This window comes from Tabrizicola sp., from assembly GCF_041919135.1.
Lineage (GTDB): Bacteria > Pseudomonadota > Alphaproteobacteria > Rhodobacterales > Rhodobacteraceae > Tabrizicola.
Genome location: NZ_JAYRUJ010000007.1, coordinates 1 through 55363 on the forward strand (window position 1 = coordinate 1; position 55363 = coordinate 55363).

The window sequence follows — 55363 nt, forward strand, 5'->3', positions numbered from 1 at the left end:
TGGGAAAGAAGGGCTGCAGCCGTGCCATCTGCACGTCCGTCAGCCAAAAAAGGTTGGTCATAGGTCAGTCTCCTTGCGGAGCCTGAATCACGCCGAAAGTGGAAGATCAATGGGTCCTGACCCTAAGTTCTCGTGGTATCGCGGCTCCGGCAATTCAGATTACTCGCTGGTACCTAGTTTGGTTCGAAGAAGCCCAGCTCCTTCGGCTGCTGATTTGAATAAGATAGAAAGATCGATAGCGAACACTTTTGCGCAGAGATCGCCGCCATTTGTCGACACAAACTTCAATAGCGAGTGGCGAAGCCTTTTCTACATGCAGCACTATGGCATTCCGACGCGCCTTCTTGACTGGAGTGAAAGTCCGTTTGTTGGACTGTATTTTGCCCTAACGTCAGTACAACGGGACAAAAAGGGAAAGCCAGCAAATGATGTTGCCTTGTGGATGTGCGACCCTGCCGCTTGGAACAGAACGGCGCTTAGTCACATTACGTTCACAGGAGACATCCTTGATGAGTACTGCGAAGAAGTGAAAGCCTACAGTCCCAGTTCCGATCTGGATCAGCGGGCGACGATACCAATAATGATATACGGGACTCACAATAGTCCTAGAATAGTGGCGCAGAGGGGAGTATTCGCCCTGTTTGGAAAGGGGGTCGAAGGCATGGAAGGAGTGTTTACCGATGGGGCGTTTCCGGTCGACACCCTTAAGAAGGTCGTCATTCCGAAAGGCAACGTAGACGGGTATCTCGTTTCATTACACCGAAAAGGCTTCGCTGAATCGACCATCTTTCCTGACATCTTCGGCCTCGCACTCGAAATCAAGCGCAGTTTTGGATACCACTGATGGGAAAGCTTCGCATAACGCCACACCAGACCCGCACCTTAATCTGGTGGTACGGGAGACGCGAGAGCATCGATTTCTCTCCGCCATATCAGCGCCGGGGTCGACTTTGGTCAACCCATGACAAAGCATTCCTAATCGACTCCATAATTAACGGATTTGATGTGCCAAAGCTGTACTTGGCAGATTTCCAATATGGCGATTCTTCATTGAATGAGAAGAAGCTACCTTACGCAATTATCGATGGAAAGCAAAGACTCGAGACCGTCTTTGATTTTTTCGACAACACTTTGGTCCTTGCGTCCGACTTTGTTTTGCGTAGCGACCCGACCCTCAACCTCGGTGGATTGAGCCTGCGTGACCTACGGCGCAACTATCGACATGTTGCAGATGAGTTTGAGAATTACTCATTTGATGTTATGAGTGTGGTTGCTGAGGATGAAAGAGATGTAAACGAGCTATTCGTTCGCCTGAATCGCAGTAAGGCCCTCACGGGTGCCGAGGTGCGTAACGCTATTGCTGGTCCCGTCACTGAAGTCATACGTCGGCTGACGGAGCATTCGATTTTCCAGGAATCCATTCGCTTTAGCGCAAAGCGCGCTGGGGACCAGAACGCTGCCGCAAAAGTCCTCATATTCGAGTATGAAGGAAAGCCGGTGGAAACAAAGAAATTCACTCTCGATGAGTTTGCAAGAGGTTTCCAAGTAGACCGAAAAGAGATTGATCGTACAAGGCTCGAGTTGGCTGCCCGGCGGACAGTAGACACCTTTGATATGATGGACCAAGTTTTCTTACCGCATGATGAATTGCTTGCGTCGGCTGGGATTTTTCCCGTCTACTACTGGCTTGTCCGTGAAGTGAGTGAAAGGTTCACAGACGATATCCGCCCATTCTTGATCGCTTTCGAAGGAGAGCGAAGAAAGCATCGAGAGGCACAAAAGGCGCTTGGCGCTTCTGTTTCGGTTAACCAACAATACGCTCGTTACGATACATTGAACAGGAGCACCAATGACGCTGCGAGCCATCGAGGGCGTGTTGAAATTCTTAAGGAAGCGTTCTCATCATATCTTGACGAAATGTACGACATGACCGGCGAGAAAGTATTCAGGAGCGGGAAGTAAGCAAGTGAAGTAAGGTGATTTCTCATGACCATCTTTCGCCAATCGAGCCCAAGCCCGTTGGGTCAGTTGTCGCGTTCTCTGGGCGAAAGTCCTGTCCCGAAAGTATTCACCCTCCCTTAACCACCCCCTTAACAAACCCCTAACGCCCACGCACAACCCATTGCTTCCAAAGCATAATCCGAAAACGTCCACCGTGGACAGCCGGAGTCCCTTGCGGCCCTCACCTCACCCCAGCGGCAGCACGACCGAGAACCGGCTTCCCTCGCCCACCACGCTCTCCACCCGCAGCCAGCCCCGGTGGCGGCTCACGATGTGCTTCACGATGGCCAGCCCCAGCCCCGTCCCCCCCATCTCGCGCGAGCGGTGCGAATCCACCCGGTAGAACCGCTCGGTCAGCCGCGGCAGGTGGACCGGGTCGATCCCCTCGCCCTCGTCCGCCACCTCGACCCGCACCCCCGGCCCCCGCACCGTCTCCTCCGCCGAGAGCGTGACCCGCACCACCTGCCCCGCCCTGCCGTATTTCAGCGCGTTCTCGACCAGGTTCGTGAAGACCTGGATCAGCTGGTCCGCATCCCCCGGCAGCACCGCCCCCTCGCCGGCCAGCGCGACGGTCGAGCCCGTCTTCTCCGCCACCCCTTTCAGCGCGCCGATCACCGCCTCCAGCAGCCCGCGCAGTTCGACCGGCTCGCGCGGGCGCACCCGTTCCTCGGCCTCGACCCGGGACAGCTGCAAAAGGTCGCCGACCAGCCGGTTCATCCGCCCCGCCTCGGCCTCCATGATCCCCAGAAACATCTCCCGCGCCTTCGGGTCGTCCTTCGCGGCGTGTTTCAACGTCTCGATGAACCCCATCAGCGCGGTCAGCGGCGTGCGCAGCTCGTGGCTGACGTTGGCGACGAAGTCCCGCCGCATCACGCCCGCCAGTTCCTCCTCGCTCACGTCGCGGAAGACGCAGAGCACCAGCCCCGCCCCCTGATCGGAAACCGAGGCGAGGTAGACCGCCTCCTGCCCCTCGTGTCGCAGCGTGACGCGCGCCTCCTGCGCGCCGCCGCCTCCGGCCACGACGGCCAGCGCCTCGAGCAGCGCGGGGGCGCGGACGGCGATGGCGGGGTGGCGGCCCCGGATCCCGGACCCGAACAGCCCCAGCGCCCGCGCATTGCAGGCGGCGATCCGGTCATGCCCGACCAGCATGGCCGGAAGGGGTATCCCGGCCAGCAGTCTGTCCCACTCCATACCTTCCTCCGGGCCGGTCATATTTTCGTCACCGGCCATCTTGCCTTGTGGCGAAATAACGATAACTTGCGGATCGTGTAAGTAAATGTTGCTACCGGACTTTCCCCGGACAAAGCCCGGCACTGACGGAAGTCTCTTTGAGCGACGGGAACCGCGGCGCCTCCTCAGGATGCAGGTGGAGTCTTGCCATGTTACCGAAGCTGAGATGCCTGGTCGTCGGCATTCCCGACGCGGTCTTTCCCGAAGGCAGCATCCGCCCGGATGAGGCCGAAGTGATCGCCTTCGACCAGTTGCGGGACCGCCTCGCGCTGGCCTTGACGCTGGAACTGGTGGTCGCCCCGCTGTTCTGCGAGGATTTCGACGCGCTGGAAATCATCGAGGTCCTGGGCGGCGCCAGTTTTCGCGGCGTGCTGCGGATCGCGGCCCCGAAGCTGCCCAACCGGCAGATCGTCCTGCGCGAACTGCGCGGCCATGCCGTCCGCCAGGGGATCACCCTGGAGCTGGTCGAGCAGGACTAGACCGCGACCAGCCCGGCCCGGAAGCGGCGGGCATTGGCGCGGTAGCTAGAGGCCGAGAGCAGGAGCCGCCCCCGCGCGGCCTCGTCCAGCATCCGCACGACCTTGCCGGGGGCGCCCATCACCAGGCTGCCGTCCGGGATTTCCTTGCCCTCGGTCACCAGCGCGCCCGCGCCGATCAGGCAGCCCTTGCCGATCCTGGCCCCGTTCAGGATCGTCGCCCCCATGCCGATCAGGCTGCCTTCGCCGATGGTGCAGCCGTGCAGCATCGCCTTGTGGCCGATGGTGCAATCGGCGCCGATCACCAGCGGATAGCCCAGGTCGGTGTGCAGCACGCAATTCTCCTGCACGTTCGAGCCGCGACCGACCCGGATCTCCTCGTTGTCGCCACGGATCGTCACGCCGAACCAGACCGAGACCTCGGCCTCCAGCACGACCTTGCCGATCAGGTTGGCATCGGCGGCGACCCAGGCAGAGGAGTCGATCTCGGGGGCAATGCCGTCAAGCGCATAGATCATCGGGCTTCGAACTCCTCGTTCAGGGCGCGGACAAAGGCGGAAAGCTGCGGCTGGCGCTCGCGCTTCAGCCGCTCGGCGGTGAGGATGGTCCTGAGGCTGTCGAAGGTCGCCTCGACATCCTCGTTCACCAGCACGTAATCGTATTCCGCCCAATGGCTGATCTCGTCGCGGCTTTTCGCCATCCGACCGGCGATCACCTCGTCGCTGTCCTGCCCGCGCGTCCGCAGGCGGCGGTCGAGTTCCGCGATCGAGGGCGGCAGGATGAAGATCGAGACCACATCGCCGCGCATCGCCTGCTTGACCTGCTGGCCGCCCTGCCAGTCGATGTCGAAGACGGTATCCGTCCCGGCCAGCATCGCGGCCTCGACCGGGCCGCGGGGCGAGCCGTAGAAATTGCCGAAGACCTCGGCATGTTCCAGCATCTCGCCCTGATCGACCATCGCCTGGAACGCCTCGCGCGAGCGGAACCAGTATTCCCGCCCGTCCACCTCGCCCGGCCGGGGCTTGCGCGTGGTGGCCGAGACCGAGAAGCGCATCGTCGGATCCCAGGCCATCAGCATCCGGGAGAGCGTCGATTTGCCCGCACCCGAGGGCGAGGAGAGGATGAGAAGAAGCCCGCGCCGGGTCATGGTCTATTCCACGTTCTGAACCTGTTCGCGCATCTGATCGATCACCGTTTTGAGGTCAAGGCCGATGCGGGTCAGCGCCAGCGACTGCGCCTTCGAGCAGAGCGTGTTCGCCTCGCGCATGAATTCCTGCATCAGGAAATCCAGCTTGCGGCCGACCGGCGCGCTGTCGGCCAGATGGGCGCGGGCGGCGGCGACATGGGCGGCCAGGCGGTCCAGCTCCTCGGTCACGTCGGTACGGACGGCGAGAAGCGCCAGTTCCTGCGCCAGCCGGGTGGCGTCCACCGCGTCGGTGGCGGCAAGGATCCGCGCCAGACCCTCGCGCAAGGAGTCGGCCTGGGTCGTGGCGCGGGCCTCGGCCTCGCGCTGCGCTTCGGCCGTCAGCGCGGCGATCTGGTCAAGCTGCGCCCGCAGCAGCCCGGCCAGCACCGCGCCTTCGGAGGCGCGCATCGCGGCGAAATCGGCCAAGAGGCCCGGCAGGTCGGCCAGGATCGCCTGGCGCAGGGGTGTCGTGTCCTGGTCCTGCTGGCCCTGGTCCAGCACCCCGCGCAGGGTCAGCACATCGGCCGCCGTCGGCTGGCGCAGCGTCAGGCCGGCGGCCATCCCGGCCTCCTCGACCCGGGCGAGTGCGGCCAGCGCGGCGGCAAGCTGGGCCGGGTTCAGCCGGAAACCCGTCTCCTCGCCGCCGCCGTCCTGCGCGACGCGCAGCGAGAGGCTGACATTGCCGCGCGTGACCGCCTTCTGCAACTCGGCCCGGACCGCAAGCTCCAGCCCGTCGATCCAGTCCGGCAGGCGCAGCCGCAGGTCCAGCCCCTTGCCGTTGACCGCGCGCAGGTCCCAGGCCCAGGCATGGCCCGCCCCCGCCCCGCGCCTTGCGGCGAAACCTGTCATCGAGATCACGTCCACCTCCCCGCGCCGGGCGCGGTGTTTACCATTTGAATAGATTTTCATCCGAATCTTCGCGATCCGGCCTATCCTGGCTACATGGCGCGATGGCCCGCCGGGCTGCAAGCGCGAAGCGGTGGATGCGGGGCTGCGATGGATCTGAAATTCCTGGAACTGGTCCGGTTCCGCGCCTCGCCCGCGCCGGCGCCGGTCGTGTTCGACGGGCCGCCGCAGGTCCGCGCCTATTGGGAGGGGCTGCGCCGCGCTGGCGCGATCCCGATGCGGGCGGCGCTTGATCCGCGCGGCATGAGCGGGGTCCTGGACCGGGTGTTCCTGGCCGAGCGGATCGGGCGCGGGGTGGCGCAGGTGCGCATCGCCGGTTCCGCTCTGGGCGAGATCGGCGGCATGGACCTGCGCGGCCTGCCGCTGACCGTCCTCTTCTGCGCCGAGGCGCGCGACCTCGTGGGCCAGGTGATCGAGCAGGTGCTGCACGCCCCCGCCGTGGCCGAGCTGGACCTGGTCCCGGATCGCGGCAACGGCCGGGTGATCGCGCAGTTGGTGCTGATGCCGCTGGCCGACGGGCAGGATCGCCGGCTGGTGCTGGGCGCCTTCGGCTTTGCCCCCGATGCGCTGCGCCGCTGCAGGTTCAAGGTGGCCCGGCGGCGTGAGGAGCGGCTGTTCGACAGGTCCGAGGCGGCGGAACCCGCGCCCGCCCCGGCCCTCTCGGCGCGGCGCGCCGGGCATCTGACGCTGGTCCATGCAAAAGACCAGGGCGGCAGGTCGCCCCGCCGCCCGCTGCCGGAATTCTCCGGCCCTTAATCTCTGGCCCTTAAAGCGCCACGCGCCGCGAGGCTTCGCGCTGCGACGACAGTTCCTCGGCCACCAGGAAGGCCAGTTCCAGCGACTGCGAGGCGTTGAGGCGCGGGTCGCAGGCGGTGTGGTAGCGGTCGGCGAGGTTCTCGTCCGAGACGGCGCGCAGGCCGCCGGTGCATTCGGTCACGTCCTGGCCCGTCATCTCGAAATGCACGCCGCCGGGGGTGGTGCCCTCGGCCTTGTGAATCGCGAAGAACTCGCGCACCTCGCGCAGCACGGAATCGAAGGGCCGGGTCTTGTAGCCCGAGGCCGCCTTGATCGTGTTGCCGTGCATCGGGTCGCAGGACCAGACGACATTCGCACCCTCGGCCTGCACCGTCTTGATCAGGCGCGGCAGATGCTCGCCGACCTTGCCGGCGCCGAAGCGGGCGATCAGGGTCAGGCGGCCCGGCTCGTTCTCCGGGTTCAGCTTGGCCATCAGCACCTTCAGGTCCTCGGCCGTGGTCGAGGGGCCGCATTTCAGCCCGATCGGGTTCAGCACGCCGCGGCAGAATTCGACATGCGCGCCGTCGGGCTGCCGGGTGCGGTCGCCGATCCAGATCATGTGGCCCGAGCCCGCGACGTTCTGGCCGGTGATCGAATCCACCCGTGCCAGCGCCTCTTCGTATTCCAGCAACAGCGCCTCGTGGCTGGTGTAGAATTCCACGCTCGCCAGTTCGGGCGCGGTGAGGCTGGTCACCCCGGCCGCGTTCATGAAGTCGAGCGCGTCGGAAATCCGGTTCGCCATCTCGCGGTAGCGTTCGGCCTTGTCATGCTCGGCAAAGCCCAGGGTCCAGCTGTGAACGCGGTGGATGTCGGCAAAACCGCCGGTGGAGAAGGCGCGCAAGAGGTTCAGGCTGGCCGCCGCCTGGGTATAGGCCTGCAGCATCCGGTTCGGGTCCGGGATCCGCGCCTCGGGCGTGGGGTCGAAGCCGTTGATGATGTCGCCCTTGTAGCTGGGCAATTCCATCCCGTTGATCATCTCGGTCGGGGCCGAGCGCGGCTTGGCGAACTGGCCGGCCATGCGGCCGACCTTGATCACCGGCACCTTGGCGGCATAGGTCAGCACCACCGCCATCTGCAGCATCACCCGGAAGGTGTCGCGGATGTTGTCGGCGCTGAACTCGGCGAAGCTTTCAGCGCAGTCGCCGCCCTGCAGCAGGAAGGCCTTGCCCTCGGCCGCCAGCGCAAGCTGCTTCTTCAGCCGCCGCGCCTCGCCGGCGAAGACCAGGGGGGGGAATTTGGCCAGCTGCGCCTCGACCGCGTTCAGCGCGCCCTGGTCGGGATAATCCGGCATCTGGACCCGCGGTTTCGCGCGCCATGCCGATTTCGTCCATCCCTTGGTCATTGTACCACTCCGGTCCCGTGCAATCGGCCTGCGGTATACGCCCCCGTTTCCGCCTTGGCAAATCGAGTTTGGGCGCAAACATGCCGTTTCGGCCCTTGCGGCGCGGCGCAAATTGGGGTTCGGTAGCCCGCAAACGACACGATCAGGTCGCGGACATGACGCTCACCCCCCGCAAAGCCACCCAGACCGCCAAGGCCCAGGGCCCTCGGCGCTTTGTGTTCCTGCTGCTGGACAAGTTCACCATGATCAACTTCGCCGGCGCGATCGAGCCCCTGCGCCTGGCGAACCATGTCGCGGGCGAGACGATCTATACCTGGGCCCTGGCCGGCGAGGGCAGCGAGAAGACCTGTTCCAACGGCGCGACCTTCCGGCTCGACCTCGGGCTCGAGGAGATGGAGCGCGAGGATACCGTGCTTGTCTGCGGCGGGATCGACATCCAGCGCACCACCACCAGGGCTGTGGTCAGCTGGCTGCGGCGCGAGGCGCGGCGCGGCATCACCATCGGCGGCCTTTGCACCGGGGCGCATGCCCTGGCCAAGGCGGGGCTTCTGGATGGCAAGAAGGCCACGATCCACTGGGAGAACCAGGACGGCTTCGCCGAGGAGTTCGAGGATGTGCGGCTGACCAAGTCGGTCTTCGTCATGGACGGCAACCGCTGGACCACGGCGGGCGGCATCTCCTCGATCGACCTGATGCTGAAGATCATCGCCGCCGACCATGGCGAGGATCTGGCCAATACCGTCGCCGACCAGCTGATCTATTCCACGATCCGCACCGACCAGGACACGCAGCGCCTGTCGATCCCGACGCGGATCGGCGTGCGGCACCCGAAGCTTTCCCAGGTCATCCAGATGATGGAGGGCAACATCGAGGATCCGATGTCGCCCGCCGATCTGGCCGAGGAGGTGGGAATGTCCACCCGCCAGCTGGAGCGCCTGTTCCGCCGCTATCTGAACCGCTCGCCGAAACGCTATTACATGGAGCTGCGCTTGCAGAAGGCGCGCAACCTGTTGATGCAGACCGACATGAGCGTGATCAACGTGGCCCTGGCCTGCGGCTTTGCCAGCCCGTCGCATTTCTCGAAATGCTATCGCAGCCACTACAATACCACGCCCTACCGCGAGCGCGGAACGCAAGGCATGCCGGGGGCGATGCCGGTGCGGCTGTCGATCTGACCGCCGGATTGCCGGGCGGACCGCCTGGTCCGGGCCAAAGTTCTTCGACGAGAATTGACCCCCGCCCCCGTCTGCAGCCCTATTCGGCCGGGGCCATGCGATAGGCCGCGCCGTTGTGGACCGACAGGAACCAGATCGATCCGTCCGGCGCCTCGACCACATCGCGTACCCGTCCCGTTTCCGGCGCCGCGATGCGTTCCTCGGCATAGCCGGTTGCCGCGGGCGTATCCGGGTCCAGCCGGCCAAGGAAATCGCTGTTGAGCGAGCCGAAGAAGATGTCCCCCCGCCATTCCGGCACCAGCGCACCGGAATAGACCATCAGGCCCGAGGGCGCGATGGAGGGGTCCCAATAGTGCAAAGGCTGCTCGGTGCCGGGCAGGCTGGTGCCGAGACCAAGCTTGTCGCCGTTGTAGTTGCGGCCATAGGCCACCACGGGCCAGCCGTAGTTCCCGCCCCGCCGGGGGGCGTTCAACTCGTCGCCGCCCTGCGCGCCGTGCTCGACGGTCAGAAGCCGCCCGGAGAGATCGAGCGCCGCGCCCTGCGGATTGCGGTGGCCCACGGAATAAAGACCGGGCAGCGCGTTCTCCCACAGGGTCGCCGGGCTTCCGTCGCGGTTCAGATGGATGATCTTGCCCTCGCCCCGCATCGGATCCTGCGCCTGCATGCCCAGGGGTCCGGTGCCCCGGTCGCCCACCGTCAGGAACACGGTCCCGTCCGCCGCCTCGACGATGCGCGAGCCGAAATGGCGGCCGCCGGAGGACCCCTCGGGTATCGCGAAAAGCCGGGTGAATCCTTCCAGCCGGCTGCCGTCCCGGGACAGGCGGCCCTTGCCGACCGCCGTGCCCGCGCCGCCGCCCTGCGCGACCGCGTAGCTGAGCCAGACCTCGCGCGTTTCGGCGAAGTCGTGCGGGATCATCACGTCCAGAAGCCCGCCCTGCCCCTCGGCCACCACCTCGGGCAGGCCCTCGACCAGGCGGGGCGCGTCCCCGGCGGCGGGGAAAAGGTCCAGCCTGCCCCCGCGCTCGGTCACGAGGAAGGCGCCGCCGGGCAGGAAGCCGATGGCCCAGGGTTCCTCCAGCCCTTCGGCGACGGGGGTGAGGGTCATGGGCCCGGCGCTGGTCTCGACCTGCGGGGCGGCCCAGGCGGGGGCCGCTCCGGCAAGGGCCATGAGGATGGCGAGTGTCTTCGACACGGGGCCTCCAATCGCAGGTTGTGGGACGATGATAGTGCCGGGCCGGGCAAAGGCCAGATCCCGCAATATCGTCGCGTCCCCGGACCCTTGCACGGGAAATCCCGCCGTCAAACTGCTTTTCTTTTGGATTTCCCCCCTCTAGGGTCATGCGCAGGATTGCGATCCAATTAGGGAGACAAGAATGAAGAAACTGCTTCTGGCGACGGTTGCGACCGCCGCCCTTACGGGTGCGGGCCTTGCCGAGGAGGTCAAGATCGGCGTCCTGACCGGCTTCACCGGCGGCATCGAATCGCTGGCCCCGACCATCGCGGCCGGATCGGAGCTGGCGCTGAAGGAGATTTCGGATTCCGGCAAGTTCATGGGCGGCTCGACGCTGGTTCCCGTGCGCGGCGACGACACCTGCGGCGACTCGGCCGCCGGCACCGCGGCCGCGGAACGCCTGGTGACCTCGGACCAGGTCAAGGGCATCGTCGGCGGCAGCTGCTCGGGCGTGACCGGGGCCGTGCTGCAGAACGTCGCGCGCCCGAACGGCGTCGTGATGATCTCGCCCTCGGCGACCTCGCCCGCGCTGACCACGGCCGAGGATGACGGCCTGTTCTTCCGCACCGCGCCCTCGGACGCCCGGGAAGGCGAAGTCATGGCCGACCTCCTGCTGGAGAAGGGCATGAAGTCGATCGCCCTGACCTATACCAACAACGACTACGGCAAGGGCCTGGCCGAATCCATCGCCAACGCCTTCACCGCCAAGGGCGGCACCGTCACGATCAACGCCGCGCATGAGGACGGCAAGGCCGACTATTCGGCCGAAGTCGCGGCGCTGGCCTCGGCCGGGGGCGACATGCTGGTCGTCGCGGGCTATCTGGACCAGGGCGGCAAGGGCATCATCCAGGCCGCGCTCGACACCGGCGCCTTCTCGACCTTCGGCCTGCCCGGCGGCATGATCGGCGACAGCCTGCCGCAGGCGATCGGCGCAGGCCTCGACGGCTCGTGGGGGCAGATCGCGGGTTCGGATTCGCAGGGCGCCGCGATGTTCGAGGAACTGATGAAGGCCAATGGCTTCGACGGCACCTCGGCCTATTCGCCGGAAGCCTATGACGCGGCGGCGCTGATCGCGCTGGCGATGGCGGCGGCGAACTCGACCGATCCGAAGGTCTACAAGGACAAGGTGATGGAGATCGCCAACGGTCCGGCCGACGGCTCGGGCGAGAAGATCTATCCCGGCGAGCTTGGCAAGGCGCTGGACCTGATCGCCGCCGGCACGCCGATCGACTTCGAGGGCGCCACCGCCGTCACCCTGATCGGACCGGGCGAGAGCGCGGGCCGCTACCGCGTGATCGAGGTCAAGGGCGGCAAGAACGAGACCGTGGGCTTCCGTTGATCCGGAATCCCGGTTGACAGACGTGCGCGGCCCGGGCATTTCCCCGGGCCGCTGCACATGAACCCGTCCACGAGAGGCGGGGCTTGGGGGAAATGGATGATCGTTGTCGAAGACCTTCACCGGCACTTCGGTGGATTTCGGGCTGTTGACGGCGCGTCGCTGACGATCCGCACCGGCACGATCACCGGGCTGATCGGTCCGAACGGCGCGGGCAAGAGCACGCTTTTCAACGTGATCGCGGGCCGCCTGCCGCCGACCTCGGGCCGGGTGCTGATGGATGGCGAGGACATCAGCGGCCTTGCGCCGCATGTGCTGTTCCACAAGGGCCTGTTGCGCACCTTCCAGATCGCGCATGAATTCGGCAGCATGACCGTGCGCGAGAACCTGATGATGGTTCCCGCCAACCAGGCCGGCGAGACGATCTGGAACAGCTGGTTCGCCCGCAGCCGCGTCGCCGCCGAGGAACGCCGCATCCGCGAGAAGGCCGACGAGGTGCTGGAGTTCCTGACGATCAGCCACCTGGCCGACCAGAAGGCCGCGAACATCTCGGGCGGGCAGAAGAAACTGCTGGAACTGGGCCGGACCATGATGGTCGACGCCAAGATCGTCTTTCTGGACGAGGTAGGCGCGGGCGTGAACCGCACGCTTCTGAACACGATCGGCGACGCCATCGTGCGGCTGAACCGCGAGCGCGGCTATACCTTCTGCGTGATCGAGCACGACATGGATTTCATCGCCCGCCTCTGCGATCCGGTCATCGTGATGGCCGAGGGCAAGGTGCTGGCGCAGGGCACCGTGGACGAGGTCAAGAACGACGAGCGGGTGATCGAGGCCTATCTCGGCACCGGGCTGAAGAACAAGGTGAAGGAGGAGGCATCCCATGGCTGAGCCCTTCCTGATCGGCGATGCGATGACCGGCGGCTATGGCGCGGTCGACATCCTGCACGGCTGCACCATCGCCGTCGAACGGGGCGAGATCGCGGTGATCGTCGGCCCGAACGGCGCCGGCAAGTCCACCGCGATGAAGGCGGTCTTCGGGATGCTGACCCTGCGCGGCGGCCAGGTCCGGCTGGACGGCGAGGACATCACCGCGCTTACGCCGCAGGCCCGCGTGGCCAAGGGCATGGCCTTCGTGCCGCAGACCCACAACATTTTCACCTCGATGACGGTGGAGGAGAACCTGGAGATGGGCGCCTTCCTGCGCCGCGACGACATCGGGGGCACGCTGGAACAGGTCTACCACCTGTTCCCGATCCTGAAGACCAAGCGGTATCAGCCGGCCGGAGAGCTTTCGGGCGGCCAGCGCCAGCAGGTCGCCGTCGGCCGGGCGCTGATGACCCAGCCCAAGGTCCTGATGCTGGACGAACCCACCGCCGGCGTCAGCCCCATCGTCATGGACGAGCTTTTCGACCGCATCATCGAGATCGCCCGCACCGGCATCTCGATCCTGATGGTCGAACAGAACGCCCGCCAGGCGCTGGAGATCGCCGACAAGGGCTATGTCCTGGTGCAGGGCCGCAACCGTTTCACCGATACCGGCAAGGCGCTGATGGCCGACCCGGATGTGCGCCGTTCCTTCCTTGGAGGTTGAGTTGAAACATCTGATCCTTGCCCTTGTCGCCCTGGCCCCGCTTCCCGCCCTGGCCGATTACCAATGCACCGCCGAACGCCAGTGCGGCGGCGGCGCCTGCGAGCCCTATACCGGCGGCCCCTTCCTGATCGCGCAAAGCGGCGAGACCTTCCGCGTCACCGCCGACGATCTGGTCATGGACGGCCATTTCTCGAACGCCGGCGACAGCGAGGAAATCTCGATCGTGCTGCCGCCGCAGAACGGCATGTCGGGCCTGATCAGCATCTTCCCGGACGGCGCCTTCCTGTTCACCGTCCATGCCAAGGGCGACATGGCGGTGGCGATCTCCGGCGAGGGCAGCTGCACCACGACCGGCGGCTGACACCCATTCCTGCTTGCGAAGTGACCCGATGGACATCCTGAACGCCCTCGTCGCCTTTCTGAACTTCGTCTTCATCCCGGGGCTTGCCTATGGGGCGCAACTGGCGCTGGGGGCGCTGGGGGTGACGCTGATCTACGGGATCCTGCGCTTTTCCAACTTCGCGCATGGCGACACCATGGCCTTCGGGACCATGGTGACGATCCTTCTGACCTGGGCCTTCCAGTCGGCCGGCATCGGGCTTGGCCCCTTGCCGACCGCGCTCCTCGCCCTGCCCTTCGGCATCGCCGCCACCGCGGCCTTCGTGCTGGCGACCGACCGCATGGTCTATCGCTTCTACCGGCGGCAGAAGGCCACGCCGACCCTGGTCGTCATCGTCTCGCTGGGGGTGATGTTCGTGATGAACGGCATCGTCCGCCTGGTCATCGGGGTCGAGGACCAGAATTTCGCCGATGGCGCGCGCTTCCTGATCAATCCGCAGGAGTTCAAGGTCGCCACCGGCCTGGCCGAGCCCCTGGCGATCAAGACCACGCAGGCGGTCACGGTGGTCACGGCGGTGGTGGTGGTGGCGCTCCTGTTCTGGTTCCTGCAGAAGACCCGCACCGGCAAGTCGATGCGCGCCTTCTCGGACAACGAGGATCTGGCGCTTTTGTCGGGGATCAACCCCGACCGGGTGGTCGCCGTGACCTGGATCATCGCCGCCGGCATCGCCACCATCGCGGGCGTGCTGTACGGCCTGGACAAGACCTTCAAGCCCTTCACCTATTTCCAGCTTCTGCTGCCGATCTTCGCCGCGGCCATCGTCGGCGGCCTTGGCAGCCCGCTGGGCGCGATCGCCGGCGGCTTCGTCATCGCCTTCTCCGAGGTGATGCTGACCAATGCCTGGAAGAAGATCGTCACCTATCTCGTCCCCGAAAGCATGGCGCCGGACGGGCTCGTGCAGCTGCTCTCGACCGACTACAAGTTCGCGGTCAGCTTCACGATCCTGATCATCGTGCTGCTGTTCATGCCGACCGGGCTTTTCAAGGGCAAATCGCTATGACCACGCGCAACCTGATGCTCTTCGGCGCGGTCGCGGCGCTGTATCTGCTGACCGGCCTTGGCGAGAGCTGGAACCTGTCGCTGTCGATCCTGAACTCGGCCCTTCTGGCCACGATCGCGGCGCTTGGCGTGAACATGCAATGGGGCTATGCGGGCCTGTTTTCGACCGGCGTCATGGGCTTTACCGCGCTTGGCGGGCTGGCGGTGGTGCTGGTCTCGGCCCGGCCGAACGTCGAGAACTGGCAGGCCGGGGGGGCGGGCATCCTCCTGGCGCTGGTCCTGGGCGCGGTTTCGGTCGTGGCGGCGGTCCTGGCCTGGAAGGGCCTGCCCAGGGGGCGGCTGCGCGCGCTGGTCGTGGCGGCGATCCTGATCGGCGGCTTCTTCCTGTTCCGCGCCGTCTTCGACCCCGCGGTGACGGCGACCGAGGCGGTGAACCCGCAATATGCCGGCAACCTGGGCGGTCTCGGCCTGCCCTCGCTGGTGGCCTGGCCGGTGGGGGGGCTTCTGGCCGCCTCCGCCGCCTGGGCGATCGGCAAGACCGCGCTTGGCCTGCGCTCGGACTACCTGGCCATCGCCACGCTTGGCATCGCCGAGATCATCGTCGCCTTCCTCAAGAACGAGGACTGGCTGGCGCGCGGCGTCAAGAACGTGACGCAACTGCCGCGCCCCTGGCCGGTGCCGCTGGAGGTGGACCTGCAGAAGGATCCGGGCTTCCTCGACTTCGTCGCCAGCTGGGGCTGGAACCCGGTCGCGACCTCGACCATCCTGATCAAGCTGCTTTACGCCGGGCTGTTCGTCGCGGTGCTGGCGGCGATCATCTGGGCCTTCGAACGCGCCCTCAATAGCCCCTGGGGCCGGATGATGCGGGCGATCCGCGACAACGAGGTCGCCGCCGCCGCCATGGGCAAGGACGTGACCCGCCGCCACCTGCAGGTCTTCATCCTGGGCTCGGCCGTGATCGGCTTTGCCGGGGCGATGGCCACCTCGATGGACGGCCAGCTGACGCCGGGCAGCTTCCAGCCGCTGCGCTTCACCTTCCTGATCTGGGTCATGGTGATCATCGGCGGCTCGGGCAACAACTGGGGCACGGTGCTGGGCGGCCTCCTGATCGGCTGGCTATACTTCGCGGTCGAATTCCTTGGCCCCGGCATGATGGCCGCGATCACCTCGGCCATGCCCGAGGGCTGGCTCAAGGCGCATCTCGTCGGCAGCGCCGAGCATATGCGGCTTCTGACCCTGGGGGTGATCCTGCTTCTGGTCCTGCGCTTCAGCCCGCGCGGATTGATCCCCGAGAAGTAACCGGATCCGGTTCCGACCGTCCTCGCTGCACCGCCCCTCCCGGGGTGGTGCAGTTTTCATTTGCCGCACACGGATTCATGCTCTGCCTGCGACATTCCCTGTCGTAAAATTGCATGCCACCGGCCCCTCTCCCCGCCAGATTGGCGCCAACCCCGAATACGGGGCAATCAGGGAGGCACCCATGAAAACCCATTCCCGCGTGGTGGTGATCGGCGGCGGCGTCGTCGGCTGTTCCGTCCTTTATCACCTGACCAAGCTGGGCTGGTCCGACGTGATGCTGATCGAACGCTCCGATCTCACCTCGGGCTCCACCTGGCACGCGGCGGGGGGCTTTCACACCCTGAACGGCGACACCAACATGGCCGCCCTCCAGGGCTATACCATCCGGCTCTACAAGGAACTGGAGGCGATCACCGGCATGTCCTGCGGGCTGCACCATGTCGGCGGCATCACACTGGCCGACAACCAGGCCCGTTTCGAGATGCTGAAGGCCGAACGCGCCAAGCACCGCTACATGGGCCTCGATACCGAGATTCTGGGGCCGGAGGAAATCCACAAGCTCACCGACGGGATGGTCAACCTCGAAGGCATCATCGGCGCGCTTTACGATCCGCTGGACGGTCACCTCGACCCCTCGGGAACCACCCACGCCTATGCCAAGGCCGCGCGGATGGGCGGGGCCGAGATCGTGCTGCACAACCGCGTGCTGGAGACCCGCCCCACCCGCGAGGGCTGGGAGGTCGTCACCGAACAGGGCACCGTCACCTGCGAGCATCTGGTCAACGCCGGCGGCCTCTGGGCGCGGGAGATCGGGGCAATGGCGGGGGTCTACCTGCCATTGTTGCCGATGGCGCACCAATACCTGGTGACCGACGACATTCCCGAGATCATGGAGATCCTGAAATCCGGGCGCGAATTCCCGCATGTGATGGACCCCGGCGGCGAATCCTACCTGCGCCAGGAAGGCCGGGGCCTCTGCATCGGCTTTTACGAGAAACCCTGCGAACCCTGGGCGGTCGACGGCACCCCCTGGAATTTCGGGCATGAGCTGCTGAACGAGCAGTTCGACAAGATCGAGGAGTCCGTCGCCTTCGCCTACCGCCGCTTCCCGGTGCTGGAACGCTCGGGCGTCAAGCGGGTGATCCACGGGCCCTTCACCTTCGCCCCCGACGGCAACCCGCTGATCGGCCCGGTGCAGGGCCTGCGCAACTACTGGTCGGCCTGCGCGGTGATGGCGGGCTTCAGCCAGGGCGGCGGCATGGGGCTGGCGCTGGCGCAATGGATGATCCACGGCGAGGTCGAGCGTGACCCGCGCGGCTTCGACGTCAGCCGCTTCGGCACCTGGACCTCGCCCGGCTATACCGTGCCGAAGGTGATCGAGAACTACCAGATGCGCTTCTCCGTCTCCTACCCGAACGAGGAACGCCCCGCCGCCCGCCCCTTCCGCACCACGCCGATGTATCAGGTCTTCGACCAGATGAACGCGGTCTGGGGCCAGCAATACGGGCTGGAAGTGGTGAACTACCACGCCCTTCCCGGCGAGCCGCGCCATGAGGAGCCCAGCTTCAAACGCTCGAACGCCTGGGAGGCGACGCGCCAGGAAGTCCTGGCGGTGCGCGAGGGCGTCGGCATCAACGAGGTGCAGAACTTCGGCAAGTATCGCGTCACCGGCCGCAATGCCCGCGCCTGGCTGGACCGGATCATGGCCGGGACGATCCCGCAGCCCGGCAGGTTGTCGCTGACCCCGATGCTGGCGCATTCCGGCAAGATCATCGGCGATTTCACCGTCTCCTGCCTGTCCGGGACCGAATTCCAGCTCACCGCCAGCTATGGCGCGCAGGGCTGGCACAGCCGCTGGTTCGAGCAGAACATGAGCGAGGGCGTGCAGGTCGAGAACATCTCCGACGCCCGCTCCGGTTTCCAGATCGCGGGGCCGAAGGCGCGGGAACTGCTGTCGCGCGTCACCCGCAGCGATGTCGGCCCCGAGGCCTTCCGCTTCATGGACGTCCGCCGCATGACCGTCGGCATGGCCAATTGCATCGTCCAGCGCGTCAGCTACACCGCCGACCTCGGCTATGAGATCTACACCGACCACATGTCGGTCCGCCATCTCTGGGACGTGCTGAATGCTGCGGGCAAGGACCTTGGCCTGCGCCCCTTCGGGATGCGGGCGATGATGTCGCTGCGCCTGGACAAGTGGTTCGGAAGCTGGGGCCGCGAGTTCTCGCCCGACTACACCCCGGCCGAAACCGGGCTTGACCGCTTCATCCGCTGGAACAAGGCGGCCGACTGGATCGGCAAGGCCCCCGCCTTGGCCGAGAAGGCCGCCGGTCCCGGGCGTCGCCTCGTCAGTTTCATCGTCGACGCCGCCGACGCCGATGTGGTGGCCTGGGAGCCGATCTGGCTGGACGGCGCCGTGGTCGGCTTCTGCACCTCGGGCGGGTTCAGCCACTGGACGGGCAAGTCGGTCGCCATGGGCTTCCTGCCTGCCGACCGGGTGCAGGACGGTCTCGTCTGCGAGATCGAGATCCTGGGTGAGCGCCGTCCCGCCCGGGTCCATCTCGCACCGCTCTGGGATGCGGATGGCGCTCGGATGCGGGGCTGAGCGGCCCGAAGCCGTGGTCCCGACCGTCCATATCCTGATCCCGGCGGCCGGGTCCTCCTCGCGGATGCGGGGGGCGGACAAGCTGTTGCAGACGGTCGGGCGCAAGCCGCTCTTGCGCCGGGTCGCCGAGACGGCGCTGGCCACCGGCGCGCCGGTCGCCGTCACCCTGCCACCCGAGGCCGATGCGCGCCGGGCGGCGCTGGCGGGCCTGCCGCTGCGTCTGGTCGAGGTGCGGGATGCCGCGCTGGGGATGTCACGCTCGCTGGTGCGCGGGATCGCGGCGCTGGACCCCGAGGCGGGGCCGGCGGATGGGGTGATGATCCTGCCCGCCGACATGCCGGGCTTTACCCCGGCGGCGCTTTCCGACCTCATCGCCCGCTTCCGCGCCGAGCCCGGCCTGATCCTGCGCGGCGGCGGCAGCGAGGGTCAGCCCGGCCACCCGGCGATCTTTCCGCGCGACTTCTGGTCCGCGCTCATGCAGGTCAGCGGCGACGAGGGCGGCCGCTCGGTCCTGCGCGCGCAGCCGGACCGGGTCAGGGTGATCCCCCTGCCCGGCCGGATGGCGCTTCTCGATCTCGACACGCCCGAGGACTGGGCCGACTTCCGCCGCAGCTAGAGTCCTAGCCGGCCAGCAGCACCCGCGCTTCATGCGCCTTCAGCGACAGTCGCGCGCCGGCAAAGCTGTCGCCATTCGCCGCGAGGTCCGGGAACAGCGCCAGAATCTCGTCACGCACCGCCGCGTCCAGCGTCGAAAGGGTGCGTTCCGCGGGCTGGAAGCTCTCGCTCCAGATCCCGTCCGACTGCACGATCTCATGCCGGTCGAACAGCAGGTGGATATAGCTCACCCCCTCGGCCGGAAGGGCGCGGTCGGCGCCGACAAGATGCAGGGCGGGCACCAGGACCTCGGCCTCGCCGAACAGCATTTCGGCCCTCGCCCCCTCGATCAGCAGCCGGTGCTGCGGCGAGACCAGCATGTCCCGCTGCGGTCCCAGTCCCAGCGCGCCCGCAGCGATCCGCACCGGGCGCAGCGCGGGATTGGCCAGCATCTCGACCAGCGAAACCTCGCGCCGGCCGACCCAGCGCAGCTCCTGCAATCCGTGGTCCCGCGTTTGCACCAGATCGCCCGGCTGCAGCGCCTCGACCGGCACCTCGCCCCGTCCGGTCAGGATCATCGTGCCCGGCGTGAAGCAGGTGACGATATTCTCGATCTCGGAGAAATCGATGGTGCCGATCACGGTCACGCCATCGGGGGCGAGGAAGGTGATCGTGCCCGCTTCCGGATTGCCGTCGGCATAGGCGATCTGGACGCTCTTCCAGCCGTTGGCCGCCACGAATTCGTGCAGGTTGATCTCGTCGAACTCGGTCCCGACCGGCGTCTCGCCGCCCTGGATCGTCTCGCCCATGGCAACATCGCCGTTGCGGATAATGAAGACGTCGTTGCCCTCGCCGCCGAATAGCGAATCCGCCCCCGCGCCGCCCTCGATCGTGTCGTTGCCGGTGCCGCCGTAGAGGCTGTCACCGCCGCCCCTGCCCTCCAGCCGGTCGTTGCCGCCGTTGCCGTAGAAGACGTTGGTATAGGCGTCGCCCGGCACCGTCGAGGAACCATCGAAGCCCAGAAGCACGTCGTCCTGCTCCGAGCCGAAGATCCCGTCCACACCGAGGAGCGTATCGCCCTCCGCGTCGCCGCCCAGGCCGGTGCCGGCCTGCAGATCGACGATGACCCCCTGGGCCGAGCCGGAATAGTCGGCATAATCCATGCCGCTCCCGCCCGAGAGCAGATCATTGCCGGCCCCGCCGGCCAGCGTGTCGTCGCCCGTGCCGCCGACCAGGGAGTCGCTGCCCGCTCCGCCGGACAGCCGGTCGTTTCCGCTACCGCCGTCCAGCGTGTCGTTGCCGGTGCCCCCGGCCAGGCTGTCGTTACCCGCATCGCCCAGCAGCCGGTCGTCATCGGCCCCGCCGTCCAGGGTGTCGTTGCCGCCCCCGCCCTCCAGCGTGTCGTTGCCGGTGCCCCCGGCCAGGCTGTCGTCGCCATCGTTGCCCAGGATCGAATCCGCCCCGGCACCGCCGTCGACAACATCGTTCTCCGCACCGGCGTCGATGCGGTCGTTGCCATCGCCGCCGTCGATCGTATCGGTTCCGGCACCGCCCTGGATCAGGTCATGGCCCGAGCCGCCAGAGATCGAATCCGCCCCGGTCCCGCCGTCGATCGTGTCGTTGCCGCCTCCGCCCAGGATCGTGTCGTCGCCCGAACCGCCCAGGATCGAATCGTTGTCGATGTTGGGCATGGCCTGGAACTGCACGTCCGAGACGTAGATCGTCTGCAGCGCGGTCTCGAGGTTGCCGTATTCGACAACCACGCGCGCGACCGGGCCCGCGATGTTGATCAGGACCGAACCGCCCGCCTCGTCCGGGTCCCGAAGGGAACTGCCGGTGGATACGGAAACGACATTGCCGTTGACGGTCAGCGTGTTCGAATTCTCGGTGAAGGTGACCGGAACCTCGTTGCCGTCGGCGTCGTAGGCGCGCACGGTCACGACGTCACGGAAACTATCCTGGTCAAGATCCGAAATGCGGAAGGCGACATTGCGCACCTCGCCGAGGTAACCCGAGCCCGGGACCGCGGCGAAATCCAGTTGCAACCCGGTGGTGGGCGAGGCGGAAGTCTGGCCGCCCGGACGGAACAGCTCGGCCGCGGAGTTGGGATTGAAGGTCTCGCCCGCGCCGGTGTCCACATAGATCGGGCCGTTGTAGAAATCGTTGCCCGAGGTGGAAGATTCCACCGTCACCGCCGCGCCCGGGATTCCGGCCGTATGGCTTACCGTGACCTGGATGCCGCCGGTATCCTGGGCATAGCCCTGCGCAATGGCCTGGTTGTCGCCGCCGGCCAGGTTCCAGTTGAAGTCAAGGTTGACCGGCGCCGAACCGGAGGACTGGCCGCTGTCGCCGCCGCCCACCAGAAGGTCATTGCCGCCGCCGCCGTCGATCGTGTCGTTCCCGACCCCGCCTTCGATCGTGTTGGCATTGCCGTCGCCGGTAAGGTTGTCGGCATGATCCGAGCCGCGGATGCCTTCGAACCCGCTCAGCGTATCGGTGCCGGTCTGGCTGCCGCTGGCCGAGTTGGTGCCCAGGTTCACCGTGACGCCCGCGGCCGCATTGTCGTAAGAGACGGTATCGTTGCCCGCGTCGCCGAACAGGCTGTCATTGCCCTGGCCGCCCTCGATCGTGTCGTTGCCAGCGCCGCCGCGGATCGTATCGTTCCCGGCCATGCCGCGCAGGTCGTTGTCGCCGCCGTCGCCGGTGATGGCATCGTTGGAGTTGCTGCCGATCACGCCTTCGACCTGCGAGATCAGGTCGTTGCCCTCACCACCGGACGCAGCGCCGGTCGCAAGGTTGACGGTCACAGCCGAACCGGCACCCACATAGCTGACGAAATCGAAATCGTCGCCGCCGACCAGCGTGTCATTGCCGGCGCCGCCATACAGCGTGTCGTTGCCCGCGCCCCCGACGATGCTGTCGGCCCCGCTGTCGCCGTAAAGCGCGTCCCGTCCGTCGCCGCCGTCGATCCGGTCGTTTCCGGCACCGCCAAAGACCGTGTCATCGCCGCCGCCCGCATGCACGGTGTCATGGCCGCCCAGCATGTCATACTTGTCGCCCGACGCGACAAGCGAGTCGTTGCGGGTGTCGTTGCCGCTGGTTCCGGTGATCGTCGACATCTGTTCTTTTCCCCTGCCTCAGTCCCGGCCATCCGTCAGCGGCCTTGCCGACACGCCCGCGCAACAGCGCAAGCGCATCGGTGGCAGCAGTGTTGCGCCACCTGCCCCGAATGCAAGCCCTGTTCCGGTTAATTTTTCGCTAAGATCTGCCGCACACACAACTCGATACCCGGACGTTACACACTGATGCTGCGGGCCTCCTGCGGGGTGGCCAGATGGCGTGCGGGCCCGAAGGCCGCGCGTCCCGCCTCGGTCTTGAGGTCGGGAAAGATCTCGTAAAGCTCAAGCCGCTGGGCATTGCCGATGCTCTTCAGCGACTGGTCGTCGGGATGGAAGCTCTCGGTCCAGATCCCGTCCGCCAGCACGACCTCGTGCCGGTCGCACATGAAGTGGATATAGGTCGTCCCGCTGGACTGGACCGTATGCACCCCGGCCGAGGTCAGGTGTTTCGCCGCCACCAGCACCTCGCGCTCGGCAAAGTGGAGCGGGGTGCGCGCATTGGTGACCAGGATCCGGTGGTTCGGCGAGACCATCATGTCCCGTTCCGGCAGGCCCCGGCCCAGCGATCCCTGCCGCAGGAAGACCGGCAAGAGATGCGGCGCGGCCTGGAAATCCTGGACCTGCATCTGCGTCTTGCCGACCCAGCGCACCACCTGCACGCCGTTGTCGCGGGTAATGACGCGGTCTCCCACCGCCAGATGCTGGACCGGGACTTCCCCGCGATGGGTGGCGATCAGTGACCCGGGCGTGAAACAGGGCGAGACACGAAGCGCGCCGGCCTCAGGGGCGGCGGGGGCCGGAACGGCGCTGGAATGCGAAGGGATACCCAGGGTCATGAACGGCTTCCGGACTGGTCAAAAGAGCGGCACATCGTCTCTTCCAGCATTTACCCCGCTTTACAGAGACTTGGAAAGCGGTTTGTCCCCGGCCTCGGCGAACCTCTGCCCGGGGTTTTCCCGCGCAGATTGAACCCGCCGCGCCCGGAGGTCCGCGCCTTTCCGGACCTCGCGCGGCACGACAGGGCGCGGAGGATGCAAATTGCTTCAAATTACTGAAAAGAAGCCATTTTCCCGGTGTGGTCATTCTTCCCCAACCGTTGATCCCGTGGAAACGGTCGGCCGAGACCGTCGCCGGATTGCGGCTGGCCTTTGCTGCCGCCAGGTTTCCCGCCTGGCGATGAAACCCTTGAAGGCGCCGGGATTGGACGCGGAACGGGAAAGGCCGGAAGGACTGCGGGATGGCTGGTGCCCGAGGCGAGACTCGAACTCGCATGCCTTGCGGCGACGGATTTTGAATCCGCTGCGTCTACCATTCCGCCACTCGGGCCACCGGCGACCCGTGTAAGGCCTGCCGCCGGTGCCGTCAATCGTCAGAGATCGTCGGTCTGGAAGGTGTCGCAATCGGCCAGCTGGCCGGACTGCATCCCGGTCATGAACCAGCGCGAGCGTTGTTCCGAGGTGCCGTGGGTGAAGGTATGCGGCATCGGGCGGCGGCCGGCGTTGCGTTGCAGCGTGTCGTCGCCGATCTGGCGGGCGGCGTTGACCGCCTCTTCCATGTCGCCACGCTCGACAACGCCCAGCATCTCCTGCGCGCCGCGCGCCCAGATGCCGGAAAGGCAGTCGGCCTGCAGCTCGATCCGGACCGAGATCGCGTTCGATTCCGCCTCGCCGACCTGCTGGCGGATCTCGTTAGCCTGGCCGAGGATGCCCAGCTCGTTCTGGACGTGGTGGCCGATCTCGTGGGCGACGACATAGGCGGCCGCGAAATCGCCGCCGGCGCCGAGCTGGCGGTGCATGGTGGTGAAGAAGGCGGTGTCGAGATAGACCTTGCGGTCGGCCGGGCAGTAGAACGGGCCGGTCGCCTCGGTGGCCCCGCCGCAGGCCGAGCGGGTGGCCTCCTTGAACAGGACCAGCGTGGCGGGCCGGTAGCTCTTGCCAAGCTGCTCCTGGAAGACGCCGGCCCAGATCTCCTCGGTATCGGCCAGGACGACCGAGACGAACTCGCCCTCGGCGCGGTCCGCCTCGGTCAGCTCGACCGGCGTTCCGGGGGCGGTGCCGATGCCGCCGTCGGGGCCGAGAAGCTGGCTGGGGTCCACCCCGAGGAAGAGGGCGACGAGGAAGACTACGATCGCCCCGGCCCCGCCGATCCCGCCGGCCCGGACCGTCCGGCCCCCGCGGCCGAGGCCGATGCCGCCCCCCCCGCCGGTGCGGCGGCGGTCCTCGATGTTGCTGCTGCCCCTGCGACCGCGCCATTCCATCCCGTCACCCCTTCTTTCCCGGACCGGCCGTCCACCGTGGACAGCTGGCCGACCACCATAGAAAGCAAAGACTTGGCCGTGGCCATTCACGCATTCTTAACCCCGCGGCCCAGCTTGCAGGGCCCCGCGGCACGATGCTACCCGCAGCCGGGCCGCGGCGGAAGCGGAATGAAAACCACGCGGCTGTGATTTCGGTTCCCCTTTCCCTTGTCCGCCCCCCCGCCTATGGTCGCGGCCGAACAGCCCCGACCGAGACCGGACCATGACCCTTTCCAATCGCCTTCCGATCCTTCTGGCCACCCTGGGCTCGGCGGGCCTTCTGGGCGGGGCCTTCGCCTTCCAGCATATCGGCGGGCTCGCGCCCTGCCAGCTGTGCCTGTGGCAACGCTGGCCGCATGCGGCGGCGATCCTGATCGGGGTTGTCGTCCTGGCGACGGGCTGGCGCGGGCTGGCCTGGGCGGGGGCGCTGGCGGCGCTGGCGACGGCGGGGATCGGGGTCTTCCATGTCGGGGTCGAGCAGTTGTGGTGGGAAGGCCTGGCCACCTGCACCGCGGGCTCGATCAGCGGCATTTCGACGGCCGACCTTCTGGACCCGACCAAGGACGTGGCGCAGGTGGTGCGCTGCGGCGACATCGCCTGGTCGATGCTGGGAGTTTCCATGGCCGGATGGAACGCGATCCTGTCGCTGGTGCTGGCGGGACTCTGGGTGACGGCGGCGCGCAAGGGGTAGGCGTTCGGACCGGGGGCGCTTCGCCCCCCGGACCCCCCGAGAGTATTTCTGAAAAGAGCAAGCCTGTCTGCAGGTTATCCGCGGCTGTTCAGCGCAGGATCGCAGGCGTCGGGCTGCCGCAGAGGCGCTGGTGCTCCTGGATCGCGAAACGGTCGGTCATCCCGGCGACGTAGTCGGCGACGGTGCGGGCAAGCTCGGTCTCGCTGGTGGCGGCCTGCACGTCCGCCTGCCATTCGGGCGGCAGGAGCGTGGGATCGCGCAGGAAGAGCGGGAAGAGGTCGTCGACCATCCGCGTCACCTCGGCCCGCACCTCCATGACGCTGGGCGCGCGGTACATGCGGTGGAAGAGGAAGCCGCGCACCGCCTTCAGATCCTGGTAGAGCGGTTTCGAGAAGCGGATGATCGTGGTGCCCATGTGGCGGATCTCCTCGACCGATTTCGGCTGTGCGGCGGCAAGGCGGTTCTGGGCGACGGCGATCACATCCTCGACCATGCGGCCGAAGACCCGGCGCAGCGCCTCGTGCCGGCGGCGCATCCTTTCCAGGCCGGGATAGAGGCGGTCCACCTCCTCGAAGGCGGGGCCGGTGACGGGAAGCTCCATCAGGTCGTCCTCGGTGAAGAGGCCGGAGCGAAGCCCGTCGTGCAGGTCGTGGTGGGAATAGGCCACGTCATCGGCGATGGCGGCGACCTGCGCCTCGGCCGAGGCATGGGTGTCGAGTTCGAGGTCCCATTGCGCGTTGACCTCGGCCAGCGCGTAGGGAAGCGGCCCCTCGTGCGTCGCATCGGCGTCCGGGCCGGTGACCGGGGCCCCGTCCGGCGAGGCCCGGACGACCGGACCATTGTGTTTCGCAATGCCCTCAAGGGTTTCCCAGGACAAGTTCAACCCGTCGAAATCGGCGTAATGGCGTTCCAGTTTCGTGACGATCCGCAGCGCCTGGGCATTGTGGTCGAAGCCGCCATAGGGGGCCATCAGCCGCTCCATCGCGTCCTCGCCGGTATGGCCGAAGGGGGTGTGGCCAAGGTCATGCGCCAGCGCCACCGCCTCGGCGAGGTCGGTGTTGAGGCCCAGCACCCCGGCGATGGTGCGGGCGACCTGGGCCACCTCGATCGTATGGGTCAGGCGGGTGCGGTAATAGTCGCCCTCGTGTTCCACGAAGACCTGGGTCTTGTGCTTCAGCCGGCGGAAGGCGCTGGAATGGATGATCCGGTCGCGGTCGCGCTGGAAGGGCGAGCGGAAGGAGGAGAGGCCCTCGGGCCAGAGCCTGCCGCGGCTGGCATCGGGTTGGCAGGCATAGGGGGCAAGCATGGCAAAACCTTGTTCGGGCCGGTCGCGTCCCATATATTCGCGGCAGGGCCAGAAGGATACGGGAACAGCCATGGAACTGACGCTGCCGCCACGGGTCACCGACCGGGCCTTTGCCCGGCTGGCCGAGATCGCCGAAGCCACGGGCGAGGCGCGCCCCCTGCGCGTCGCGGTGGATGGCGGCGGCTGCTCGGGCTTTCAGTATTCGATCACGCTGGACGATCCGGCGGCTGACGACCTGGTGCTGGAGAAGGACGGCCAGCGCGTGCTGGTCGATCAGGTCAGCCTGCCCTTCCTGGCCAATGCGGTGATCGACTTCACCGACGAGCTGATCGGCGCGCGCTTCGTGGTCGAGAACCCGAACGCGAAATCCGGCTGCGGCTGCGGCACCAGCTTCTCGATGTGACCGGCCGGGAACCGAAGCTTCGATCCGTGGCTTGATCCGGCGGGTCCGGCGGGCCTAGAAGGAACGGGCGGAGGGCCCCAGCCGATGAAACTTGCGACCTTCAACATCAACGGGATCAAGGCGCGGGGCGAGGCCCTGGCGGCCTGGCTGGCCGAGGCCGCGCCGGATGTGGTCTGCCTGCAGGAGATCAAGTCGGTGGACGAGGCCTTTCCCCGCGAGGGGCTGGAGGCGATCGGCTACCGGGTCGAGACGCATGGCCAGAAGGGCTTCAACGGGGTGGCGATCCTGTCGAAACTGCCGCTGCGCGATCTGCGGCGCGGCCTGCCGGGGGATGACGGCGACGAGCAGGCGCGCTGGATCGAGGCGGTGGTCGAGGGGCCGCGGCCCCTGCGGATCTGCGGGCTGTACCTGCCGAACGGCAATCCGGCGCCGGGGCCGAAGTTCGACTACAAGCTGGCCTGGATGGCGCGGATGGAGGCGCGGGTGCGCGAGCTGCTGGCCAGCGAGGAGCCCTTCGTCTGCCTTGGCGACTATAACGTGATTCCCCAGGCCGAGGATGCGAAGAAGCCCGAGGCCTGGGTCACGGATGCGCTGTTCCTGCCGGAAAGCCGGGCGGCCTTTCACCGGCTGGTGAACCTTGGCCTGACCGATGCGGTCCGGGCACGGATGCCGGGGCCGGGGATCTATACCTTCTGGGACTACCAGGCCGTCGCCTGGGAGCGCAACAACGGCATCCGTATCGACCATGTGCTGCTCTCGCCGCAGGCCGCCGACCGGCTGCAGGAGGTGGGGATCGACAAGGCGGTGCGGGGCAAGGAGAAGCCCTCGGACCATGTGCCGGTCTGGGTGCGGCTGGCGGATTAGCCCAGCCAGCGCGCCTCGTTCGCCTCGATCGCGGCGATGCGCTCCTCGACCCCGGGGTGGCTGAGAAGCCAGGCCGGGATGCCCTCGGCCCGGCTGCGGGTCAGCGCGTCGAGCTTGCGGAACAGCGATTTCTGCGGGCCGGTGCCGATCCCGGCCTTGATCAGCAGGGCCGAGGCATAGGCGTCGGCCTCGAACTCGTCCCGGCGCGAGAGCCGGGCCATCAGCGCGGTCGAGATCAGGTTGGCGAGCCAGATGCCGACGACCGGCAGGACGCGGTTCAGCAGCGCCGAGAGCATGACGAAGACCGCGTTCTGGCCGGTGAAGTCGATCATCCGGCGGCGCATGTGGCCCTGGGCGACATGGCCCAGTTCATGCGCGATCACGCTGGCCAGTTCCTCGGCCGAAACCTCGCCGCGCGCCTTGCGGTTCAGGAAGCCGCGGGTCAGGAAGATGCGGCCGTCGGGGGCGGCGAGACCGTTGATCGGCTCGACCTCGAAGACATGGACGCGGATCTCGGGCAGTTCCATCGCCGCGGCCATCCGGTCGGCCAGGCGGGTGATCGCGGGATCGGTTAGGGGCCGCGAGTTCTCGTCCAGGACCCGGCGGGTGCGCCAGACCGAGAAGCGAAGCATCGCCCAGGCGTAAAGCACGGCCAGCAGGAGGGGGAGGAGAAGCTTCGACATGCCCCGGATATATGGGGAGCGGCGGGGCCGGGCAATCCGCGGATCAGCGCAACCCGCGGATGCCGCGGGAGAGGCCGTCCAGCGTCATCGGCACCATGCGATCCTCGAAGATCCGGCGGACCAGCGCGGTGGAGCGGGTGTGGCGCCAGTCGCCCTCGGCCACCGGGTTGACCCAGAGGTGATGCGGCCATTGCGCGCGCAGGCGTTGCAGCCAGACCTCGCCCGCCTCGCGGTTCCAGTGCTCGTTCGCGCCGCCGGGATGGGTGATCTCGTAGGGCGACATGGCGGCATCGCCGACCAGGATCAGCCGCCAGTCCGGCCCGTAGGTGCGGATCACGTCCCAGGTCGGCGTCTGGTGGTCCCAGCGCCGCCGGTTGTCGCGCCAAAGCCCCTCATAGACGCAGTTGTGGAAATAGAAGACCTCAAGGTGCCGGAACTCGGCCTTGGCGGCGGTGAACAGCTCCTCCATCACCCGCACATGCGGGTCCATCGAGCCGCCGATGTCCAGCATGAGCAGCACCTTCACCGCGTTGCGCCGCTCTGGCCGCGTCTGCACGTCCAGCCAGCCCTGCGCCGCCGTCGCCCGGATCGTGCCGTCGAGGTCCAGCTCCTGAACCGCCCCCTCGCGCGCCCAGCGGCGCAACCGGCGCAGCGCCAGCTTCATCGTCCGCGTGCCGATCTCGGCCTCGCCGTCGAGGTTGCGGAACTCGCGCCGGTCCCAGACCTTGACCGCGCGGCGGTGACGGCTTTCCGCCTGCCCGATGCGGATGCCTTCCGGGTTGTAGCCATAGGCGCCGAAGGGAGAGGTTCCGGCGGTGCCGATCCATTTCGAGCCGCCCTGATGCCGGCCCTTCTGTTCCGCCAGCCGCTCGCGCAGCGTCTCCATCAGCTTGTCGAAGCCGCCGAGCGCCTGGATCGCCGCGCGCTCCTCGGCCGAGAGGTGGCGTTCGGCCAGCTTTTCCACCCAGTCGCGCGGCAGGTCCAGCGCGTCCAGGATCCGGTCCTCGGTGATCGCCTCCAGCCCATGGAAGGCGCGGGCGAAGGCGCGGTCGAAACGATCGATATGGCGTTCGTCCTTGACCAGCGTCAGCCGGGCAAGGTGGTAGAAGCCTTCGGCGTCGTAGATCACCAGCCCTGCGGCCATGGCTTCCAGAAAGGCCAGGAACTCGCGCAGCGAGACCGGCACGCCTTCCTCGCGCAGGGTCTGGAAGAACGGCAGGAACATGCGTCAGCCCCCGGTTTCTGCAAGGAAACCGGATCGGGCCCCTTGCAGGCTCTGATGCGGAACTGTCGGCAATTCCGCCCGCGCCATGATCAGTTCAGGAGCATGCGGTCGAGGATCAGCGTCAGGAACAGGCCGATCACCCCGAAGAGCATGGCATGGACGGCGGCCCATTGCGCCATGTCGGCGCCCTTGCCGCCCCGGCGACGCGCGGTCCAGCCGCCATAGACGATGCCCAGAAGCACCCCAGCGATGACGATCATTCTGCCCCTTTCATGGGGCCGCCTGCCCCCTCAGCCGCCTGAAGCGCGCCCGGCCACGGCGGCGATGTCGCGCATCCGGACCTTGACCACGCTGTCAGGGCCGAAGCCATAGCGCGCCCATGGCTGACTGTCGAGCCGCAGCGCCGCCGCCGCCGCGGGGTTGCCCAGGGCCTCCAGCGCCTCGGCCTTGACCAGCATCAGCGTCGCCAGCAGCGCCGCATTGCCGCTTTGGCGGACCACGGGCATGGCGCGGTCGGCCAGCCGCACGGCCTCCTCGGGCAGGCCGCCGGCCAGCGCCATGGCGGCAAGCTGCATGTCGACATGGGCAAGCTGCACCTCGCCCCCCGGCAGGCGCGACCAGATCGCGCCGGCGCGGTCGAAGGCCTGCAGCGCGCGCAAGGGATCGCTGCCGGCGGTCAGGCGGCCCACCGCGAAATGGCTGAAGGCGGCGCGGCTGTCCTGCCAGCCGGCGGCGGTCGCGATGGCAAGCGCCCGCTCGGCCGCGCCCTGGCGCGCGCCGGCCGGGCCGTTGCGCCCCAGCGCCGCCTCGATCGCCCGGACCCATTCCAGCGGGGTGTCGCTTCCGGTCCGGCCCGGCGCGACGCCCAGCCGCGCCGCGACCTCCTGCCGGGTCATGCCGGTGGCAAGCGCGGGGGAATAGGTCAGGCGCAGGATTTCCATGTCGAAATCGGTCAGGGTCGAGTGGAAATTGTCGTCGTTGAAGACGCTGTCCGACAGCCGGTACAGGTCGTTCAGCGGCCCCAGCGCCTGGGCCAGTTCCTCATGCAGGCAATCGCGCATCTCCTGCGGGCTGGTGTCCAGCGGGATGAAGACCGCCGCCCGTTCGCGCCGGGTGATCCGGGCCCAGTCCACCGCCGCCGTTCCCCGCGCGCGGCGGTATTCGGCCAGCGAGCCCACGTTCGGCACCACGAAACAGGCCGCCTGCGGCGCCAGCGGGCGCAGGGCCGCGCGGCGGGCGAATTCCACGGTGATCCGGGCCGGGCCCTCGGTGAGCGCGATGTCGATCCCCGCCTCGTCCCGCAGACGCGCGACGAGTTGCTCAAGATCGCGGCGGGCGGTGGGCGGAACCTCTCCGGCGGTGGCCAGGGTGATCGGCCCCTCGAAGCGGGTGAAGCGGGCCAGCTCCTGCCCGCTTTCCAGCGCGAAGCTGAGGTCGATGAAATCCCGGCCGGGCGAGTGGCCGGCCTGCCCCCCGGTCCAGCCCGCGCGCGGCGACAGCGCGCCGAAGCCGACGCCGGTCAGCGGCACGTCCTTCGACACCTGCGCCGGCGGCGTGCAGCCGGCCAGCGCGGCAAGGGTGAGGGCAGCAAGGGCAAGGCGCATCGGCAGGACCCGGAACAGTGCCCCGGAAGCCGGGGCGCAAGGCCCAGTGTCGGGGCCAGCCGCCCCGCGAGTCAATTCCGGAAAAACCGCGCATTTTCCGGGCACTACTCCTCGCGGTTGAAGTGGGTTTGCCCGCCAGATCTATTGGGTGCCGTCACGGCAGCGTCGCCGTCACGTCCCTGCCGCGCGCGGCCGAGGAGGTCCCGGATGATTCGCGCGCCTGAAATCGCCCCGAAACGGCCCCCCGGCGAGGAGTGCACGAAGTGCTCGACGAGCGGTCCGGCGCTACCGTTGTCCCCGGGCGATGAAGGCCAGCCGCTCGAACAGCTGGACGTCCTGTTCGTTCTTCAGAAGCGCGCCATGCAGCCGCGGCAGCGCGCCGTGCGGATCGCGACGCAGGTCCTCGGGGCCCAGATCCTCGGCCAGGAGGAGGCGCAGCCAGTCCAGCACCTCGGAGGTCGAGGGCTTCTTCTTCAGACCGGGCACCTCGCGGATCTCGAAGAACCGGGTCAGCGCGGCGGTCAGGAGCTGGTCCTTGATGTCGGGGAAATGCACCCGGACGATGGCGGCCAGCGTCTCGGGATCGGGGAAGCGGATGTAGTGGAAGAAGCAGCGGCGCAGGAAGGCGTCGGGCAGTTCCTTCTCGTTGTTCGAGGTGATGATGACCACCGGCCGAGCCTTGGCGCGGATGGTCTCGCCGGTCTCGTAGACATGGAACTCCATCCGGTCGAGTTCCTGCAGGAGGTCGTTCGGAAACTCGATGTCGGCCTTGTCGATCTCGTCGATCAGCAGGACGACGCGGCCCTCGGCCTGGAACGCCTGCCAGAGCTTGCCCTTGCGGATGTAGTTGGCGACCTCGTGGACACGCTCGTCGCCCAGCTGGCTGTCGCGCAGGCGGCTGACGGCATCGTATTCGTAAAGCCCCTGCTGCGCCTTGGTGGTCGATTTCACATGCCATTCGATCAGCGGCAGGCCAAGGCTCGCGGCCACCTGGCGGGCCAGCTCGGTCTTGCCGGTCCCCGGCTCTCCCTTGACCAGGAGCGGACGTTGCAGGGTCACGGCCGCATTGACCGCCAGCGCCAGATCCCCGGACGCGACGTAGCTTTCGGTCGTGGAGAATTTCATGGCGATTACAACGTCCTGATCCCGCAAATTTCACAAACCCTACCTTTGGGCACAAAAACTCGCAACCGCTAGTGACAATCGGATGGGCTTGGGATAGAGCCGCGCCATCAGGAGCGCGTCGATGACAGAAGCCCACCTGTCGGAGCGATCCGGCGCCAAGGAGACAGTTTCGATGAAGGCCGAGGTTTTCCTGCCCGACGACTACCGTCCCGCCGAGGACGAGCCCTTCATGAACGAGCGCCAGCTGGAATATTTCCGCCGCAAGCTTCTGACCTGGAAGCAGGAACTGCTGGACCAGTCGGCCGAGACCATCGACAGCCTGCAGGACAGCGCCCGCAACGTGCCCGACATCGCCGACCGCGCCTCCGAGGAGACCGACCGCGCGCTGGAACTGCGGACCCGCGACCGGCAGCGCAAGCTGGTGGCCAAGATCGACGCGGCGCTGCGCCGGATCGAGAACGGCGAGTTCGGCTATTGCGAGGTCTCGGGCGAGCCGATCAGCCTGAAGCGGCTGGACGCGCGGCCCATCGCCACGATGACGCTGGAAGCCCAGGAAAAGCACGAGCGGCGCGAGAAGGTGCACCGCGACGACTGACGCCTGCCCGGCGACTGCTTTTGCGTTCGACGCCGGGCCGATGGTCCGGCGTTTTCACTTCTCGGGGGTCCGAATGAGCCTGATCGGTCAAACCGTCATCGTCGCCGGCGCGGGCATCGCCGGTCTTGCCGCGGCACGGGCGCTGGCGCTGCGCGGGGCGCATGTCACGGTGCTGGAACAGGCGGATGCGGTCCGCGAGGTGGGGGCGGGGCTGCAGGTCTCGCCGAACGGGGCGGCGGTGCTGCGGGCGCTGGACCTGCAGGCCGGGCTTGACGCCGCCTCGATGCGGGCCGAGGCGGTGCAACTGGTCGACGGCCCCACGGGCGAGCCGGTGGCGCGGCTGGACCTTGGCCGGTTGCGCCCCGACCAGGGCTATCATTTCCTGCACCGGGCCGATCTGATCGACCTGCTGCTGAAGGCCGCCACCGCGGCCGGGGTGAAGCTGCGGCTTCTGGCGCGCGTGGCCTCGGTCGATCTGTCCGGCCCCCGCCCGGCGGTGCTGCTGGACTCCGGCGAGCGGCTGGACTGCGGGCTTCTGGTCGGGGCGGATGGCCTGCATTCGCGGGTCCGCCTGGCCCTGAACGGGCCCGAGGAGCCGTTCTTCACCCGCCAGGTCGCCTGGCGCGCGGTGATCCCGGCCGAAGCCGGCGCCGCCCCGGTGGCCGAGGTCCACATGGGCCCCGGCCGGCACCTGGTCAGCTATCCCCTGCGCGGCGGCACCCTGCGCAACCTCGTCGCGGTCGAGGAGCGCGACCGCTGGGCCGAGGAAAGCTGGACGCTGCGCGACGATCCGATCGACCTGCGGCTGGCCTTCCAGGGCTTCTCGCCCCGGGTGCGCGGCTGGCTGGACCGGGTGGAGGATCCCTGGCTCTGGGGCCTGTTCCGGCATGAGGTGGCGGGAACCTGGGTCAGCCCGGCGGGGGTGGCGATCCTGGGCGACGCCGCGCATCCGACCCTGCCCTTCCTTGCACAGGGGGCGAGCATGGGGCTGGAGGACGCCTGGGTTCTGGCGGATTGCCTCGGCCGCGCGGCGGCGATCCCCTCGGGGCTGGCGGCCTATCAGGCCCGGCGCAAGCCGCGCGCGACCCGGATCGTCGCCGCCGCCAATGCCAATGCCCGCGCCTATCACCTCGCGGGCCTGCCCCGCCTGATCGGCCACGCCGGCCTGCGCCTTCTCTCCCGCCTGTCGCCCGGCACGATGATCAGCCGCTTCGACTGGCTTTACGGCCACGACGTGACCCGCTGACCCCGCGCAGGCTGCGCTACGGCGCACCTTCCAGCGCCATGGTCACCGCGCAGGCTGCGCTACGGCGCACCTTCCCGGCCTTCGCCCTTCGCAGGCCGCGCTACGCAGCCTCCAGCGCCTTCGCCAGCCGATACAGCCGCGCCCGCTTCAACAGCGCCTTCAACGCGACCGGCTGGCCCGAGATCGCCTCGGCCCTGGCCCGCACCGCCTCGACCACCCGCGCCATCGCCTCGGGATGGCGTGACTGCAACTCCCAGAGGAACCCGTCCGGGTCGCGCCGCCTGAGGCCCTCGGCCGCCAGGACATGGCCGGGGAAATCCTGGGCGTTGAAGGTGACGATGGCATCCGCCCCGCTGGCGATGGCGGTGGCAAGGACATGACGGTCGTTCGGGTCGGGCAGCAGCAGCCGCGCCTCGATGTCGGCGCGTTCCGCCACCAGCCCGCGCGGGAAGGCGGCGCGCAGGCCCGCCGCCTCGGCCGCCGCGATCGCCGGGGCCTCGGCGCCAAGCTTGGCGGTGGCCAGCACCCATTCCCGCAGGATGCGGTCCGAGAAGACCGGCCGGTAAAGCCCTTCCTGCGCGGCCCCCTGCAGGATCTCGCGCAGGACGGTCGGATAAAGGACGCAGGCATCCAGCACCGCCCGCTGCGGGTTCAGCGCAGGCGCAGGCGCAGGGTGGGGACTGTCGCCCACCCTATCCGTCCAGCCGGAAGGCCAGGGCCTTGAGATAGGAGGATTCCGCCAGTTGCGGCAGCACCGGATGGTCCGGCCCGGCAAAGCCGGTATGGATGATCTGCCCCCGCCGCCCGCCGCGCCCGATCCCCCGCGCGCTGGCATTGCGGAAGGCCTGCAGGTCGGCCGCATGGCTGCACGAACACAGCACCAGATAGCCCCCCGGCGCCACCAGCGGCGCCGCCAGCCGGGCGATCCGCTCATAGGCGCGCAACCCGGCCTCCAGCGCCGGCTTCGCGGGCGCAAAGGCCGGCGGGTCGCAGATCACCAGGTCGAACCGCGCACCCTCGGCCCCCAGGGCCTCCAGCACCTCGAAGGCATCGCCCTGCCTTGTGGCGAAGCGATCCCCCATGCCCGAGGCCCCTGCCCCGGCCTTCGCCAGGTCCAGCGCCGCGGCCGAGGCATCGACGGCCAGCGCGCCCTCCGCACCCCCGGCCAGTGCAGCCAGCGCAAAGCCCCCGACGTGGGAGAACACGTCCAGCACCCGCCCGCCCCGCGCCAGCCGCGCCGCGAAGGATTGGTTCGGCCGCTGGTCGAAGAAGAGCCCGGTCTTCTGCCCGCCCATCACATCGGCCATGTAGGTGGCACCGTTCATCGCCACCGCCACCGGCCCCTCGGGCGCGGGCCCATGCACCACTGCCATCTCCTCGGCCAGGCCCTCCAGCCCGCGCGCCCGGCCCTGGCCGTTCTTGACCACGGTGGCGACGCCCGTCACCGCCACCAGCGCCGCCACCAGCGCGGGCAGATGCGCCTCGGCCCAGGCGGCGTTCGGCTGCACCACGGCGACCGCGCCGAAACGGTCGATCACCACGCCCGGCAGCCCGTCGGCCTCGGCATGGACCAGCCGGTAGAAGGGCGCGTCGAACAGCCGCTCGCGCAGCGCCAGCGCCCGGGCCAGCCGCGCGCGGAACCAGTCCTCGTCCACCACGGCCTCGGGGTCGCGGTCCAGCATCCGGGCGATGATTTTCGACTTCGGGTTGACCGTCACCAGCCCCAGGGGCCGGCGCTCGCCATCCTCCAGCACCGCCAGCGTGCCGGGCGCCAACCCCTGCGTGCGCCGGTCGGTCACCAGTTCATCGGCATAGACCCAGGGAAAGCCATGGCGGATCGCCCGCGCCTCGGCCTTGGGCTTGAGGCGGACGGTGGGAATGCGGCGGGAGTCGGTGTTGTCATCCATGCCCCGCCATAGCCGATCCGCCCCGGATGCGGAAGCCATGCCGCTGGCAAAGCCGGCCGCGCGCGCTATCCTTTGCCCGGCCCTTCCCACCCATCTTGTTAGCGCTAACAAATGATGCTACAGCAGCACCAGCCGCCCGGAGGACCAAATGACCCTGCATCCCGTGATCGCCCGCGTCACCGACCGCATCCGCGCCCGCTCCGAGGCGACGCGGGGGCTGTATCTGGAGCGCATGGGAAAGGCGGTATCCGACGGCCCGGTCCGGGCGCATCTGAGCTGCGGCAACCAGGCCCATGCCTATGCGGCGATGGGCGCGGCCAAACCGGCGCTGGCGGCGGCAAAGGCGCCGAACCTCGGCATCGTCACCGCCTATAACGACATGCTCTCGGCGCACCAGCCCTATGAGGCCTATCCCGCCCTGATCCGCGGCGCGGCGGCGAAGGCGGGGGCGACGGTGCAGGTCGCGGGCGGGGTTCCGGCGATGTGCGACGGGGTCACGCAAGGCCAGCCGGGGATGGAACTGTCGCTCTTTTCCCGCGACGTGATCGCGCTGGCGGCGGGGGTGGCGCTTTCGCACAACTGCTTCGACGCGGCGCTCTATCTGGGGGTCTGCGACAAGATCGTGCCCGGCCTGGTCATGGCGGCGGCGGCCTTCGGGCATGTGCCCGCGGTCTTCGTCCCGGCGGGCCCGATGACCAGCGGCATCCCGAACGACGAGAAATCCCGCGTCCGCAACGCCTTTGCCGAAGGCCGCGCCAGCCGCGAGGAGCTGATGGCGGCCGAGATGGCCAGCTACCACGGCCCCGGCACCTGCACCTTCTACGGCACCGCCAACACCAACCAGATGCTGATGGAAGTCATGGGCCTGCACCTGCCCGGCGCCAGCTTCGTGAACCCCGGCACGCCGCTGCGCGAGGCGCTGACGGTGGCGGCGGTGGAACGCGCCGCGGCGATCACGGCGCTCGGCAACGACTTCCGGCCGGCGGGCGAGATCCTGGACGAACGCGCCTATGTGAATGGTATCGTCGGGCTGATGGCGACGGGGGGCTCGACCAATCTGGTCCTGCACCTGCCCGCCATGGCGCGGGCCTCGGGCGTGCTCCTCGACCTGCAGGATTTCGCCGATCTCTCCGAAGCCGTGCCTCTCATGGCCAAGGTCTATCCGAACGGCCTTGCGGACGTGAACCATTTCCATGCCGCCGGGGGCCTGCAATTCCTCATCGGCCAGCTGCTCGACGCGGGCCTCCTGCACCCGGACGCAAGGACCGTGGCCGGCGACGAGCTTGCCGCCTATCGCCGGGAACCCGTCCTGACCGGCGGCCGCCTGGCCTGGCGCGATGGCCCCGGCGCCAGCCTGAACGACCGGATCCTGCGCCCCGCCGCCACTCCCTTCGCCGCCTCGGGCGGGCTGAAGCTTCTCGCCGGCAACCTCGGGCGCGGGGTGATCAAGGTCTCGGCCGTCGCGCCCGAACGCCATGTGATCGAGGCCCCGGCCCGCGTCTTCCACAGCCAGAACGCGGTGAAGGCGGCGTTCCGGGCGGGCGAGTTCACCGCCGATACCGTGGTCGTCCTCCGCTTCCAGGGCCCGCAGGCGAACGGGATGCCCGAGCTTCACTCGCTGACGCCCACGCTCTCGGTCCTGCAGGACCGCGGGCTGAAGGTGGCGCTGGTGACCGATGGCCGGATGTCCGGCGCCTCGGGCAAGGTGCCCGCCGCGATCCATGTCTCGCCCGAGGCCGCCGCCGGCGGTCCCCTCGCGCGGCTGCGCGACGGCGACCTGATCCGGCTCGACGCCGTGGCGGGCACGCTGTCCGTGCTGGCCGAGGGCTTCGAGGCCCGCGCGCCCGCCACCGCCGACCTCTCCGCCAACGAACACGGGATCGGCCGCGACCTCTTCGCCGCCTTCCGCCGCCACGCCGGCCCCGCCGATACCGGGGCCGCGCTGGTCATCTGACCCGCGCGCCCCAACCGTCGCGGCCTCCGGCGGGAGTATTTCCGAAAAGAGCAAATCCCCTGCCGCTTGCTCTTTTTCCAAATACTCCCGCCGGAGGCTCCCGCCCATCCCCCTTCCCGACGCCGGAACAGACAGGAACCAGACCATGACCCCCGCCCAGCAATCCCTGGAAGCCGCCCGGATCTGCCGCCTCGCGCCGGTGATCCCGGTCCTGGTGATCGACGATCTCGCCCATGCCAGGCCCCTGGCCGAGGCGCTGGTCGCGGGCGGCCTGCCGGCGCTGGAGGTGACGCTGCGCACGCCCGTGGCGCTGGACGCGATCCGGGCGATGGCCGGGGTGCCGGGGGGTGTCGTCGGGGCGGGCACGCTTCTCACCCCGGCGGACGTGAAGGCGGCCAAGGCGGCGGGCGCCACCTTCGGCGTCTCTCCCGGCGCGACCGATAGACTGATCGCGGCTTGCGAGGACGAGGGCCTGCCGCTCCTCCCCGGCGCCGCGACCGCCTCCGAGATCATGGCGCTTCTGGAACGGGGCTATACGGTGCAGAAGTTCTTCCCGGCCGAACAGGCGGGCGGCGCGGCCTACCTCAGGTCGATCGGTTCGCCCCTGCCGCAGGTCGGCTTCTGCCCGACCGGCGGGATCGGCCTGAAGATCGCGCCCGGCTATCTGGCGCTGAAAAACATCCTCTGCGTCGGCGGCAGCTGGGTCGCGCCGAAAGAGGCGATGGCCAAAGGCGACTGGGCGGAGATCACCCGGCTGGCCCGCGAGGCCGCAACGCTTGCCCGCAGCGCGTAAGCGATTTCCGAACGGAAATCGGCCCGGAATTCGTTCGAATTCCGGTTACGCCCCGGCCCCCTGCCGCCCGATCCGGCCCCCGCGGCGGCGCGCCGGTTCGGGCGCGGTCAGGGCCTGCTGCAGCACCGCCGACATCGGATGCCCGGGCGCGGCCAGCGCATAGGTCGCGATCAGCACGCGCACCGCATCGGCCTCGGCGCGGCCGACCGGGATCGACAGCGCCCAGTCCATGAAGATCGACCGGCATTCGCCGGGCGTGATCCCCTCGATCCGGTAGCTTTCCCGCACCAGCCCCTTCGGGTCCGCCTCAGCCAGGTCCATCGCCCGTCTCCCCATTCCCAGCCCCCACCAGCCGCGTCACCGCCGCTTCCGCCTGCCCCGCCGCCCGCGCCAGATCCGCGGCCAGCGCCTCCGCATCCGCCGCCCCGGTCTCGCGCAGGACGAAGGCACGGCCGCCCTCGCCCAGCCGGTCCCAGTCCAGCGCGCCCTCGCTCAGAAGCCGCGCCGCCGCATGCAGCCGCCAGAGCAGCCTGTAGGCCGAAGCCAGCGCCTGCGCGTCCGAATCCGGCACAATCCGGCCATGTTCCGTCGCAGTCTGGCCCGCCGCGATCTGCCGTTCCACGCCGCGCGCCGGGCTGCCCGCGATCAGCGCCAGGGTCTCGGCGGCCAGTTCGATGTCCATGATCCGCCCCGGCCCGTTCTTCGCGTCCCAGGGGCCCTGCGCCGGTTTCGCCGCCTGCAGCCGCGCCCGCATCCCCGACACATCCGCCCGCACCCCCGCGCCCTGCCCCTTGGCGCGCAGAAGCGCCCGGCGGAAGGCCTCGACCTCGCCGGCAAGCGAGGCCTCGCCGGCCAGCACCCGCGCCCGGGTCAGCGCCAGATGCTCCCAGGTCCAGGCCTCGGTCTCCTGATAGGTGGTGAAACTGGCCAGCGCGGTCGCCACCGGCCCCGCCCGGCCCGAGGGGCGCAGCCGCATGTCGACCTCGTATAGCCGTCCCTCCGGCATCTGCGCCGTCAGCGCCGTGACCAGCGCCTGCGTCAGCCGCGAATAATAGGGCCGCGTCGCCAGCGGGCGCGGCCCGTCCGAGCCCTCGACCCCCTGGTCGTCATAGATCACGATCAGGTCCAGGTCCGAGCCTGCGTTCAGCCGCCCCGCCCCCATCGAGCCCATGCCGATCACCACCGCGCCGCGCCCCGGCATCGGCCCGTGCTTGCGGGCGAAATCCGCCGTCACCTCGGCCCAGATCACGGAAACCACCGCCTCGGCCAGGTCGGCATATTGCTTGCCGGCCTCGAATCCGTCGATCAGCCCGCGCAGATGGTGCACCCCCACCCGGAAGTGCCATTCCTTCATCCAGCGCCGCGCCATCGACAACCGCGCCTCGTAGTCGCCGCCATTCGCCAGCCTCGCGGCCAGTTCCGCCCGCAACCCCGCCATCCCCGGCCAGTCGCCCCAGAAACTGCCGCCGATCACCCCGTCCAGCACGGCGGCGTTGCGCGACAGATACAGCGCCAGCGCCGGGGCCGAGCCGGCGATATCCACGATCAGCTCGATCAGCGTCGGATTCGCCTCGAAGAGCGAGAAGATCTGCACCCCCGCCGGCAGGCCGGAGAGGAACCCGTCCAGCGCCACCAGCGCCTCGTCCGGATTGGCGGCGCGGGCGAGTTCCTTCAGCAGCCGCGGCCGCAGCCGCCGGAAGATCGCCTGCGCCCGGTCCGAGCGCAAGGCCGGATAGCTTTCCCAGCGACGCGTGATCTCGCGCGCGGTCTCCGACAGTTCCGGCCCCTCCTCGGTCGCGCCGGGGGCGAAGAACCCCTCGGTCAGCCGGTCGGTCCGGGAAAGCCGGTCCAGAAGGTCGCGGCGGAACTCCGTTTCGGACTGGCCGCAGAAGGCGGCGATGCGGGCCACGCCCTCGGCCGTGGCGGGCATCGCATGGGTCTGCGCGTCGTTCACCATCTGCAGCCGGTGCTCGACCTCGCGATGCGCGCGGTACAGCGCGGTCAACTCGGTCGCGGTCCCGGGCGCGACCCAGCCCTTCCCCGCCAGCGCCGCAAGGCCGCCGACCGTGGTCCGGTCGCGCAAGGAGGGGTCGCGCCCCCCGGCGATCAGTTGCCGGGTCTGGGTGAAGAACTCGATCTCGCGGATGCCCCCGGCGCCCAGCTTCATGTTGTGGCCCTCGACCGTGATTGGCCCGTGCAGGCCCCGGTGGTCGCGGATGCGCAGGCGCATGTCATGCGCATCCTGGATCGCCACGAAATCCAGGTGCTTGCGCCAGACGAAGGGGGTGAGCGCCTTCAGGAACCGCTCGCCCGCCTGAAGATCGCCGCCGCAAGGCCGCGCCTTGATATAGGCGGCGCGCTCCCAGGTGCGGCCCTCGGCCTCGTAATAGGCCTCGGCCGCCGCCATCGACAGGCAGACCGGCGTCACGCTGGCATCGGGGCGCAGCCGCAGGTCGCTGCGGAAGACATAGCCATCGGTCGAATCCGACAGGATCGCCGTCATCCGCCGCGTGACCTTGATGAACGACGCACGCGCCTCCTGCTCCTCGCCGGGATAGCGGCTCTCGTCGAAGAGGCAGATCAGGTCGATGTCCGAGGAATAGTTCAGCTCCCCCGCCCCCATCTTGCCCATGGCGAGCGCGACCATCCCCCCCGCCACCGCCGCATCCTCCGGCGTCGCACCGGGCAGCTTGCCACGGCGGATCTCCTCGGCCACCTGGGTGACCAGCGCCAGATGCACCGCGCGGTCGGCCAGCCGCGTCAGCGCCCCCGTCACCGCCTCCAGCGGCCAGACCCCGCCCAGGTCGCACAGCGCCGCCAGAAGCGCCACCCGCCGCTTCGCCTGCCGCAGGGCCAGCGCCAGCGCGTCCGGCGCCACCCGGCCGGGCGCATCAAGCGCCGCCTCCAGCGCCGACTCGGGCGCCTCGACCGCCTCGCGCAGCCAGTCCGCCTCGCGCAGCATCAGCCCGCGCAGATAGGGGCTGCAGCCGGCGGTCCCGGCCATCAGCGCCATGACCTCGGGCGCAAAGCCCGGAAGCTCCTGGCGCAGGTCTTCTGCGGCGGCGGGATCGAAGGCGATGGGCTGGCGGGTGATGCGGGCGGCAAGGCTCATGCGCGGACCTTGCGGCGCGGCCAGGCAAGGGTCAAGTGCTTGCTCTTTTCGCAAATACTCTCGGGGGTTTGGGGGTGAAACCCCCATCAGCCGAGGAGGCGGGCGAAGTCCCGCCGACGAGAGGAAGAGTCTTCGCGCGACGGCGCTCGAGTCACCAGCGGTCCGGACCCGCCCGGAAACGTGATGTAAAATATCTTCACATACCCCTTGATCGCAGGCCGGGACGCGCGCATCTTCCCTTATGTGAAATAGCTTCACATCAACCTGGAGACCCGCCGATGTACACCACCACCGACACCGCCCGGCCTGGCGGGATCCGCAACGCCTTCCGCCGCGGCGAGGCCTGGCTTGACCAGCGCGGCAAATGGGCCTGGATCGCCCTGATGATCCTGGGCTTCATCGTCAACCCGCTTATCGGCCTTGCCGTCCTCGCCTACATGATCTGGGGAAAACAGATGTTCGCACGCACCTGCGGCCAGCGCCGCCAGCATGACCAGTCCTGGGGCCGCCGGTCCGCGCAGCCGACCGGCAACAGCGCCTTCGACAGCTACAAGGCCGATGCCCTGCGCCGGCTGGAAGACGAGCAGGCGGCCTTCGAATCCTTCCTGCAGCGCCTGCGCAACTCCAAGGACAAGACCGAGTTCGACGCCTTCATGGACGAACGCGCCCGCGCCAATGCAACCGGGACCGCGGCCGAACCCAAGGCCGAGGCCGACAACCGCCCCGGCGAATACTGATGCGAACCGACCCCGCCCGGAGCCGCTCCGGGCGGGGTTGCCCGCCTTCCCGCCGCCGGCGTTTTCGCCGCTTGGCGGATGGCCGCACTCTTGCTAGGGTGGCGCGGTTTCCAAACCCTTGCCCGGCCCCCCGATGCGCCACACGCTTCCCCTTGCGCCCCAGTTCTATGTGACGGCGCCCCAGCCCTGCCCCTATCTTCCGGGCCGGATGGAGCGGAAGCTGTTTACCGCGCTGCAGGGCGAACATGCGCAGAAGCTGAACGACACCCTGTCGAAACAGGGCTTCCGCCGCAGCCAGAACGTGCTTTACCGCCCCTCCTGCGCCGAATGTTCGGCCTGCCTCTCGGCCCGGATCCGGGTGGCCGATTTCCAGCCCTCGCGCACGCAGAAGCGGATCCTGAGACGCGCGGCCGGCCTGCGCCGCGACCCGACCTCGCCCTGGGCGACCGAGGACCAGTTCGCCCTCTTCCGCCGCTATCTCGACCAGCGCCATGCCGACGGCGGCATGGCCGACATGGACATCTTCGAATTCGCCGCGATGATCGAGGAGACGCCGATCAAGAGCCGCGTCGTCGAATACACCCGCCCGCCCGGAGAGGGCGAGCGTGGCCGCCCCCTCGCCGCCGTCTGCCTGACGGACGTGTTCGACGACGGGCTGAGCATGGTCTACAGCTTCTACGACCCCGACCTGACCGCGCTCAGCCTCGGCACCTATGTCATCCTCGACCATGTCGCCATCGCGCGCGAGGCCGGGTTGCCCTTCGTCTATCTCGGCTACTGGGTGCCCGGCAGCCGCAAGATGGGCTACAAGGCCGGCTTTTCGGGGCTCGAGATCTACAAGGGCGGCGAATGGGGGCCGATCGGCAAGCCGGCGGACCATGACGCCGACCTGCATCCGCTCTCCGTCGACCCGATCGCCGAGCAGGTCGCCCGGCTCAGCCTGCCCGACACCCGGTTCTGAGGGCCGGCGCTTGCCCCACCGCCCCGCGCCCCCTATCTTCAGCCGAAGCACAGCACGGCGCGCGCCATGACCCACAAGAACCGCACCCCGCATCCGATGTGTCCGCTTTCGGACTGCATGGCCTTCATCGGCGGGGCTTGGACCCCGAACATCCTGTGGCATCTCGCGACCGGCCCGCGCCGCTTTTCCGAACTGCGCGCCGACATCCCCCTCGTCTCGGCCAAGGTCCTGACCCAGCGCCTGCGCGAGCTTGAGGAGCGCGGCATCCTGGTCCGCGCCATGTCGCAGGCCAGCGCCCTGACCGTGGAATACCGCCTGACCGAGCTTGGCCATGAATTCATGCCGGTGGTCCGGGCCATCGCCGAGGTCGGCCAGCGCCTGAAAGGACGTAACGTCGCGGCAGCCTGACCTTGGACGGTTGACCATGGGGTTTTCGCCACGCTAACCGGCTGGTGACGTGATCGCAGGCCCGCAGCAGACGGGCGACAACAGGGGAGGGACCAGCCAATGCAGGTTTTGCTTGGCCTCGCGCGCGGCATCGACCGCGTGAGCGGATTCGTCGGCAGATTCGTGATGTGGCTCATCTTCGTCGCGGTGATCGTCAGCGCGGGCAACGCCATCGTGCGCAAGGCTGCGAACTGGTCGTCGAACTCGCTGCTGGAGCTGCAATGGTATCTCTTCGGCGCCGCCTTCATGGGGGCCGCCGCCTATACGCTGCAACAGAACGAGCATATCCGCATCGACATCTTCTACGGCAGCCGCTCGCGCCGGACCCAGCACTGGATCGACCTTTTCGGCCATCTCCTGTTCACCCTGCCCTTCGTCGTCCTCATGGCCTGGATGCTGGTGCCCTATGCCTGGCAGGCCTTCCGCATCGGCCAGGTCTCGAACAATGCCGGGGGCCTCTTGATCTGGCCGGCGCGGGCGATGCTGGCGGCGGGGTTCATCCTGCTGATCGCGCAGGTCCTGTCCGAGATCGTCAAGAAGATCGCCGTGATGCGGGGCCTGATCGAGGACCCCCACCCCTTCGTCTCGGCGCATGAGGCGGCCGAGCTGGAGGGAGAGCACCTGGCCCGCAGCGTGGCCGAATCGGGAGACGCGCGCTGATGCTGGAATTCATCGCCATCAACATGGCGCCGATCATGTTCGGCAGCCTGATCGTCTTCCTGCTGCTGGGCTATCCGGTCGCCTTCTCGCTGGCGGCGAACGGCCTTCTGTTCTTCGCCATCGGCGTCTGGCTGGCCCCCTGGTCCGAAGGCACGATCACGCTGGACTGGCCGCTGCTCTTCACCATGCCGGCCCGGCTCTGGGGCATCATGTCGAACGAGACATTGCTCGCCATCCCCTTCTTCACCTTCATGGGCATCATCCTGGAACGATCCGGCATGGCCGAGGACCTGCTGGACACCGTGGGCCAGCTTTTCGGCCCGGTCCGGGGCGGCCTCGCCTATGCGGTGGTGATCGTCGGCGCGCTCCTGGCGGCCACGACCGGCGTCGTCGCGGCCAGCGTGATCGCGATGGGGCTGATCTCGCTGCCGATCATGCTGCGCTACGGCTATGACCGGCGCGTGGCCAGCGGCGTCATCGCGGCCTCGGGCACGCTGGCGCAGATCATTCCGCCCAGCCTGGTGCTGATCGTGCTGGCCGACCAGCTGGGCCGGTCGGTCGGCGACATGTATGCCGGCGCGCTGATCCCCGGGCTGGTGCTGACCGGGCTCTACATGCTCTACATCTTCGCGATCTCGCTCTGGCGGCCGCATTGGGTGCCCGCGCTCCCGCCCGAGGCGCGGACCCTGGGCCACGGCGTCGTCTCGCTTTTCGTCGCGCTCGCGCTCTGCATGGCGATCGGCTATGGCGCCCATGTCGCGCTCTACCCGTCGCAGGGGCCGAATGCCGACATCCTGGGGGCCTCGGTCGGGGTGATCGTCATCTATCTCTGGGCGATCCTGGACAAGGCCACCGGCATGAACCTCTTGTCCAACCTCGCCCGGCAGGTGATCATCGTGCTGATCCCGCCGCTGGCGCTGATCTTCCTTGTCCTCGGGACGATCTTCCTCGGCATCGCCACCCCGACCGAGGGCGGGGCGATGGGCGCGCTCGGCGCCATGGTGCTGGCGGCGATGAAGAAGCGCCTCAGCCTCACCGTCATCCGCTCGGCGCTGGAATCGACCACCCGGCTGTCCGCCTTCGTCATCTTCATCCTGATCGGCGCGCGGGTCTTCTCGCTGACCTTCTACGGCGTGAACGGCCATGTCTGGGTCGAGCATCTGCTGGTCGGCCTGCCGGGCGGGCAGACGGGCTTTCTGGTCATCGTCTCGGTGCTGGTGTTCCTCCTGGCCTTCTTCCTCGACTTCTTCGAACTGGCCTTCATCATCGTCCCGCTGCTGGTCGCGCCCGCCGTGGCGCTGGACATCGACCTGATCTGGTTCGGGGTGATCCTTGCGGTCAACATGCAGACCTCGTTCATGCATCCGCCCTTCGGCTTCGCGCTGTTCTTCCTGCGCTCGGTCGCGCCGCGCGGGCCCTATACCGACAAGGTCACCGGCGCGCGGCTGGCGGGGGTGACGACCGGGCAGATCTACTGGGGGGCGACGCCCTTCGTGGTGATCCAGGTGGTGATGATCGGCATCACCATCGCCTTCCCCGGAATGGTCATGCATTACAAGGGCGAGGTGGTGGACCCCGCCACGATCGAGATCAAGCTCCCCGGCATCGCCCCCCTCGCCCCGGCCGGGGCACCCTCGCCGGGCGGCCCGACCCTCGGCACCCCGAACTTCGGCGCCCCCGCGACCGGAGAGGGCACGCCCCCCGCCGCGCCGCAGCCCGGCCTCGGCGGTCCGACGCTTGGCACCCCGAACTTCGGCGCCCCAGCGACCGGCGAGGGCGCAACCCCCGCCCTGCCGCAGCCGGACCTCGGGGCACCGAAACTCGGCGCTCCGGTCATCAACCCCTGAACGCAGAACGGCCCCGGATCGCTCCGGGGCCGTTCCCGATCCCGCAAGCGGGATTAGAGCTTGCCGGCCTGCTGCTGCGCCATCATGAACACGTCATAGTTGTATTCGGCGATCTGGGCGTTCAGATAGGCGTCCTTGCGGAAGGCCACCTGGCTGTCCCAGATCTTCTTGAACGCCGGATTGCTGGCGCTGACCTCGGCATAGGTCGCCGCCGCCGCGTCGAAGGCGGCCGAGAGCACGTCCTGCGGCAGGGGCCGCAGCTGCGCGCCATTGGCGACCAGGTTCTTCAGCGCGGTCGGGTTCTTCCAGTCATAGCTGGCCAGCATGTCGGTATTGGCCACCACGCAACCCGCCCTCAGCACCGCTTGATAGGACTTCGGCAATTCGTTCCACTTGTCCAGGTTGACCATGGTGGCGATGGCCGGGCCGCCCTCCCACCAGCCGGGGTAGTAGTAATAGGGCGCGACCTTCTGGAAGCCCAGCTTCTCGTCGTCATAGGGGCCGACCCATTCGGCGGCGTCGATCGTGCCCTTCTCCAGGCTGGGATAGATGTCGCCGCCGGCGATCTGCTGCGGCACCACGCCCAGCTTCTCGATCACCTTGCCGGCGAAACCGCCGATCCGCATCTTCAGCCCCTGCATGTCGGCAAGCGAGTTGATCTCCTTGCGATACCAGCCGGCCATCTGCACCCCGGTATTGCCGGCCGGGAAGGCGATCAGGTTCTGGGTGGCGTAGAACTCGTTCATCATGTCCACGCCGCCGCCATAGTAGAACCAGGCGTTCATCATCCGCGCGTTCAGCCCGAAGGGCACCGCCGCGCCAAGCGCATAGGTCGGGTCCTTGCCCCAATAGTAATAGGGCACGGTATGGCAGGCCTCGACCGTGCCGCCGGCGACGGCATCCGCCGCCTCCAGGCCCGGCACCAGCTCGCCCGCCGGGAAGATCTGCAGCGTGAAGCGGCCGTCCGTCATCTCCGACACATAGCGCGCCATCGTGTCCGCCGCGCCGAAGATCGTGTCCAGCGACTTGGGGAAGGACGAGGTGACCCGCCAGGTCACCGTGGGGGCCTCCTGCGCAAGGGCGGGCGCGGCCAGTCCGGCGGCTGCCGATGCGGCCACGCCGCCGACAGTCGCCCTGGTCAGAAATGAACGTCGATCCATTCGGGTCTCCTCCATGTGATGCACGATGCGCCGCCCCGGCCGACAGGTCCCGGCGGCGCCCCGGACGAAAGCCTAGACAAGCTTTCCACGGATGAGAACCCGAAACTGCCAGGTGACGCAGGGTCACCCGAAGGGAAGCCGGGGCCCGGCACGCGGGCCCCGCGCCGGCGGGATCAGACCAGCCCCTCGGCCTGCATCGCCTTCCGCACCGCCGGGCGCGCCGCGACCCTCTCGCGCAGGGCGACGACATGCGGGAATTTCGTCAGGTCATGCCCGACGATCTGCGACCAGTTGGTCACGGTGAAGAGATAGGCATCGGCCGGGGTATAGTCCTTGCCCGCGATCCAGGGGCCGCGCCGGGCAAGCCGGTCCTCGACCACCTTCAGCCGCGCGTCGACCAGCGCATACTGCTTTTCCTTCGCCTCGCCCTCGATCCCGCCGAAGAAGGGGGAATAGCTCTTGTGCACCTCGGCCGCGACATAGTTCAGCGCCTCGGCCATCCGGGCGCGCTCCAGCGTGCCGGGGGCGGGCAGCCTGCCGGGGGCGGCGCTGTCCATGACATGCTGCATGATCGCCACGCCCTCGGTCAGCACCTCGCCATCCGCCAGCTCCAGCGCCGGCACCGCGCCGCGCGGGTTGATCGCTGCGAAATCCGCCCCGGTCTCGGTGCGCTTGGCGCGGATGTCCACCTTCTCGGCGGTGAAGGGCACACCGGCCTCGTTCAGGGTGATATGCGAGGCCAGCGAACAGGCGCCCGGCGAATAGTACAGCTTCATCCAGTCCTCCATGCCGCCCGGCAAGCTCCGGGCCATGGCAGCCAGATAGACCGCCCGCGCGCGCGTTTCACTTGCCGATCCGCGCGCAGGGCCCGTGCCTTTTTGCCGCAAGTTCGGAAAGTTGCGCCGCACGGCAATGCACCGCAACAAACGATCAAAATCCGGGGCCGCAAGCGACATTTTCGCATTGCAAATCCGGTTGACGCCCGGCATATCCGCGCCTAGTGTTCCGTCCGAACATGAAGGGATGGGCCAATGGCCGGGATTCTTCTCATCGTAGGAAGGAAGCGCATGGGCCGGTGACGGTTGACCATAGTGGTTCCCATGCGCCCCCGAAGGTAACTTCCGGGGGCTTTTTGTTGCGCCAAAGCGGAGAGACGGAAATGTCGAAGCAGATGACCGGAGCGAGGATGGTGATCCAGGCCCTGAAGGACCAGGGCGTCGAGGTCGTCTTCGGCTATCCCGGCGGCGCGGTGCTTCCGATCTATGACGAGATCTTCCAGCAGAACGACATCCGCCATGTCCTCGTGCGCCACGAACAGGGCGCGGTCCACATGGCCGAGGGCTATGCCCGCTCCACCGGCAAGCCCGGCGTGGCGCTGGTGACCTCTGGCCCGGGTGCCACCAATGCCGTCACCGGCCTGACCGACGCGCTGATGGACTCGATCCCGGTCGTGGTGCTGACCGGCCAGGTCCCGACCTTCATGATCGGCACCGACGGCTTCCAGGAGGCTGATACGGTGGGCATCACCCGGCCCTGCACCAAGATGAACTGGCTGGTGAAGGATACGGCGAAGCTGGCGGAAACCATCCACCAGGCCTTCCACGTCGCCACCCATGGCCGCCCCGGCCCGGTGCTGATCGACATCCCCAAGGACGTGCAATTCGCCACCGCCGATTATGTCGCGGCGGAAAAGGCGAAGATCGGCCATTACCAGCCCCGCACCGAGGGCGACCCCGACCAGATCGCCCGCCTGGTCGAGATGATGGAGAATGCCGAGCGTCCGATCCTCTATACCGGCGGCGGCGTGATCAACTCCGGCCCCCGCGCCAGCGCGCTGCTGCGCGAACTCGCGGCCGAGACCGGCTTTCCGGTGACCTCCACCCTGATGGGTCTCGGCTCCTACCCCGCCTCCGGCAAGAACTGGCTGGGGATGCTGGGGATGCACGGGCTTTACGAGGCCAACCTCGCCATGCACGGCTGCGACCTGATGATCAACATCGGCGCGCGCTTCGACGATCGGATCACCGGCCGGGTCAAGGACTTCTCGCCCCGGTCGAAGAAGGCGCATATCGACATCGACCCCTCCTCGATCAACAAGGTGATCCATGTCGACGTGCCGATCGTCGGCGACGTGACCAAGGTGCTCGAGGAACTGCTGCGCCAGTGGCGCGCGCGCGGCGCGCGGACCGAGAAGGCCGGCCTCGCGAAATGGTGGAAGCAGATCGACGAATGGCGCGCGGTCAAGTGCCTGAGCTACAAGAACTCCACCAGCACGATCAAGCCGCAATACGCGCTGGAGCGGCTGGAGGCCCTGACCAAGGGCATGGACCGCTACATCACGACGGAAGTGGGCCAGCACCAGATGTGGGCCGCGCAGTTCCTGGGCTTCGAGGACCCGAACCGCTGGATGACCTCGGGCGGGCTGGGGACGATGGGCTATGGCCTGCCCGCCTCGATCGGCGTGCAGATCGCCCATCCCGAGGCGCTGGTGATCAACGTCGCCGGTGAGGCGTCCTGGCTGATGAACATGCAGGAAATGGGCACCGCGATGCAGTTCCGCGCCCCGGTCAAGCAGTTCATCCTGAACAACGAACGCCTGGGCATGGTCCGCCAGTGGCAGGAGCTTCTGCATGGCGAACGCTATTCCTCCTCCTGGTCGGAATCGCTGCCCGATTTCGTCAAGCTGGCCGAGGCCTTCGGCTGCAAGGGCATCAAGGTCGACCATCCCGGGGACCTCGACGACGCGATCATGGAGATGATCCGCTACGACGGCCCGGTGATCTTCGACTGCCTGGTGGAAAAGCACGAGAACTGCTTCCCGATGATCCCGTCGGGCAAGCCGCACAACGAGATGCTGCTCTCCGCCGATGCCGAGGCCTTCCGCTCGGGTGCGGTCCTCGTCTGATGCAGGACCTGCCGTCCCGTCTTGCCGCAGACGCCCGGATCCTGGCGCTGCAAGGCCGGCTCCTCTGGCTGGTCGTGCTGGCGGGTGTGACGGTGACCGTCCTTTTTACCCAGACGATCCTGCAGGTCTCGTTCATCCTGACCGCCGAGCCTGCAACCGAGGCGATCAAGGTGGACTTCCGGGTGTTCTGGGCGGCCGCGCAGCTTGCCCTCCAGGGCGAGCCCCTGGCCGCCTTCGACACCGCACGCCTGGGCGATATCCACAAGGTCGACCCCGGGGCCTTCATGCCCTGGCTCTACCCGCCGGGCTACCTTGTCGCGCTGATGCCCTTCGGGGCGCTGTCCTTTTCCACCGGCTTTCTGGTCTTTACCCTGCTTTCGGTCCTGCTCATGGGTCTTGCCACGCGCAGTCTCTCGGCCGGATCGGTCCCCGTGTGGCTGGCGATGACGCTCGCCCCGGCCTATGTGCCGACGCTGATCATCGGACAGAACAATCTGATCTGGCTCGCGGGCCTGCTGGCCGCACTGGCGGCTCTGCGCGACGGGCGCTGGGCGCTGGCCGGAATCTTCATCGGCTGCCTGACGCTGAAGCCGCAACTCGGCCTCCTCCTGCCCGTGGCGCTGCTGGCTGCGGGCCTCTGGCGCAGCATCCTGGTTGCGATCATCACCGCGGCGATCCTGGCTCTCGTGCCCACATTGATGTTCGGCCCGGAATACTGGCCGCTCCTGGCCGAACGCCTTTCCCTGATGGGGAAAAGCCTGATCCACTCGCTTCCCGACCTGTTTCTGATGGTCGGACCCATGTATCTGATGTCCCTCCTCGGCCTTGAGGCCGAAACCGCGTTGCGCCTGCAATGGGGGATCGTCGGGCTGGCCGCAGCCTGCGTGGCATTCCTCTGGCGCTCGGACCGATATGGCTTCGATGCGCGCGTGGCCGGGCTGATGCTCGCCATGCTCCTCTCCGCGCCCTACCTGTGGTATTATGAGGCCGCGATGATGGCCCCGATCGGGCTTTTCATGACCCGCGCCGGCATCCTGGGCCGTACGCCGCTCCAGCTTGGCCTCCTTCTCTGCCTCTGGCTCGGCGGCCTCCTCCTGGCGCTGAACGCCTTCCTGGATTTCGCAGACGGCCGGATGTTGGGCGCGATCCTGATCACTCCGGTCCTGACCACCAGCCTGATCCTCGTCCTCATCCACCCTTTCGCCGCCCGGCGCAGCCAAATGGTGGTGGCCTGATGCGCGCCGCCCCCTCTCCCCGCGAAACCGGCACCTCGCCACATTCGCCCGCCAACGGAAACGAACCATGTCAGCACTGAACATCAAGAAGGGCTCGACCAGCCATTCCGCCTATGACCTCCGCTCGGCCCTGAGCGAGGTCGAGGAATCCCATACCCTCGCCGTGATCGTCGAGAACGAACCCGGCGTCCTGGCCCGGGTGATCGGCCTGTTCTCGGGCCGCGGCTACAACATCGACAGCCTGACCGTGGCCGAGGTCGACCATACCGGCCACCGCAGCCGCATCACCATCGTGACCCGCGGCACCCCGGCCGTGATCGACCAGATCGAGGCGCAGCTCAGCCGCATGGTCCCGGTCTATGCCGTCCACGACCTCACCGCCGAAGGCCCTTCGGTGCAGCGCGAACTGGCGCTGGTCAAGGTCCAGGGCCGGGGCGAACACCGGATCGAGGCCCTGCGCCTGGCCGAGATCTTCCGCGCCAATGTGGTGGATTCGACGCTGGAGAGCTTCGTCTTCGAGATGACCGGCACGCCGGACAAGATCGACGCCTTCGCCGAGCTGATGCGCCCGCTCGGCCTGGCGGAAATCGCCCGCACCGGCGTCGCGGCCCTGTCGCGCGGGATCTGACGCGCAAGGGGGTGAATCCCCCACCGGGAAGCTGCGCCAGTGCCGGATCCGGGTGCGAGGTCGGATGCCTCCGGCGGGAGTATTTGCGAAAAGAGCAAGCAGCGGACGTGCAGGGTGGGCGATCCGCCCGCCTTCCCCGCCCCTAGCTGTTGCGCGCGGCGTAAAGATAGTCCCGCGTCCCCGGCACGGTCAGGCGGCCCTTGGCCAGTTGCAGCTGGTGGATCACCAGATGCGCCTCGGAAAAGGCCAGTTCCGCCGATTGCAGGTAATAGCGCCACATGCGGATGAAGCGTTCGTCATGCAGCTGGCGCACCCGGTCGATGTTGCGGTCGAAGCGGTCCAGCCAGCCCTGCAACGTCCGCTCGTAATGCCCGCGCCAGACCTCGAGGTCGGACAGGATCATCCCCGACCGCTCCACCGCCCGCATCGCCTCGGAGATGGCCGGGCAATAGGCGCCGGGGAAGATGTACTTGTTGAACCAGGGCGAGATCGTGTCGGGCGGCGACCAGCGCCCGATGTAATGGATCAGCGCCACGCCTTCGGGGGTCAGGATATCCGCGACCTTGCGGAAATAGGTGCCGAGATGCGGCAGGCCCACATGCTCCATCATGCCCACCGAGACCACGCGGTCGAAACTCTCGGTCACCGCCCGGTAGTCCTGCAAGCGGAACTCGACCTGCCCCTCCAGCCCCGCCTCGCGCGCGCGGCGCCGCGCCTCGGCCAGCTGCACCTCGGAGAGCGTGATCCCCACCACCTCGGCCCCGGTGTCGCGCGCCAGCGTCAGCGCCAGCGTGCCGAAGCCGCAGCCGATGTCCAGGACCCGCATCCCCGGCCGCAGCAGAAGCTTGCCCGCGATATGCTCGATCTTCGCCGCCTGCGCCTCGTCCAGGCTCATCTCGGGCCGGCGGAAATAGGCGCAGGTGTATTGCCGCGTCGGGCCGAGGAACAGGCCGTAAAGCTCGTCCGAGATGTCGTAGTGATGCGCCACATTGCGCCGCGCGACGCCCATGTGGTTCCACAGCGTCCAGGACCGCACCCGCCGGGCCAGCCTGCCCAGGGCCGCGACGGGCCAGGGCACCTGCCGCCCCCGCGCATTGCGCAGCGCGAAGGTGATGAAGCTGCGGATGTCGTTGTCCGCAATCGTCAGGCGGCCGTCCATATAGGCCTCGCCCATGGCGAGATCCGGGTTGCGGAAGAAGCGGCGCGGCAGGGTCGGGTCATGCAGCACCACCTCCACTTCCGGCGGGCCGCCGGGGCCGATCGCATGGGTCGTGCCATCCGCCAGCGTCAGACGCAACCGCCCGGTCCGAACCCCCGCACGCAAGAACGCAACCAGCAGCCGGTCCCACATCGCCGCCCCTCCGGATGACCCGGAGCCATCAACGCGCCGGGGACCGCGCCGGTTCCCTATCGCCCGCGAAAATCCGGCGCGCGCTTTTCCAGAAAGGCCGCGACCCCCTCGCGGAAATCCTCGCTCGCGCCGCAAAGGCCCTGCAACCGCGCCTCCAGCGCCAGCTGAACCTCCAGCGGCTGGTCGAAGGACCCGCGCAGCGCCTGCTTCAGCGCGGCATAGGCGCCCGTCGGTCCCTGGGCCAGCTTGGCCGCCCGCGCCGCCACCACCTGCGCGAACTGCGCGTCCGGCACCGCCTCCCAGATCATCCCCCAGGCCTCGGCCTGCCGCGCGCCGATGGGCTCGGCCAGAAGCGCCGCCCCCATCGCGCGCTGGAGCCCGATCCGGCGCGGCAGGAACGAGGTGCCGCCCGCATCCGGGATCAGCCCGATCCGGGCGAAAGCCTGGATGAAGACCGCGCTTTCCGCCGCGATCACCAGGTCGCAGGCCAGCGCCAGATTGGCCCCCGCCCCCGCCGCCGCCCCGTTCACCGCCGCGATCACCGGGACCGGAGCCTCGGTGATCGCGCGGATCATCGGCACATATTCCCCGTTCAGCGTCGCCTCGAACCCGGCCTCGTCCAGCCCTCCGGCATCCGTCAGGTCCTGGCCCGAGCAGAAGGCCCGCCCCGCCCCGGTCAGCACGATCACCCGCGCCGCATGGCCCGCCCGCAGCGCCGCCGTCAGCTCGGCCCGCAGCGGCCGGTTCAGCGCGTTCATCACCTCGGGCCGGTTCAGCGTGATCCGGCAGATGCCGCCCTCCGTTTCCACCCTGACCAGATCGCCCATGCCGTCCTCCCCGCTGCCCGGCCACTCTAGCCGGGCGAGGGGTCAAGCCAAGCCGGAACGCCGCGTCACTTCTTCAGGATTTCCTTCAGCCGCGCCTCGTCCGCCTCCGAGAGCGCCGCCTCGGGCACCATGCGCCGCCGCCGCCCCGAGGCGACCGCGACGCCCACGCCCACCAGCAGAAGCGCCGGCCCCGCCAGCCAGAGGATCAGGTTCGACCCGGTGGCGCGCGGCTTGAACAGCACCCCCTCGCCATAGCGGGCGACGATGTAGTCCACGGCCTCCTCATCCGTGTCCCCGGCCACCAGCCGCTCGCGGATGATGATGCGCAGGTCGCGGCTGATCGGGGCATTGCTGTCGTCGATCGTCTCGCCCTGGCAGACCGGGCAGCGGATGTCGCGGCTGATCTCGCGGGCGCGGGCCTCCAGCACCGGATCGGCCAGCATCTCGTCGGGCTGCACCGCCGCGACCGGGGTCGCCAAAAGCAGCAGCGCCAGCACATAGGGCGGGCAATCC

General features: G+C 68.2%; 52 protein-coding genes and 1 tRNA gene (1 of these 53 cut by a window edge). 28 read left to right on the plus strand and 25 right to left on the minus strand.

Annotated features, from left to right (window positions below; all coding sequences use genetic code 11):
- Together ACE3UA_RS07015 and ACE3UA_RS07020 are read left to right on the plus strand one after the other, a co-directional pair.
- On the plus strand, window positions 1-844 hold an 844-nt coding region (locus ACE3UA_RS07015; RefSeq protein WP_374643712.1), incomplete at its 5' end, for an FRG domain-containing protein.
- Window positions 844-1962 (plus strand): DUF262 domain-containing protein, encoded by a 1119-nt coding sequence (locus tag ACE3UA_RS07020; RefSeq protein ID WP_374643713.1) that lies wholly within the window; start codon window positions 844-846, stop codon window positions 1960-1962. The genes ACE3UA_RS07015 and ACE3UA_RS07020, both read left to right, overlap by 1 nt.
- A 225-nt stretch (window positions 1963-2187) precedes the next feature.
- Here ACE3UA_RS07020 and ACE3UA_RS07025 read toward each other — a convergent pair whose 3' ends face one another.
- The gene (locus tag ACE3UA_RS07025; protein ID WP_374643714.1) at window positions 2188-3192 is read right to left on the minus strand and encodes a sensor histidine kinase; all 1005 of its coding nucleotides are present in this window, start codon (window positions 3190-3192) and stop codon (window positions 2188-2190) included.
- Between the two features lie 188 nt (window positions 3193-3380).
- On the opposite strand from ACE3UA_RS07025, the gene ACE3UA_RS07030 reads away from it, so the two are divergent.
- A complete protein-coding gene (locus ACE3UA_RS07030) occupies window positions 3381-3710 on the plus strand; it encodes a hypothetical protein (protein WP_374643715.1) in 330 nt (109 codons plus the stop codon).
- On the opposite strand, the gene ACE3UA_RS07035 is transcribed toward ACE3UA_RS07030, so the two are convergent.
- Genes ACE3UA_RS07035 through ACE3UA_RS07045 form a run of 3 tightly spaced genes read right to left on the minus strand, consistent with a single transcriptional unit; the run spans window position 3707 to window position 5802 of the window.
- On the minus strand, window positions 3707-4225 hold the full coding sequence (locus tag ACE3UA_RS07035) for a gamma carbonic anhydrase family protein (protein WP_374643716.1): 519 nt from the start codon (window positions 4223-4225) through the stop codon (window positions 3707-3709). The genes ACE3UA_RS07030 and ACE3UA_RS07035 overlap by 4 nt on opposite strands.
- Window positions 4222-4854, minus strand: a complete 633-nt coding sequence (gmk, locus tag ACE3UA_RS07040) for a guanylate kinase (protein WP_374643717.1) — start codon at window positions 4852-4854, stop codon at window positions 4222-4224. Before gmk ends, ACE3UA_RS07035 begins: the two co-directional genes overlap by 4 nt.
- Before the next feature lie 3 nt (window positions 4855-4857).
- Complete coding sequence (locus tag ACE3UA_RS07045; RefSeq protein ID WP_374643718.1) at window positions 4858-5802, minus strand: YicC/YloC family endoribonuclease; 945 nt, start codon at window positions 5800-5802, stop codon at window positions 4858-4860.
- Window positions 5803-5889: 87 nt separating this feature from the next.
- Here ACE3UA_RS07045 and ACE3UA_RS07050 point away from each other — a divergent pair, with 87 nt between their 5' ends.
- Window positions 5890-6555, plus strand: coding sequence for a PAS domain-containing protein (locus tag ACE3UA_RS07050; RefSeq protein ID WP_374643719.1), 666 nt, complete (start codon window positions 5890-5892; stop codon window positions 6553-6555).
- Window positions 6556-6565: 10 nt separating this feature from the next.
- Here the strand turns inward: ACE3UA_RS07050 and ACE3UA_RS07055 are convergent, their stop codons facing one another.
- Window positions 6566-7936, minus strand: a complete 1371-nt coding sequence (locus tag ACE3UA_RS07055) for a class II 3-deoxy-7-phosphoheptulonate synthase (protein WP_374643720.1) — start codon at window positions 7934-7936, stop codon at window positions 6566-6568.
- A gap of 155 nt (window positions 7937-8091) precedes the next feature.
- Here ACE3UA_RS07055 and ACE3UA_RS07060 point away from each other — a divergent pair, with 155 nt between their 5' ends.
- Window positions 8092-9111 (plus strand): GlxA family transcriptional regulator, encoded by a 1020-nt coding sequence (locus tag ACE3UA_RS07060; protein WP_374643721.1) that lies wholly within the window; start codon window positions 8092-8094, stop codon window positions 9109-9111.
- A gap of 79 nt (window positions 9112-9190) precedes the next feature.
- On the opposite strand, the gene ACE3UA_RS07065 is transcribed toward ACE3UA_RS07060, so the two are convergent.
- The gene (locus ACE3UA_RS07065) at window positions 9191-10303 is read right to left on the minus strand and encodes a PQQ-dependent sugar dehydrogenase (protein WP_374643722.1); all 1113 of its coding nucleotides are present in this window, start codon (window positions 10301-10303) and stop codon (window positions 9191-9193) included.
- Window positions 10304-10484: 181 nt separating this feature from the next.
- Here ACE3UA_RS07065 and ACE3UA_RS07070 point away from each other — a divergent pair, with 181 nt between their 5' ends.
- From ACE3UA_RS07070 to ACE3UA_RS07105, 8 genes are all read left to right on the plus strand, one after another.
- Window positions 10485-11681 (plus strand): ABC transporter substrate-binding protein, encoded by a 1197-nt coding sequence (locus ACE3UA_RS07070; protein ID WP_374643723.1) that lies wholly within the window; start codon window positions 10485-10487, stop codon window positions 11679-11681.
- 96 nt (window positions 11682-11777) lie between these two features.
- Complete coding sequence (locus ACE3UA_RS07075) at window positions 11778-12569, plus strand: ABC transporter ATP-binding protein (RefSeq protein WP_374643724.1); 792 nt, start codon at window positions 11778-11780, stop codon at window positions 12567-12569.
- Window positions 12562-13272: an ABC transporter ATP-binding protein gene (locus ACE3UA_RS07080; RefSeq protein ID WP_374643725.1), complete on the plus strand. Its 711-nt coding sequence runs from the start codon at window positions 12562-12564 to the stop codon at window positions 13270-13272. Before ACE3UA_RS07075 ends, ACE3UA_RS07080 begins: the two co-directional genes overlap by 8 nt.
- A 1-nt stretch (window position 13273) precedes the next feature.
- On the plus strand, window positions 13274-13633 hold the full coding sequence (locus ACE3UA_RS07085; RefSeq protein WP_374643726.1) for a hypothetical protein: 360 nt from the start codon (window positions 13274-13276) through the stop codon (window positions 13631-13633).
- A gap of 28 nt (window positions 13634-13661) precedes the next feature.
- Window positions 13662-14672, plus strand: coding sequence for a branched-chain amino acid ABC transporter permease (locus ACE3UA_RS07090; protein WP_374643727.1), 1011 nt, complete (start codon window positions 13662-13664; stop codon window positions 14670-14672).
- Entirely contained in the window at window positions 14669-15970 is a 1302-nt protein-coding gene (locus tag ACE3UA_RS07095; RefSeq protein WP_374643728.1) for a branched-chain amino acid ABC transporter permease, read from the plus strand. Before ACE3UA_RS07090 ends, ACE3UA_RS07095 begins: the two co-directional genes overlap by 4 nt.
- A 181-nt stretch (window positions 15971-16151) precedes the next feature.
- Entirely contained in the window at window positions 16152-18575 is a 2424-nt protein-coding gene (locus ACE3UA_RS07100) for an FAD-dependent oxidoreductase (protein WP_374643729.1), read from the plus strand.
- Window positions 18553-19191: an NTP transferase domain-containing protein gene (locus ACE3UA_RS07105; RefSeq protein ID WP_374643730.1), complete on the plus strand. Its 639-nt coding sequence runs from the start codon at window positions 18553-18555 to the stop codon at window positions 19189-19191. The genes ACE3UA_RS07100 and ACE3UA_RS07105 overlap by 23 nt, the downstream gene beginning before the upstream one ends.
- 4 nt (window positions 19192-19195) lie before the next feature.
- On the opposite strand, the gene ACE3UA_RS07110 is transcribed toward ACE3UA_RS07105, so the two are convergent.
- The 4 genes from ACE3UA_RS07110 to ACE3UA_RS07125 form a co-directional block, all read right to left on the minus strand.
- Window positions 19196-22288, minus strand: a complete 3093-nt coding sequence (locus tag ACE3UA_RS07110) for a Hint domain-containing protein (RefSeq protein WP_374643731.1) — start codon at window positions 22286-22288, stop codon at window positions 19196-19198.
- A gap of 176 nt (window positions 22289-22464) precedes the next feature.
- Entirely contained in the window at window positions 22465-23124 is a 660-nt protein-coding gene (locus ACE3UA_RS07115; protein ID WP_374643732.1) for a Hint domain-containing protein, read from the minus strand.
- 406 nt (window positions 23125-23530) lie between these two features.
- Window positions 23531-23614 (minus strand) — tRNA-Leu (locus ACE3UA_RS07120).
- Between the two features lie 43 nt (window positions 23615-23657).
- A complete protein-coding gene (locus ACE3UA_RS07125; protein ID WP_374643733.1) occupies window positions 23658-24545 on the minus strand; it encodes a neutral zinc metallopeptidase in 888 nt (295 codons plus the stop codon).
- Window positions 24546-24807: 262 nt separating this feature from the next.
- On the opposite strand from ACE3UA_RS07125, the gene ACE3UA_RS07130 reads away from it, so the two are divergent.
- The gene (locus tag ACE3UA_RS07130; RefSeq protein WP_374643734.1) at window positions 24808-25275 is read left to right on the plus strand and encodes a disulfide bond formation protein B; all 468 of its coding nucleotides are present in this window, start codon (window positions 24808-24810) and stop codon (window positions 25273-25275) included.
- Window positions 25276-25363: 88 nt separating this feature from the next.
- Here ACE3UA_RS07130 and ACE3UA_RS07135 read toward each other — a convergent pair whose 3' ends face one another.
- Window positions 25364-26581: a deoxyguanosinetriphosphate triphosphohydrolase gene (locus ACE3UA_RS07135; RefSeq protein ID WP_374643735.1), complete on the minus strand. Its 1218-nt coding sequence runs from the start codon at window positions 26579-26581 to the stop codon at window positions 25364-25366.
- Between the two features lie 76 nt (window positions 26582-26657).
- Between ACE3UA_RS07135 and ACE3UA_RS07140 the strand changes: the two genes are divergently transcribed.
- Both ACE3UA_RS07140 and xth read left to right on the plus strand, forming a co-directional pair.
- The gene (locus ACE3UA_RS07140; protein WP_374643861.1) at window positions 26658-26984 is read left to right on the plus strand and encodes a HesB/IscA family protein; all 327 of its coding nucleotides are present in this window, start codon (window positions 26658-26660) and stop codon (window positions 26982-26984) included.
- A gap of 84 nt (window positions 26985-27068) precedes the next feature.
- Window positions 27069-27848, plus strand: coding sequence for an exodeoxyribonuclease III (gene xth, locus ACE3UA_RS07145; protein ID WP_374643736.1), 780 nt, complete (start codon window positions 27069-27071; stop codon window positions 27846-27848).
- Here xth and ACE3UA_RS07150 read toward each other — a convergent pair.
- The 5 genes from ACE3UA_RS07150 to ACE3UA_RS07170 all read right to left on the minus strand — a co-directional run bounded on the left by ACE3UA_RS07150 (window position 27845) and on the right by ACE3UA_RS07170 (window position 32485).
- Window positions 27845-28531 (minus strand): M48 family metallopeptidase, encoded by a 687-nt coding sequence (locus ACE3UA_RS07150; RefSeq protein ID WP_374643737.1) that lies wholly within the window; start codon window positions 28529-28531, stop codon window positions 27845-27847. The genes xth and ACE3UA_RS07150 overlap by 4 nt on opposite strands.
- A gap of 43 nt (window positions 28532-28574) precedes the next feature.
- Complete coding sequence (locus tag ACE3UA_RS07155; protein WP_374643738.1) at window positions 28575-29756, minus strand: VWA domain-containing protein; 1182 nt, start codon at window positions 29754-29756, stop codon at window positions 28575-28577.
- Window positions 29757-29845: 89 nt separating this feature from the next.
- On the minus strand, window positions 29846-30016 hold the full coding sequence (locus ACE3UA_RS07160) for a hypothetical protein (protein ID WP_374643739.1): 171 nt from the start codon (window positions 30014-30016) through the stop codon (window positions 29846-29848).
- A 30-nt stretch (window positions 30017-30046) separates the two neighbouring features.
- On the minus strand, window positions 30047-31360 hold the full coding sequence (locus ACE3UA_RS07165; protein WP_374643740.1) for a DUF2927 domain-containing protein: 1314 nt from the start codon (window positions 31358-31360) through the stop codon (window positions 30047-30049).
- 285 nt (window positions 31361-31645) lie between these two features.
- Window positions 31646-32485 (minus strand): AAA family ATPase, encoded by an 840-nt coding sequence (locus tag ACE3UA_RS07170; RefSeq protein ID WP_374643741.1) that lies wholly within the window; start codon window positions 32483-32485, stop codon window positions 31646-31648.
- 172 nt (window positions 32486-32657) lie between these two features.
- Between ACE3UA_RS07170 and dksA the strand changes: the two genes are divergently transcribed.
- Complete coding sequence (dksA, locus tag ACE3UA_RS07175; RefSeq protein ID WP_374643862.1) at window positions 32658-33080, plus strand: RNA polymerase-binding protein DksA; 423 nt, start codon at window positions 32658-32660, stop codon at window positions 33078-33080.
- Between the two features lie 73 nt (window positions 33081-33153).
- A complete protein-coding gene (locus ACE3UA_RS07180; protein WP_374643742.1) occupies window positions 33154-34326 on the plus strand; it encodes an FAD-dependent monooxygenase in 1173 nt (390 codons plus the stop codon).
- Between the two features lie 100 nt (window positions 34327-34426).
- Here the strand turns inward: ACE3UA_RS07180 and ACE3UA_RS07185 are convergent, their stop codons facing one another.
- Together ACE3UA_RS07185 and ACE3UA_RS07190 are read right to left on the minus strand one after the other, a co-directional pair.
- Window positions 34427-35017: an RSP_2648 family PIN domain-containing protein gene (locus tag ACE3UA_RS07185; RefSeq protein WP_374643743.1), complete on the minus strand. Its 591-nt coding sequence runs from the start codon at window positions 35015-35017 to the stop codon at window positions 34427-34429.
- 1 nt (window position 35018) lies between these two features.
- The gene (locus tag ACE3UA_RS07190) at window positions 35019-36233 is read right to left on the minus strand and encodes an RSP_2647 family RNA methyltransferase (protein ID WP_374643744.1); all 1215 of its coding nucleotides are present in this window, start codon (window positions 36231-36233) and stop codon (window positions 35019-35021) included.
- A 148-nt stretch (window positions 36234-36381) separates the two neighbouring features.
- Here ACE3UA_RS07190 and edd point away from each other — a divergent pair, with 148 nt between their 5' ends.
- Together edd and eda are read left to right on the plus strand one after the other, a co-directional pair.
- On the plus strand, window positions 36382-38187 hold the full coding sequence (edd, locus tag ACE3UA_RS07195; RefSeq protein WP_374643745.1) for a phosphogluconate dehydratase: 1806 nt from the start codon (window positions 36382-36384) through the stop codon (window positions 38185-38187).
- A 145-nt stretch (window positions 38188-38332) separates the two neighbouring features.
- The gene (eda, locus tag ACE3UA_RS07200; protein WP_374643746.1) at window positions 38333-38980 is read left to right on the plus strand and encodes a bifunctional 4-hydroxy-2-oxoglutarate aldolase/2-dehydro-3-deoxy-phosphogluconate aldolase; all 648 of its coding nucleotides are present in this window, start codon (window positions 38333-38335) and stop codon (window positions 38978-38980) included.
- A gap of 45 nt (window positions 38981-39025) precedes the next feature.
- Here the strand turns inward: eda and ACE3UA_RS07205 are convergent, their stop codons facing one another.
- Window positions 39026-39301 (minus strand): hypothetical protein, encoded by a 276-nt coding sequence (locus tag ACE3UA_RS07205; RefSeq protein ID WP_374643747.1) that lies wholly within the window; start codon window positions 39299-39301, stop codon window positions 39026-39028.
- On the minus strand, window positions 39288-42092 hold the full coding sequence (locus ACE3UA_RS07210) for a glutamine-synthetase adenylyltransferase (protein ID WP_374643748.1): 2805 nt from the start codon (window positions 42090-42092) through the stop codon (window positions 39288-39290). Before ACE3UA_RS07210 ends, ACE3UA_RS07205 begins: the two co-directional genes overlap by 14 nt.
- Before the next feature lie 278 nt (window positions 42093-42370).
- On the opposite strand from ACE3UA_RS07210, the gene ACE3UA_RS07215 reads away from it, so the two are divergent.
- The 5 genes from ACE3UA_RS07215 to ACE3UA_RS07235 all read left to right on the plus strand — a co-directional run bounded on the left by ACE3UA_RS07215 (window position 42371) and on the right by ACE3UA_RS07235 (window position 46744).
- Window positions 42371-42829: a DUF2852 domain-containing protein gene (locus ACE3UA_RS07215; protein WP_374643749.1), complete on the plus strand. Its 459-nt coding sequence runs from the start codon at window positions 42371-42373 to the stop codon at window positions 42827-42829.
- Between the two features lie 133 nt (window positions 42830-42962).
- Window positions 42963-43790: an arginyltransferase gene (locus ACE3UA_RS07220; RefSeq protein WP_374643750.1), complete on the plus strand. Its 828-nt coding sequence runs from the start codon at window positions 42963-42965 to the stop codon at window positions 43788-43790.
- 66 nt (window positions 43791-43856) lie between these two features.
- A complete protein-coding gene (locus ACE3UA_RS07225; protein WP_374643751.1) occupies window positions 43857-44198 on the plus strand; it encodes a winged helix-turn-helix transcriptional regulator in 342 nt (113 codons plus the stop codon).
- 99 nt (window positions 44199-44297) lie between these two features.
- Window positions 44298-44897 carry a TRAP transporter small permease subunit gene (locus ACE3UA_RS07230; protein ID WP_374643752.1) on the plus strand — a complete coding sequence of 200 codons (600 nt, stop codon included), beginning with the start codon at window positions 44298-44300 and terminating at the stop codon, window positions 44895-44897.
- Complete coding sequence (locus ACE3UA_RS07235; protein ID WP_374643753.1) at window positions 44897-46744, plus strand: TRAP transporter large permease subunit; 1848 nt, start codon at window positions 44897-44899, stop codon at window positions 46742-46744. The genes ACE3UA_RS07230 and ACE3UA_RS07235 overlap by 1 nt, the downstream gene beginning before the upstream one ends.
- A gap of 53 nt (window positions 46745-46797) precedes the next feature.
- Here ACE3UA_RS07235 and ACE3UA_RS07240 read toward each other — a convergent pair whose 3' ends face one another.
- Both ACE3UA_RS07240 and gstA read right to left on the minus strand, forming a co-directional pair.
- Window positions 46798-47904 carry a TRAP transporter substrate-binding protein gene (locus tag ACE3UA_RS07240; RefSeq protein ID WP_374643754.1) on the minus strand — a complete coding sequence of 369 codons (1107 nt, stop codon included), beginning with the start codon at window positions 47902-47904 and terminating at the stop codon, window positions 46798-46800.
- Between the two features lie 173 nt (window positions 47905-48077).
- Window positions 48078-48680: a glutathione transferase GstA gene (gstA, locus tag ACE3UA_RS07245; RefSeq protein WP_374643755.1), complete on the minus strand. Its 603-nt coding sequence runs from the start codon at window positions 48678-48680 to the stop codon at window positions 48078-48080.
- 383 nt (window positions 48681-49063) lie between these two features.
- On the opposite strand from gstA, the gene ACE3UA_RS07250 reads away from it, so the two are divergent.
- The 3 genes from ACE3UA_RS07250 to ilvN all read left to right on the plus strand — a co-directional run bounded on the left by ACE3UA_RS07250 (window position 49064) and on the right by ilvN (window position 52672).
- Window positions 49064-50809 carry an acetolactate synthase 3 large subunit gene (locus ACE3UA_RS07250; protein ID WP_374643756.1) on the plus strand — a complete coding sequence of 582 codons (1746 nt, stop codon included), beginning with the start codon at window positions 49064-49066 and terminating at the stop codon, window positions 50807-50809.
- The gene (locus ACE3UA_RS07255) at window positions 50809-52044 is read left to right on the plus strand and encodes a glycosyltransferase family 87 protein (RefSeq protein ID WP_374643757.1); all 1236 of its coding nucleotides are present in this window, start codon (window positions 50809-50811) and stop codon (window positions 52042-52044) included. The genes ACE3UA_RS07250 and ACE3UA_RS07255 overlap by 1 nt, the downstream gene beginning before the upstream one ends.
- A gap of 67 nt (window positions 52045-52111) precedes the next feature.
- Window positions 52112-52672: an acetolactate synthase small subunit gene (gene ilvN, locus ACE3UA_RS07260; protein WP_374643758.1), complete on the plus strand. Its 561-nt coding sequence runs from the start codon at window positions 52112-52114 to the stop codon at window positions 52670-52672.
- A 142-nt stretch (window positions 52673-52814) separates the two neighbouring features.
- Here ilvN and ACE3UA_RS07265 read toward each other — a convergent pair whose 3' ends face one another.
- From ACE3UA_RS07265 to ACE3UA_RS07275, 3 genes are all read right to left on the minus strand, one after another.
- A complete protein-coding gene (locus ACE3UA_RS07265) occupies window positions 52815-53969 on the minus strand; it encodes a class I SAM-dependent methyltransferase (protein ID WP_374643759.1) in 1155 nt (384 codons plus the stop codon).
- 110 nt (window positions 53970-54079) lie between these two features.
- Complete coding sequence (locus ACE3UA_RS07270) at window positions 54080-54850, minus strand: enoyl-CoA hydratase-related protein (protein ID WP_374643760.1); 771 nt, start codon at window positions 54848-54850, stop codon at window positions 54080-54082.
- 65 nt (window positions 54851-54915) lie between these two features.
- Window positions 54916-55363: the 3' portion of a cytochrome c-type biogenesis protein CcmH gene (locus tag ACE3UA_RS07275; RefSeq protein WP_374643761.1), read on the minus strand. 29 nt of this gene lie beyond the right edge of the window; the window shows 448 of its 477 coding nt (coding positions 30-477); the start codon falls outside the window, past its right edge; its stop codon occupies window positions 54916-54918.

Bases quoted from the DNA above. Each gene is read 5' to 3' on its own strand.
- ACE3UA_RS07270 (WP_374643760.1), bottom strand. From the start codon at position 54,850: ATGGGCGATCTGGTCAGGGTGGAAACGGAGGGCGGCATCTGCCGGATC.
- ACE3UA_RS07075 (WP_374643724.1), top strand. From the start codon at position 11,778: ATGATCGTTGTCGAAGACCTTCACCGGCACTTCGGTGGATTTCGGGCT.
- ACE3UA_RS07025 (WP_374643714.1), bottom strand. From the start codon at position 3,192: ATGGAGTGGGACAGACTGCTGGCCGGGATACCCCTTCCGGCCATGCTG.
- ACE3UA_RS07130 (WP_374643734.1), top strand. From the start codon at position 24,808: ATGACCCTTTCCAATCGCCTTCCGATCCTTCTGGCCACCCTGGGCTCG.
- ACE3UA_RS07125 (WP_374643733.1), bottom strand. From the start codon at position 24,545: ATGGAATGGCGCGGTCGCAGGGGCAGCAGCAACATCGAGGACCGCCGC.
- ACE3UA_RS07035 (WP_374643716.1), bottom strand. From the start codon at position 4,225: ATGATCTATGCGCTTGACGGCATTGCCCCCGAGATCGACTCCTCTGCC.
- ACE3UA_RS07255 (WP_374643757.1), top strand. From the start codon at position 50,809: ATGCAGGACCTGCCGTCCCGTCTTGCCGCAGACGCCCGGATCCTGGCG.
- ACE3UA_RS07060 (WP_374643721.1), top strand. From the start codon at position 8,092: ATGACGCTCACCCCCCGCAAAGCCACCCAGACCGCCAAGGCCCAGGGC.
- gmk (WP_374643717.1), bottom strand. From the start codon at position 4,854: ATGACCCGGCGCGGGCTTCTTCTCATCCTCTCCTCGCCCTCGGGTGCG.
- ilvN (WP_374643758.1), top strand. From the start codon at position 52,112: ATGTCAGCACTGAACATCAAGAAGGGCTCGACCAGCCATTCCGCCTAT.
- ACE3UA_RS07115 (WP_374643732.1), bottom strand. From the start codon at position 23,124: ATGACCCTGGGTATCCCTTCGCATTCCAGCGCCGTTCCGGCCCCCGCC.
- ACE3UA_RS07155 (WP_374643738.1), bottom strand. From the start codon at position 29,756: ATGTTCCTGCCGTTCTTCCAGACCCTGCGCGAGGAAGGCGTGCCGGTC.
- ACE3UA_RS07165 (WP_374643740.1), bottom strand. From the start codon at position 31,360: ATGCGCCTTGCCCTTGCTGCCCTCACCCTTGCCGCGCTGGCCGGCTGC.
- ACE3UA_RS07095 (WP_374643728.1), top strand. From the start codon at position 14,669: ATGACCACGCGCAACCTGATGCTCTTCGGCGCGGTCGCGGCGCTGTAT.
- ACE3UA_RS07190 (WP_374643744.1), bottom strand. From the start codon at position 36,233: ATGGATGACAACACCGACTCCCGCCGCATTCCCACCGTCCGCCTCAAG.
- ACE3UA_RS07170 (WP_374643741.1), bottom strand. From the start codon at position 32,485: ATGAAATTCTCCACGACCGAAAGCTACGTCGCGTCCGGGGATCTGGCG.
- ACE3UA_RS07215 (WP_374643749.1), top strand. From the start codon at position 42,371: ATGTACACCACCACCGACACCGCCCGGCCTGGCGGGATCCGCAACGCC.
- ACE3UA_RS07070 (WP_374643723.1), top strand. From the start codon at position 10,485: ATGAAGAAACTGCTTCTGGCGACGGTTGCGACCGCCGCCCTTACGGGT.
- ACE3UA_RS07090 (WP_374643727.1), top strand. From the start codon at position 13,662: ATGGACATCCTGAACGCCCTCGTCGCCTTTCTGAACTTCGTCTTCATC.
- ACE3UA_RS07030 (WP_374643715.1), top strand. From the start codon at position 3,381: ATGTTACCGAAGCTGAGATGCCTGGTCGTCGGCATTCCCGACGCGGTC.
- gstA (WP_374643755.1), bottom strand. From the start codon at position 48,680: ATGAAGCTGTACTATTCGCCGGGCGCCTGTTCGCTGGCCTCGCATATC.
- eda (WP_374643746.1), top strand. From the start codon at position 38,333: ATGACCCCCGCCCAGCAATCCCTGGAAGCCGCCCGGATCTGCCGCCTC.
- ACE3UA_RS07105 (WP_374643730.1), top strand. From the start codon at position 18,553: ATGGCGCTCGGATGCGGGGCTGAGCGGCCCGAAGCCGTGGTCCCGACC.
- dksA (WP_374643862.1), top strand. From the start codon at position 32,658: ATGAAGGCCGAGGTTTTCCTGCCCGACGACTACCGTCCCGCCGAGGAC.
- ACE3UA_RS07080 (WP_374643725.1), top strand. From the start codon at position 12,562: ATGGCTGAGCCCTTCCTGATCGGCGATGCGATGACCGGCGGCTATGGC.
- ACE3UA_RS07220 (WP_374643750.1), top strand. From the start codon at position 42,963: ATGCGCCACACGCTTCCCCTTGCGCCCCAGTTCTATGTGACGGCGCCC.
- ACE3UA_RS07045 (WP_374643718.1), bottom strand. From the start codon at position 5,802: ATGAAAATCTATTCAAATGGTAAACACCGCGCCCGGCGCGGGGAGGTG.
- ACE3UA_RS07110 (WP_374643731.1), bottom strand. From the start codon at position 22,288: ATGTCGACGATCACCGGAACCAGCGGCAACGACACCCGCAACGACTCG.
- ACE3UA_RS07100 (WP_374643729.1), top strand. From the start codon at position 16,152: ATGAAAACCCATTCCCGCGTGGTGGTGATCGGCGGCGGCGTCGTCGGC.
- xth (WP_374643736.1), top strand. From the start codon at position 27,069: ATGAAACTTGCGACCTTCAACATCAACGGGATCAAGGCGCGGGGCGAG.
- ACE3UA_RS07135 (WP_374643735.1), bottom strand. From the start codon at position 26,581: ATGCTTGCCCCCTATGCCTGCCAACCCGATGCCAGCCGCGGCAGGCTC.
- ACE3UA_RS07160 (WP_374643739.1), bottom strand. From the start codon at position 30,016: ATGATCGTCATCGCTGGGGTGCTTCTGGGCATCGTCTATGGCGGCTGG.
- ACE3UA_RS07225 (WP_374643751.1), top strand. From the start codon at position 43,857: ATGACCCACAAGAACCGCACCCCGCATCCGATGTGTCCGCTTTCGGAC.
- ACE3UA_RS07210 (WP_374643748.1), bottom strand. From the start codon at position 42,092: ATGAGCCTTGCCGCCCGCATCACCCGCCAGCCCATCGCCTTCGATCCC.
- ACE3UA_RS07020 (WP_374643713.1), top strand. From the start codon at position 844: ATGGGAAAGCTTCGCATAACGCCACACCAGACCCGCACCTTAATCTGG.
- ACE3UA_RS07055 (WP_374643720.1), bottom strand. From the start codon at position 7,936: ATGACCAAGGGATGGACGAAATCGGCATGGCGCGCGAAACCGCGGGTC.
- ACE3UA_RS07240 (WP_374643754.1), bottom strand. From the start codon at position 47,904: ATGGATCGACGTTCATTTCTGACCAGGGCGACTGTCGGCGGCGTGGCC.
- edd (WP_374643745.1), top strand. From the start codon at position 36,382: ATGACCCTGCATCCCGTGATCGCCCGCGTCACCGACCGCATCCGCGCC.
- ACE3UA_RS07235 (WP_374643753.1), top strand. From the start codon at position 44,897: ATGCTGGAATTCATCGCCATCAACATGGCGCCGATCATGTTCGGCAGC.
- ACE3UA_RS07250 (WP_374643756.1), top strand. From the start codon at position 49,064: ATGTCGAAGCAGATGACCGGAGCGAGGATGGTGATCCAGGCCCTGAAG.
- ACE3UA_RS07205 (WP_374643747.1), bottom strand. From the start codon at position 39,301: ATGGACCTGGCTGAGGCGGACCCGAAGGGGCTGGTGCGGGAAAGCTAC.
- ACE3UA_RS07180 (WP_374643742.1), top strand. From the start codon at position 33,154: ATGAGCCTGATCGGTCAAACCGTCATCGTCGCCGGCGCGGGCATCGCC.
- ACE3UA_RS07150 (WP_374643737.1), bottom strand. From the start codon at position 28,531: ATGTCGAAGCTTCTCCTCCCCCTCCTGCTGGCCGTGCTTTACGCCTGG.
- ACE3UA_RS07230 (WP_374643752.1), top strand. From the start codon at position 44,298: ATGCAGGTTTTGCTTGGCCTCGCGCGCGGCATCGACCGCGTGAGCGGA.
- ACE3UA_RS07050 (WP_374643719.1), top strand. From the start codon at position 5,890: ATGGATCTGAAATTCCTGGAACTGGTCCGGTTCCGCGCCTCGCCCGCG.